Genomic DNA, 56,462 nt, shown 5'->3' on the forward strand with positions numbered 1-56,462 from the left:
CGTCATCGTCGCCGGCTGCACTCCTGCGTGCCGGGCCTGCTCGCGCATGGACAACAGCGCGACATCATACGGCTTATCAAGGACATAGCGCGCGGCGGACCGAAGCTGCGCCGACATGCCGTCGAAGGCAGTGACGATCTGTCCAGCAAGCTCTTCCTGGTCCATGGTTATTGCTAGCTCGCCAGACCAGCGATTGCAACGTCTGTTTCAGTGTGATCAAAGATGATTCATATGAATCTTGTCGCTTACAGAACGTTCCCATGAAGCCGGCCCATGGTGTCGACCGCATCGCCATAGCCGTCGCCCCGAACGGGGGACGCCGCAGCAAGGCCGACCATCCGGCGATTCCGCTGACACCAGCCGAACTTGCGCGGACGGCCGCGGAATGCGCCGATGCCGGTGGGGCTATGATCCACGTTCATGTCCGCGACCGAAGCGGCAATCATCTGCTCGACGCCGACGCCTACCGCCAGGCGATCGCCGCCATCCGCGGTGCTGCCGGTGACCGCTTGGTAATCCAGATCACCTCCGAAGCACTCGGTATCTATTCGCCGGCCCAACAGATGGCCGTCGTACAAGATGTGAAGCCGCAAGCTGTCTCCCTGGCGCTTCGCGAATTCGTTCCTGATGCCGGATCGGAACTCGCCTTCGTGCGCTTCATGGCCTGGCTGCACACCGAGGGGGTTGCGCCACAGATCATCCTCTATTCGCCCGAGGAGGCCGTCAGGCTTTCGAACATGCAGCAGCGCGGACTGATCCCTTGGGCAAACATACCGGTTCTCTACGTGCTGGGCCGCTACACGCCGGGACAGACGTCCGTTCCTGCCGATCTCTTGCCATTCCTCGCGGCGAACATGCCGCGCTTCGACCATTGGAGCGTCTGCGCCTTCGGCCGCAACGAAGCGGCGTGCGTGACCGCCGCCGCGTTGCTTGGCGGCCATGTCCGGGTCGGCTTGGAAAACAATCTTTTCCTTCCGGACGGCAGCATAGCCTCGTCCAACGCCGAACTGGTAGCGATCGTCGCACGCATACTCGCCGACTGCGGCGTCAAGCTCGCCTCGGCCGCCGAGTTGGCGGCTCAATGGAACGCGCCGTTTCGTTCCATATGACAAACCAAAGCCTATTTTCGGCGGCAAGCTCGCGCAAGGCATAGAGAGGCGGCTGCAATGTCGTCGCCACCGAAGAACGACGTGTCCCCGCCCGCGGCGCGGCGATTGCAACAACAGTGCCGGTCGTTGTAACCATTCCGGCCGCTTGATTTTGGAGGAGACGCAGCATGGACCGATTCACCGGCGGTTGCCTGTGTGGCAACGTCCGAATTGTCGCGTCGGGGCGCCCATACCGGGTCGGTCTTTGTCACTGTCTCGACTGCCGCAAGCATCATGGAGCCCTTTTTCACGCTTCCGCGATATTTCCCGAAGATGCGGTGACGATCGACGGCGAAACACGCGACTATGCCGGGCGGTTTTTCTGTCCCCGCTGCGGCTCGACCGTTTTCGCCCGCACCGCCGACGAAGTCGAAGTGAACCTCGGATCCCTGGACGCGCCTGACCAACTGATGCCAACTTACGAAAGCTGGATCATCCGTCGCGAGTCCTGGTTGCCGCCGTTTCCGCTCACGAGACGATACGAGCGCGATCGTGACGCCACGGGTCGCTTTGAGGAATAGGTCGCACGAACCGTGCGACGGCGCCGGCGCGTCACTCCGGAAGGCCGGCCTTACGGAAGCCGTCAACGAAATGCTCAAGCGTCGCAGCGTCGCGGAATGGCTCCGTCGCCGCCCAGTGGCGGGTTGTGAAATGCGGGTTGCCGACGAGAAACAGTTCGACCTCTGCGCGCGCCTCGTCGAGCCGGCCGAGTTGGGCAAGGCTTGCCGCCAGGAAACGGCGTGAGCTTGTACGATAGGTCTCGTCCCTGCGCAGTGTCTTAACAGCGGATTCGTATTCGCCGGCTGCATATTGCGCCTGGCCGAGCGCGAGATAATACCAACTTGCCGGAAACGGATTCAGCCGGAACGCCTTGCGAATGTGCTCAAGACCCTCCTCGACCCGTCCGGCCAGGACCGCGATGTCGGACAATGCCGCCCAGGCATCGGCCTCGTTCGGGTCAAGCTCGATCGCCTTGGCGAATTCCGCATCCGCCTCGGCGAAGCTGCGCTCGTAGGCAAGCAGGTAAGCCAAAACCCAGCGGCAGCCGGCATCGTTGGGGTCGATCGCCACGGCTTTGCGCGCGAGTTCCAAAGCAGCGCTACGGGATGTTTCGGTTGGTCCGCCGGAATGCACCCATCCCATCCAGTGGTTCATGGCAAGCCAGCGATAGGCCTCGGCATATTCCGGATCGAGCGAAACCGCGCGGGTGAGCATCAGATGCGCTTCCTGCGCCGTCTGCGGCGAATCATCCATCAGCTTGCGCGCTCGCACGCAGAGATCGTAGGCCTCGAGATTTTGGGGCCGATTGCGCGGCGGCGGTGCACGCAGCCGGCCGAGTAACGCCTCGACGATCTTGCCGGTAACCTCGTCCTGAACGGCAAAAATATCTTCCAGGCTGCGATCGAAGCGTTCCGCCCATACATGATCGCCACTCACCGCGTCGACCAGTTGTGCGTTGATGCGCACGTGCCCTGCGGCGCGCCTTGCGCTACCCTCCAGCAGGTAGCGCACGCCAAGGTCCTCAGCGATCCCGCGCACGTCCATCGCCTTTCCTTTGTAGGCAAAGGCCGAGTTGCGTGCGATGACGAACAGGCCGGAGATCCTGGATAAGTCGGTGATCAGGTCTTCGGTCAACCCATCCGCGAAGGATTCCTGCTCGGGATCGTTGCTGACATTGACGAAGGGCAGCACGGCTATCGATGGTTTGTCGGGCAGCGGCAAAGGTTTTCGCTTCGCGACGCCGAGCTGTTCGACGGCTCCCGTGAAGCGGTAGCCGACGCGCGGAACCGTGGCGATCCATTCACCGCCGTCGGCGGCCGGGCCAAGCAGCTTCCGCAGCAGCGCGATCTGGACGGTTAGGTTGCCTTCCTCGACGGCTGTACCCGGCCACGCCGCGTCCATCAACTCAGCCTTTTCAAGGATTTCGCCGGACCGTCCGACGAGCGCCGCAAGCAGCTTTAGCCCGCGGTAGCTAACGGCAACGGGGACATCGTTCCGAATAAGCGTTCCCGCACCCGGATCAAGCACGAACGGACCAAAGGCAAAGCGCGATCCCTGCATACGGCGCATCTATAGCCCGTTTGCAAGTTTTGAGAACTATTTGGGAGAGCTTAATTACGGCGCGGTTCGTATCCTGCAGAATTCAGCCTCTTTCAGGTCGAGGGCCCCACACTCCCAAAATCGTATGGGCCCCCTCAAACCATATGGAGGTTGCCATGAACGATATTCCCACCTTTGCCTCGGCCCCGCTTGGGGCAACGCGGCCGGCGGAAGCATCGCCTCGGCGCTACAGCCTGGCGACGCTGCGAAGCATTATCGCGGCCTGGCGCGAGCCGACACGCTTTCGCTGGGATCTCAAGCGATTGGCGCAGACCAATCCCCATCTGATCGACGATATCGGTCTGACGAGGCGACAGGCCGAGGAAGAGATCGCCAAGCTGCCCTTCTGGCAGCAATAGGCGGATGCTGCAACAACACCGGATCACCAACGACCAGCGGCTGATTGCAGATGAAGACGAAGCCGCCGCCCCGAAATGATGATCACAGGCTAGTGGTCGCGGCGACAATCAACCCGCCCAAGACGGCAACATTGGTGAAGCCGGTACGAAGCGCTTCGCGTTCATCGCCGCTGTAGGCCAGAAGTTGAGCGCCATGAACGACGCCGTAATGGTGAATACGGCCAAGGCCGCGGCGGGAAAGGGTCCACCAAGGCCGTTGCGAGGCAAACGATCCGGCCGCGAGAAGAGGCTTGGGAGCAGGAAGCCCCGCCCGGCCAGGGACGCTGCAATCGCCCGGAATCTGAGGACATGCTCGGCGCCCTCCCAAATCAAGACGCCGCCGAGCAAAACCAACCCGAGGTGGGAGGAACGCGATCATTCATTGCTGCCATCTTCGGTGTAAACCGCTAGCTCGTAACCGTCCGGGTCCGCGAAATGAAAGCGCCGGCCATCGGGGAACCCATAAATCGGCCTGACGATCTTGCCTCCCGCTTCCTCGACACGCTTGACCGTTCCCGGCAGGTCATCGGCATAGAGAATGACGAGCGGGCCTCCTCCGGACCTCGCTGGGCCAGCAGCAAAGCCACCTGACAAGCGCCCGTCGTTGAACTCGCAATATTGCGGGCCGTAGTCGGTGAAGGTCCAGCCGAACGCCTTTCCGTAGAAGTCGCGTGACCGCTGAATGTCTTTCACGTTGAATTCGACGTAGTCGATCCGTTGGTCGTTTTTGTTGCTCATGACGCATACCTCTCATGTGATGTACGACGCCGAAAGATAAGCACGCATCTCGCTTGCCTTATTGAACAGAACGGCCATTGACGTATGAGCCGCACACGGCGCTGCCGATGGCGATGCACGTGGCATCGCCCTCCACCTGCCCTCTTCGTTCCGGCCGGAAGAAAACAACCGATTCTTGCAACCGTTCTCGATTGGAAGACGTTGTCTCGAGCGACGGCCGGGCGCAGCCGCTGCGCCGTAGGTTCACCGCCGCTAATCCGAAGGGGAGCGAGATGAGCGATCCCGTCCCAGCGCAGGCAACGGGTTCATTTCAGCAACGTCCAGCGTCGGCGCGGCTTCGCGGGAGCTTTGCTTCGGTGTGGGTGCATCGAATGGACCCGGCGGGCTCACCGCCAATCGTCATCATGCCCGACACGACGATCGATTTGCAATGGATCGGAGGCAGCTTCCGAATTGCCGGCCCTGACAAGGAACCGCAGACCGAGGTTCTAGCGGCGGACGAGGTCGTGATCGGCTTGCGCTTCCATCCTGCCGCGGCGGCGGCATGGCTCGGCGTGCCGCAAATCGAGCTGGTCGGCAAGAGGCTGTCGCTCGACGATTTGTGGGGGGCGCGAGCCCGCCGCCTCGCCAGCCGCGTGCGCCCCAGCGACAGTCTCGAGGATCTGGCCTGCTCTCTCCAACAGGTCGTCGCCGAGGAGGTGCCCGCGCCCGCGACCGACGTTCCCATGCAGGCGGCATATCGTTTGATCGAGCGCGGGCCGCCACCCGACGCGCCGCTCGTCCCTTGGTTGATGCGCGCGCTCGAGATGAGCGAAAGGACGTTGCGCCGGCGCTTCGACACGAGCTTCGGCTATGGCCCCAAGACGCTTGACCGTATCCTCCGCTACCAGCGCTTTCTGCGGCTTTCGAGCCGCTCCAGCAGCTCCACCGCCATGCTGGCGGCCGAAGCGGGCTATTCCGACCAGGCGCATCTTGTCCGCGAGAGCCGCCGCCTGACGGGAAACACCCCGCGACAGATTCATCATCTGCTGCACTGCCAGTGAATTCTCGGCGCGTTCTTCGACCAGAGGAGACTGCTATGAAACCGCACATTCGGTTTTGACTATCGCTGTCGCCGACCTTGGCGGCCAGCACAACCCCGAGGGGCTGACTATGTTGCTCCATCCAGATTGGCCTCGCCTGCATGACGCATCATGCGGCGAAAGCTCATTGAGATATGCGCCCGCCTTATGTGCCCTATGGACTCCCAGTCACCGATCTCGGCGGCGGCAAGGACCTCTTCCATTTCGCGGCGGAACGCGGTGAACTCCTCGACAAGGCCCAATTGCGGCATCATCTTCAGGACGACGCGCGCGACCTGAAAATACAGGCGCTCGCTGATCTCGCGCAGCGGCTGGTTGCCGGTCATCGCCGTGAGCTCGTAGAAAAAATCCATGTTGAGGCGCAGGAAAGCGCGCTGGTCGGGATTGAGTATATCGGCATCGCAACGCGCGATGAGCGCCCGTATCCGGTCGAGATCGTCCGCCGTGCGCGGGATCGGCGAAAGCTTGCCGACGAGGAGCGCCAGCTCCAGGCGCAAATGATAGACCTGCTGCAATTCCTCGATATCGACATCGGTGACGATCGTGCCGACGCCGTGGACGGATTGAACCAGACCCTCGGATTCGAGACGCGCCAGGACACGCCGGACCGGCGTGCGGCTGATCTGGAATTCCTGGGCAAGTTCTTCCTCGGACAGATGGCTTCCCGGCGCATAATCGAGCAGGCAGATGCGGTCACGCAGTATCCGGTAAATGCGTTCAAATCGCTCCCGGGCCGAGAGCGGACGTGGCGGCGTGGCGGTCACGGCTGTGGGCGTGGCATCTGTCTCAAGCGTCATCCAGCCTCCAGGACAGCGTGCAGGAACTGCCGTGTCCGCTCGTTCTTGGGGGTGCCGAACAACTCGCCTGGCGGCCCTTGCTCGCAGATCTTGCCCGCGTGGAAAAAGCAGACACGATCGGAGAATTCCTTGGCAAATCCCATCTGGTGGGTGACCATCAGCATGGTGAGGTCATGCTCCCTACCAAGTTTTCGGATGACTTCAAGCACTTCGCCGACGAGTTCGGGGTCCAGGGCCGAGGTCACCTCGTCGAACAGCATGATCTTGGGCCGCATGGCGCAAGCGCGTGCGATGGCGACACGCTGCTGCTGACCACCGGAGAGCTGCGAGGGATAGTGGTCCTTCTTATCCGATAAGCCGACCATGTCGAGCAGTTCGGCGGCACGCGCCTCCGCATCGGCCCGCTTCATGCCGAGCACGGTTATCGGTGCCTCGATGCAGTTCTGCATCGCCGTCATGTGCGGGAACAGGTTGAACGACTGGAACACCATGCCGATCTTGGCGCGGATCTTGCGGATGTGGGCGAGATCGGCGGGAACAAGTTTGCCGTTCCTCTCCATATGGGTCAGCGGCTCGCCTTCAACCCAGATGACACCGTCATTGATCGTCTCCAGCGTCATCAGCATGCGCAGCACCGTCGTCTTGCCGGAGCCGGACGGGCCGATGATGGAGACCTTTTCGCCGCGTGCTATTTCCAGATTAAGCCCGTCGAGAACGGTTAACGTGCCGTAGCGTTTCGATACATTGTCGAAGCGAACCATCGGTTGTTCCGTCATCGCATGGTCCTCCGGTTGAGCAGGCCTTCGAGGGAGCGAATGAGCGCAGCAGAAACCAGGCTCATGGCAAGGAAGAACAGACCGACCAGCGTCATCGGCTCGGTGTAGCGGAAGGTTTCGGAGCCAATGATCTTGGCCGTCTGCATCAGCTCCAGCACGGCGATTGCGGACAGCAATGGCGTCTCCTTGAACAAGGCAACCAGATAGTTGCCGAGCGCCGGAACGATCGGCGGAATCGCCTGCGGAATGATGATGTCGCGGAACGTTGTCCAGGCCGAAAGATTAAGTGCGATCGAGGCTTCCCACTGGCCGCGAGGGATGTTGTCGAAACCGGCGCGATAGACCTCGGAGCAATAGGCGGCATAGTGGATGCCGATGGCCAGCACCCCGGCGGTGAAGGCGTCGAGCACGACACCGAATTTCGGAAAGACGAAATAGAGAAAGAATATCTGGATAAGCAGCGGGGTCGAACGGATCAGTTCGACCAGCACCGAAATTGTCCAGCCGGTCCACGGCACGGCGATACGGACGACGGCCAGCACCAGGCCAAACGAGGCGGCAAGTGCAAAGCCGATCAGCGTCGCCTCGATGGAGACGATGGCCGCGCGGGCGAGCACCGGCAGGATTTCAAAAGCAAATGCCCAGTCCCAGATCATGCTGCCTTCCCTCGCGCCAGTCCGATCGATGCCCGCCTTTCGAGAAGCCGCATGCCGATGGTGAGAACCAGCGACATTGCCAGGTACATCAAAAGGACAGTGTGAAGATCGGAATGGTCTTGAACGTATTCTGGTTCATTTGCTGCGCCTTGAAGGCGAGGTCGGAAAGCGTGATCAGCGACACCAGCGCTGTCGATTTCAGAAGCTCGATGAACAGGTTGCCCCAGGGCGGGATCATCGCCACAAAGGCCTGCGGCAGGATGATCCGGCGCAACATCTGTGGCCGGCTCATGTTCAATGCCGTACATGCCTCCCACTGGCCGCGAGCGACCGAAAGGATCGCACCACGCACGACCTCCGACCCGTAGGCACCGACGTTCAGGCCGAGTGCCAGGACTGCCACCACGAAAGCGTTGATCGTGACGCCGAATTGCGGCAGCACGAAAAACAGCCAGAACAATTGTACCAATGCCGACGTTCCGCGGAAGATCTCGACATAGACCGTGGCCAGCCATCTGAGCGGCGTCGGGCCATACATCCGTGCAAGTGCTGCAAGCACGCCCATGACGATTGCGAGCAGGCTGCCGAGGACGGCGATCTCGATTGTCAGGACCGCGCCTTGCAGCAGCCCCGGCATGAACACTCGATAGCTTTCCTGTGTTGCCAAGGCGCCGATCACGACGAGCGCGATGACCAGCATGGCAACGAGCGTACGGATACCCATGCGATTCCCCCGGAGAAAAAAGGGCGGCGCTTTCGCGCCGCCAGCAGTTGGGAACCTACTTGCCCGCGCAAAGCTCCGCGGTGGTCTTGTTGGGGAGGTAGTCCTTGCCGAAGCCGAGCGGCTCGACCAGCGCAATATGCTCCGGCGAACCGATGAACTTCTTCAGCTCGGCGTTGAACGCCTGCTGCAGGTCGGTGTCCTCCTTGCGGAAGCCGAAGCCGCCATGACCTTTCACCGATTTGCCGGCAACCTCGCCGAAGGGCTTGGTCGATTCGACGCCGTCGGCTTTCTTGGCCATATCGGCGATCGAAAGAGCGGTCAGCGCAGCAGCGTCGGCGCGGCCCGACTGGACGGCCGCGACCAGGCTGGACTGGTCGGGCAAGGAGACAATCTGCCCACTGGCGACGCCCGCTTCCTTGGCGAAGCCGCCTTCGACGGCGCCGGCCATCACGGCAAGCTTGAGATCCGGATTGTCCTTGATGCTGGAAAAATCCTTGATGCCTTTCGGATTGCCTTTTGCCACCAGCATAGCCTCGCCGATGCCGTAGGACGGCTCGGAGTAGTTGATCTCGGCGCAGCGCTTCGGAGTGATGAACATGCCGGCGGCGATGATGTCGAAGCGGCCGGCCTTGAGACCTGGAATGAGCGAGCCGAATTCGGTCAAAACACCGTCGACCTGCGGTATGCCCATCTTGGCGAGCACCGCCTTGGCGACTTCCGGCGCCTCGCCGGTCAGCTTGCCGTCTGGCGTGGCGTAACCGAACGGCGCCTCGTTGGCGAAACCGACGCGGATGTAGCCGTCCTTCTTGGCCCGTTCGAGGGTGGTTTCCGCGTTAGCGGATAGCGACGTCAATGACGTCGCGGCGAGCGCGATGCAGGCAGCCGCTTTCACGACCATGCGGCGCGATATCGATGAATTGAGCATGCTTTTCTCCCATTGGACAACGGTGGATGGTTCCCAGGGCGCAGCCTTCTTCGAGGTCGACGCCTGCTTGATAAGACGTATACAACTGCCCTAGACATTTCGCAAGCAGAGATATAGAAACCATGACAATTCGGCGATAATTCGTAGTTAGCCAACAAATTGACGTCGAGTTGTGCACAATTTGGCCTGTTTGCCCATGTTGATCAAAGGGCAAGCGGCGTACCTGGAAGGCAGGATTTCGGTGGCGACTGCGAACGGGTTCGGGACATTCACGCAAGCGGAGTATGGGCAGCGCCTCGCCGGCGTGAAGACACGCATGCAAAAAGCCGGCTTCGATCTCATCGTCTGTCAGGATCCAGCCAACATGTGCTGGCTGACCGGCTATGACGGATGGTCGTTCTATGTTCCGCAGTGCGTCCTCGTCCATCTGGAGGAGGATCGGCCGATCTGGTTCGGCAGGGCGCAGGATGCCAAGAGCGCGCGCCTGACAACCGGCCTGCCGGAGACAAACATCGTGCCGTTCTCGGAGCGGCTGGTGCAGCAGCCCGTCGAACACCCCTATGACGAACTCGCCCGACTGATCCGGTCGCGCGGCTGGGAAAAGGCCCGTATCGGCGTCGAGATGGACGCGCATTATTACACTGCGCGCTGCCACGCCCACCTTGTCGAGGGACTGCCCGACGCGCACTTCGCCAACAACCACGATCTCGTCAACTGGGCGCGGCTGGTCAAATCCGAAGCCGAGCTGGTGCTGATCCGCGAGGCGAGTGCGATCTGCACGCATGCGATGAACCGCGCCATCGAGAAAATGCGGCCCGGTGTGCCTCAGAACCACGTCATTGCGGAAATCTATCACGCGCAGATCATGGGCGTGCCCGGATCAGGCGGCGACTATGCCGCGATCTGTCCGCTGATGCCCGTTGGCGAGGGCACTAGCACGCCGCATCTGACGTGGTCCGACGCGCCGCTGCCGGACAGCGGCCTCGCCATTCTGGAGATCGCCGGCGTGCGCCGCCGCTACCATGCGGCGCTGACCCGGACGGTACATTTCGGCAAGCCGCCGCGAGCCATCCTCGACATGGCCAAGGCGATCGTCGAGGGCGTCGACGCTGGCCTCGAGAAGGCGCGCCCCGGCAACACCGCCGAACAGGTGGAAGCCGCCTGGCAGGCAGTCCTGCGACGGAACGGGCTGAAGAAAGACAGCCGCGTCGGCTATCCGGTCGGGCTCGCATACCCGCCCGATTGGGGTGAACGCACCGCAAGCCTTCGTCCGGGCGATACTACCGAGATGCAGCCTGGGATGTGCTTCCATTTCATGGCCGGCGTCTGGCTCGACGATTTCGGCATCGCCATCTCGGAATCGTTCGTCGTCACGGAACGCGGCGGCGAACGCCTCTGCGATGTGGCGCGCGAACTCATCGTCATCGACTGACATGGGGGCCGGGAAACCGGCTGCCGAAAAGACCATGCCCGCCAGCAAGCCGGCAACAAGCATGAGGACGCCCGATGGATCGCAATCCTTTTTCCGAAGCCGAAATCGCAGGCCGCCTGGCAAAGGTCCGTACTGCACTGATTGAGCGTGAGCTCGACGCGGCGGTGTTTGCCTCGCCGGAGAACGTCTTCTATCTCACCGGGCTTGATCACTGGGGGTATTTTGCCCCTCACCTGCTGATTGTCCCGCTCCGGGAAAAACCTGTTCTGGTCACCCGCTCGATGGAGAAGGTGACAATCGAGAAGCAGGTGAAGGCAGCGGAATTCCGTGGCCATTCCGACAGCGAAACGGCGGCCGACCTTGCCGCGCGGGTGCTGGTAGAGCTCGGCCTATCCGGCAAGCGGATCGGCCTCGAATACTGGACAGCCGGCCTTAGCCATGGACTTGCCGTGGCACTCCAGATGCAAGCCGATGCAAAGTGGAGCGATGTCTCCGGTCTGATCGACAAAATGCGGCGGGTGAAAAGCGCCGAAGAACAGGCGCTGATGCGGCGGGCGGCACAAGTGACGGACGCCGCCGCCGGTGCCGCGATCGCGGCGATCTCCGATGGCGCTTCCGAACAGGAGGTCGCCGCCCAATGTGTTGCGGCAATGATCCGCGCCGGCGGTCATGCGCCGGGCTTCGGACCGTTCATCCGCCCGGCCGCGCGCCTGGGTGAAGAGCACACGACCTGGGGCGACGGGATCTACCGCAAGGGCGAGCCCGTCTTTGTCGAACTGTCCGGGTGCATCTCGCGCTACCACGCCCCGCTCGGCCGGCTCGTTCGCATAGGCCACATCAGCGATGAAGACGCCACAATGGCGGAGGTGACCGCCAAGGCGTTCAACGCGGTCGTCGAGGCGCTACGGCCGGGCGCCAAGGCGCGCGATGTCTACGCCGCCTGGCAGGCCGTCGCCGACGAGGCCGGTCTTTCCCACTATCGCCGCCATCACTGCGGTTACCTTGTCGGCGCCGGCCAGCCGCCGTCATGGACCGGCGGCAATTCGGTGACCGGCTTGAGGCACGATTCCGACCTCGAGATCCAAACCGGGATGAGCTTCCACATCCTGTCGTGGCTGATGGGCACTGGTCGCGGCAATGACTTCGTCTCCAACACGGTGCTGTTGACCGATGCGGGCGCCGAAGTGCTTACCCGCACGCCGGCCGGCCCGATCATTCGATAGGCCTGCACACATGGCGCGCTACTCGGCATTTTCGGTTTTCCGCAACGCGCTGTCAGGCCAGAAGAACTGGCAGCGAGCCTGGCGGGCCGCGGAGCCAAAATCGTCCTATGACGTGATCGTTATTGGCGGCGGCGGACACGGCCTCGCCACCGCCTTCTACCTCGCCGAGAACCACGGCATCCGTGACGTCGCGGTGCTCGAAAAGGGTTATGTCGGCGGCGGCAATGTCGGCCGCAACACCACCGTCATCCGCTCCAACTACCTGCTCGACGGCAACACCCAGTTCTACGAATTCTCGATGAAGCTTTGGGAGGACATGTCTCAGGCGCTGAATTTCAACGTGATGTTCTCCCAGCGCGGTCAACTCGTCACAGCGCATTCGGCCGATCAGCTCGACGGTTTCAGCCACCGCGCCAACGTCATGCGGCTGAACGGCATCGACGCCGACATCGTCGGCCGCGAAGACGTGCGCCGGCTGGTGCCCTATCTCGATTTTTCCGACACCGCCCGCTTCCCGATCCATGGCGCCATCTTTCAGGGCCGCGCGGGCACGGCACGCCACGACGCCGTCGCCTGGGGCTATGCGCGTGCCGCCGACAGCCATGGCGTCGACATCATCCAGAACTGCGATGTGACAGGCTTTGTCCGTGACGGCGACAGGATCGTCGGCGTCGAAACGACGAAAGGCCGGATCGGCGCCGGCAAGGTCGGCCTCGCGGTTGCTGGCCACACGTCCGTGCTCGGCGCCAAGACTGGGCTTGAATTGCCGATCGAAAGCCATGTGCTGCAAGCTTTCGTAACCGAGCCGCTGAAGCCGCTGGTAGATCACGTCGTCGCCTATGGCGCCGACCATTTCTACGTCAGCCAGTCGGACAAGGGGGGGTTGGTCTTCGGCGGCAATCTCGACGGCTATAATTCCTATGCCCAGCGCGGCAATCTCGGCGTCGTGCGCGAAGTGGCGGAGGCCGCGATCGCATTGATGCCGTGCATTTCGCGCGTCCGTCTGCTTCGCCATTGGGGCGGCCTCATGGACATGACCCCCGATGCCAGCCCGATCATCTGCCCGACGCCGATCGAGGGTCTCTATCTCAACGGCGGCTGGTGCTATGGCGGCTTCAAGGCGACGCCGGCTTCCGGCTGGTGCTTCGCCCACACGATTGCCACCGGCAAGCCGCATCCCTTGATCGCGGCCTACGGGCTCGATCGTTTCCGCACCGGCCACACGCTCGATGAGGCCGGCGCCGGCCCTTCCGCCTGGCTGCAATAGGAGGCAGGACAAAATGCTGCGCATCGAATGCCCCTGCTGCGGCCCGCGCGATCATGACGAGTTCCGCTATGGCGGCGATGCCTCGGTCAAGCGTCCGGCCCATGACGATCCCGATCCGGAGGCCTGGTACCGCTACGTCTATATCAGGACAAACCCGGCCGGCCCGCACCGTGAATTCTGGCAGCACGTGACCGGTTGCCGCCAATGGCTGGTGGTCGAACGCGACACCCGCAACCATGCCATCGCAGCCGTCGACTTCGCTAGAAAATTGCGGGCCAGGAAATCAACTCTCAGGAAGTCACCGGCATGAGTTCAAACCGCAAACGGCTGTCGGTGGGTGCCCGCATCATTCGCGAGCAGCCGGTCGAGTTTACCTTCGACGGCCGCAAGCTGGCTGGATATCGCGGCGACACACTTGCCTCCGCGCTGCTCGCCAATGGCGTCACGCTGGTCGGGCGCAGCTTCAAATATCATCGCCCGCGCGGCATTTTTTCCGCCGGACCCGAAGAGCCGAATGCGCTGGTTACGCTCGGGACCGCCGGGAGGCGCGAGCCGAACCTGCCGGCGACCACACTGGAACTCGCCGACGGTATGGTCGTGGAGAGTCAGAACCGCTGGCCATCGCTTGCCTTCGACATGCAAAGCGTCAACGGGCTGTTGGCACCGTTTCTGTCCGCCGGCTTCTACTACAAGACCTTCATGGGCCCGACGCGCCGCGCCTGGATGTTCTACGAGCACTTTATCCGCAAGGCTGCCGGTCTGGGCAGAGCCGGCACCGGCGTGGATCCCGACCACTACGAGGTTCGTCATGCCTTCGCCGATGTCGCCATCGTCGGCGGCGGCCCGGCGGGATTGTCGGCGGCGCGGGCGGCCGCCGCGGCCGGCGCGCGGGTCGCGCTGATCGAGCAGGATTTCCTGCTTGGCGGCCAGCTTCTGGCGGAACCGTCCGACAGCGCAGCGGCCGCATGGCTGAGGCAGGCCGAGGCCGAGTTGGAGGGCTTCGAAACCATCACGCTTATGAAGCGGACGACCGCTTTCGGCAGCTATGACGGCAATGTCCTTGGACTGGTCGAACAGCGCGATCCAACCAATCCGCAGCCGAATGGCGAGACACGGCAAACGGTCACTATGTTGCGCATCCGCTCGATCGTTTTCGCCACCGGCGCCATCGAGCGGCCGATGGTGTTCTCGAACAACGACCGGCCCGGCGTCATGCTTGCCTCGGCCGCCCGGACCTATCTCAACCGTTTCGCCGTCCTGCCGGGCAAGAAAATCGTCGTCGCTACCACCAATGACGGTGCCTGGCGCACCGCCTTCGACTATGCCGCAGCCGGCGCGGAGGTGACGATTGCCGATCTGCGCCCCGTCCCGCCCGCAGCACTTGCCGCAGAAGCCGCACGGCTCGGCGTGGTGGTGCGGGCCGCAACGCGCATCGTCGACCTGCATGGCGGCCATGCCGTCAGGCGCGTAACGCTCAATGGTCCGGAGGGACAATCTTCGGCCGCCTGCGACTTGGTCTGCATCTCCGGCGGCTGGTCGCCAACCGTGCATCTCACCTCACACCTCGGTGTCAAACCTGTGTATCGCGACGACATTGACGGCTTCGTGCCGGGCATCTTTTCAGCCAGCCAGTTCGGCGCCGGTGCAATGATAGGAGCCTATGCGACAGTCGCTGCCATCGAGGACGGCCATCGCGCCGGCATCGAAGCGGCAGCCTCCTGCGGCAAGTCGGCACCAGTGTCCGCTCCATCGAAACTCGATCTCGGTGAGACCGGCTCGAGCGTCCTTCGCGAAGCCCTGCCCGCTGGACGTGCAAAGGCCTTCGTCGATTTCCAGATGGACGTGACAACCGGGGATATCGAGCTCGCCCATCGCGAGGGCTATGAATCGGTCGAGCACCTGAAGCGCTACACTACGCTCGGTATGGGCACCGACCAAGGCAAGACCAGCAATTTTCCCGCACTTGCCGCGATGGCAGCGCTGCGCAACGCAACGATTCCTGAGACCGGCACCACGACCTTCCGCCCGCCCTATACGCCGGTTGCCATCGGCGCGCTTGCCGGGCGCGCCATCGGCCATCATTTCAAGCCGATCCGCCGCACGCCGATGCATGACTGGCACATGGCGAACGGCGCCGAGATGCTCGAGGTCGGGCTCTGGATGCGGCCCTATTTCTACCGGCAGTCGGGACGTGACGTGAACGACGCGTATGTCGCCGAAATGCGGAATGTGCGCCAGGCCGCGGGGCTGATGGACATCTCCACGCTCGGCAAGATCGATGTCCGGGGCCCGGATGCGGCAATCTTCCTCGATCGCATCTACGCCAACGGCTTTGCCAAACTGGCGGTAGGCCGCGCCCGCTACGGCATCATGCTGCGCGACGACGGTATCGTCTTCGACGACGGCACCACGACGCGGCTGGCGGAAAACCGGTTCTTCATGACGACCTCGACCGCCAAGGCCGCGGATGTGCTGTCGCGTCTCGAATTCCTGCTCGACACGGCCTGGCCGGATTTGCGTGTGGCCGTCACCTCGGTCAGCGATGAATGGGCGGCAATGTCGGTTGCCGGGCCTAACAGCCGCGCAATCCTCGGTGCCGCTTTTCCTGCCCTTGACGTTTCCGATGAGGCACTTCCGCACATGGGACTACTCGAAAGCGAGTGGGAGGGCCGTGGGCTCCGCATCTTGCGTCTCAGTTATTCCGGCGAGCGCGCTTACGAAATCTATGTCGGCGCCACTGCCGGTGAACAGCTCTGGAGCTGTCTGCTCGAAGCCGGCAGACTGCTCGAGCTGAAGCCCTACGGCGTGGAGGCGCTTGGCGCGCTGCGGGTCGAAAAGGGCCATGTCGCCGGACCTGAGATCGACGGGCGCACGACGCTCGACGATCTCGGCCTCGGCCGCATGGCCGGCAAGCGCAGCGGCTTCGTCGGCGACGTCCTGCGACGGCGCCCTGCCCTCCAGGCCCCCAACCGACAGCGCCTGGTCGGACTGGAATGCATTGAGGACGGAAAACGCCTGCGCGGCGGCGCCATCCTGTTCCTGCCGGATGAGAAACCCCATGGCCATGGGCGCGGTCGCGTCACCTCCGTCACTTTCAGCCCCGAACGCGGCCATTATGTCGGGCTGGCCCTGCTTGCCGGTGATGTCGCGGCAGAAGGAAGCGAGGTCGTAGCGGTTTATCCGATGAAGGCCGAAACGGTTCGCGCCCGCGTTGTCTCGCCGGTATTCGTCGATCCACAAGGAGAACGGCTGCATGACTAGCTTGACCTCTTCTCGGGATTTCAGCCTGTCCGTGGCAGATTGTCCGCTTATCCAGATCGAGGGCTGGGACGCGACATTGACGCAATTCGAAAAGAGCGTCTCGGCGCCGCTGGGCAAGAGACTTCCCGCTTCGGTCGGAGAGACGGTTCGCCACAAGGGGCTTCTAATTATCCGCGTTGCACCTCGCCGCCTCTGGCTGGCTCTCGACGAAGGCACGCAACCGCCTGCCCTCGTCGTCGACCCCGATCTCGGCTGTTCCGTTCCCCTCGGGGAAGGTCGTGTTCGTTTGAAAATGGCTGGCCCTGATATCGCAAGTCTTCTGTCCGGCTGCATTGCCGTCGACTGGCACGCGCCGGCCGCCGCTCCGGGCCGCGCCGTGCTGACATCCTTCCATCACGTGTCCGTGCTCTTCCTGCGCACCGGGCAGACCGCGTGTGAACTTATCGTGCCGCGAAGTTTTGCCCGCAGCCTCTCGGATTGGATCGCCGACGGCTAGCCCTGGCCGAGATCCGCCAATTCGAGGGCGCAGCTGAGGTCCGCCTAAGTGACGGCAAAGCTGCAACGGGCTACCAGGCCCTCGCCAGGCGCAAGCACCGACAGTCCATTCCATTTGTCGATCGAACCACGATTGTGGGCATCGACAGCATGACTGACCGGTTCAAAACAGAAGAAGTCGCTCTCGTCCGATAGCGAATAGACCAGGTAGAAATTCAAGGGCGATGAAGCTTCAATCCGCAGGCTGCAACTGTGCTCCGGCCACGATATGGTGGCGACGCCGCTCCAACCGGCAAACAGATTGTTTATCCATCCACTCGGCAATACGACTGGGGCGCCGAAATCCCAATCGGCATGGGTTTTGACATCCACAAATCGTTCGGGGAGATGGCTGGGCAGTTCGAGACAAACCTGCGAGGCCAGCGCATGAAGCGCGGTTCGTGCCGTTCTCGGGAACCACGGATGGATGCCAAGCCCGAACGGCAATCTGATCGATGCCTGATTGACGATGCGAAGCTTCAACTCGAGCCCCTGTCCGGCCAGCGCGTAGCTCACCTCGGCGCGATATCGGTATGGGCCGGGCCCGTTGCTGATGAGGGACAGCTTCGCGTTGTCCTGCGCTGCGCTGTCGACGTCCCACTCGCTGGAAAATCCGTTGCCGTGGATGGGAAATGGCTCGCCTGCAACATTGGCAGGCAGTTCGTGGAATTTGGAGTCGAATGTGAACCCGCCGCCCGAGATGCGATTCGACCACGGCAAAAGCAGGTTGCAGGCAAGGTCGAACGGGTTGCTGCTCCCGCCATCCGGCCATGGCCGGAAGAGCGGCACGCGCCCATAGTCCAGTCTCGCAAGGCCTGCCCCAAGCGATGGGACAATTTCAGCGGACAGGTCTCCGCTTCTGATCTTGATCGTCCGGACCATCAGTTTCGGACGGTGTCGGCCTTGGCAGCGGCGATCGGCTGTTGACGGCGGCCTTTGCGAGCCACTGCAAGAAGGTCGTTCGACGCGATCCCGATGAGCGCCTTCATCTGATCGTGAGCGTCGTCGGCCCTGCGCATCCTAATTGCCTCCAGCACGTCGCCATGCGCGCTGAGCGTCTGCTGGTAATTGGCGGTGGCCGATGTGGTCAAGCGGAAGGAGAAGCTGAGAGCGGCCGCGAGCATATTGCCGAGATTGGCGAACACCGGGTTGCGGCTGGCACGAAGAATGGCGGTATGAAACCTGACGTCGGCATCGAGACACGCAGCGAGATCGTCCTGCGGAGCAATGCGCATGGCTTCATAGGCCGCTTCGATGACTGCGAGATCGCCTGACGTCGCCATCTTGGCCGCAAGTTGGGCGGCAGCGGGTTCAATGACCAGTCGCGCCTCGATCAATCCGCGGACGAAATCGAGGTCGGGCTCGATATCGCGCATCCATTCCAGAACCTGTGCATCCAGCCTGTTCCATTCGCTCGACGCGCGCACACGCGTCCCGGCCCGCTTGCGTGCCTCGATCAGTCCTTTCGCCGAAAGCGTCAGAAGAGCATCGCGAAGTGCAGTGCGGCTCGCCCCGTAGATGACGCAAAGTTCGGCTTCCGTTGGCAGCACGGAATGCTGCGCGTAGGAACCGGCGAGGATGCGCTGTCCTAGATCGCGTGCGATGCGATCCTTGAGCGATGACGTGGTGCCATCCGCGGCAGGAATGTCCTGCTTGCCCTGGCCAGTCGAAGCGATCGCCGCGTCCATCGTCATGTCCTGTTCAAGTGGTACTCGGCAATTACCACAGCAAGTATCAGCAGCGAGCCCTTGGCAAGCAACTGATAGAAGGTTGGCACGGACGTCAGTATCATCCCGTTGTTGAGGACGCCAATGATGGCGACGCCCAGCAGCGCGCCGATGATCGTACCCTTCCCGCCCTGCAAGGCGCAGCCACCCAGCACGGCCGCTGTGATGGCCTCGAGTTCCAGACCTTGGGATCCGGATACGGGCTGCCCCGAGCCGGTACGGGCAGCCAACAGAATCCCGGCCAATCCGGCCGTCACTCCACTCATGATGTAGATGCCGACGCGGTAGCGGTTGATGTTGATGCCGGAGAAGCGCGCGACAACGGGATTGCCGCCCAGGGCATAGATGTTACGCCCAACGATCGAGCGGGCAAGGAAGAGATGGAACACGATCGCGGTCAGCAAAAGAATCCAGATCAGCAGAGGCAAGCCGAGGATTTTTCCGATCCCGATGAAGCGGAATGTGTCGCTGAAGATCGCGATCGATTGTCCATCGGACATGATGAATGCGATGCCGCGGAAGATCGCCATCGTACCGAGAGTCGCGATGACTGCGTTGACCCGCCCATAGGTGATGATGATGCCGTTCACGAGACCGGCAAGACCGCCCAGGACCAGGCCGGCAACAATGCCCACCGCGGGTGATCCGGTGGCCTGGATGGCCATTGCGGTCGATACTGTGGTCAGACCGACAATTGCGCCGACAGCGATATCGAGCCCTCCGGCGACAATAACCACGGTCTGGCTCATCGCCAGAACGCCCAGGATGGTAATACCTAGACCGATGTTCAGCAGGTTTCGGCTGGAGAAGAACACGTCGCCTCTCAGGATGCCGAAAATGAGCACGAGGATGGCGAGAGCAACCAGAAGGCTTATGTTGTGAATGCCGATGCGCTCCGCGATGCGTAAGGACGCGCGCCTTTTGTCGGTTTGTGCTGTTGCTGTCCTGAGTTCAAGGCTATTCACTGAATTTGTCCTCCGAGCGATGGCACAGATTGCGGCATTGCGTGTTTCAGGATCGTGGCCTCGTCGATGTCGGGGCGGGAAAGTTCGGCGGTGATCCGGCCTCCAGCCATGACGAGCACCCTGTCGGCGAGCCCGATCAGTTCCGGCATTTCCGAGGAAATCAGGATTATGCCGATGCCGCTGGCGGCGAGTTCATCGACCAGGCGATAGATTTCCGCCTTGGCGCCGATGTCGATGCCGCGGGTCGGTTCGTCGAGGAGGAGAAGCATCGGCTGCCGCGCAAGCCAGCGCGCGAGAACGACCTTCTGTTGATTGCCGCCCGACAGTTTCGAAACCTGTTCGTCGAGGTTAGGCGCCTTGATCGACATCTTTGCTGCGAGCGGTGAGACAATCTCCAGCGCCTTGCGCCGGTTGAAGAAGCCGAAGGTCGATGTCCTGTCGGGCACGCAAAGCGAAGCGTTGTCAAGAATGCTGCGGAACAGCAGCAGGGCTTCGTGCTTGCGGTCTTCCGGGGCGAAGCCGATGCCCGCCACGATCGCTGCATGCGGGCTGTTAGAGCCAACGGGCACGCCATTCATCGTTATGGTTCCGCCGAGGCGCCGATCATAGCCGACGATCGCCTTCGCCAGTTCGGATCGGCCCGCCCCCATAAGGCCGGCGATGCCGAGCACCTCCCCGCGGCGGACCTTGAGGCTCACATCGGTGACGTGGTCGGTGGTCAGGCCCGTCACCTCCAGCAACGGTTGCCCCGATTGCCACGTCTCGCGCGTAAACAGATCGGCGATGTCGCGGCCCACCATGAGCTTGGCTATGGTCTGCTCGCTGGCACCGGCAGCGGGGGATTCGTCGACCAGCCGGCCGTCCCGTAAAACGACAATGCGGTCTGCTAGGTCGATGATCTCGTTCAGCCGGTGAGAGATGTAGACGATCGAAGTGCCCTCTTCGCGCAGCCGGCGGATTACTGAAAACAGACGGCGCGCTTCGTCGTCGGTCAGTGACGAGGTCGGCTCGTCGAATGCGATCAACTGGCCGCCGGCACGTATTGCGCGCATGATTTCGATCATCTGACGCTGCGCCGGACCGAGCGTGCTGCAGAGTTGCCGCGGCCGCATATCCTGTTGCATGCCGAAGGTCGCAAGCACCTTATCGGTCTGCTCCTCCAGCCTGTGCCAGTCGAGCAGGACGCCCGCCAGCCGCGGCAGTTCCCCAACGAAAATGTTCTCGGCCACGGTCAGGTTCGGAACGATCTCCGGCTCCTGATGGATGACGCGTATTCCGGCTCTGTGGCTGTCGCGCGGTTCGCTGAAAACGATCGGTGTGGAACTGTGCAGCACAGTGCCGGTGTCCGGTGCGAACACGCCCTCGAGAATTCGCATCATCGTCGATTTGCCGGCCCCATTCTCGCCAACCAGGGCGAGCACCTCTCCCGGCCGAAAGGCAATCGAGACGTTGTCGAGCGCCTGCACGACGCCGAAGCGTTTCGATATCCTATCGAGCGAGAAGAAATCCGATTGCATCAAAGCTCACTCCCGAGGATCGTGTGTGCGCTGACAACCTGCCGGCCCAAAAAGCGTCATGCGCCCTACGGCGCATGACGCATAGCCGGTTCAGTGGCAGAGCTTGGCTTTGTAGTCCGACGCAAAATTGTCGGCGGTGATGTATTCCGGGTCGGTGAAGGATTGAACGGGAAGCTTCGTTCCATCCTTGATCGAGGCCAAGAGAATCTTCACCGCAAGCGCGCCGTGATTTTCCGAATTGAGCCACATCGTGCCACGGAATGCCGAGGGCTTTCCTGATCCGAAGGCGTCGCAGGCGCGGCTCCCGTCGATGCCTATCCCCATGCCCTGGTCTGCGCTATAGCCGGCATTCTCCAGTGCTCGCGCACCACCCAGCACGCCATCATCGTTGCATGAGTAGAATATCCAGTTCGTGACGCTGGGATTGGCCGTCAATGTGGTGGTCATCACGTCGATGGCGTTGACCATCGTGTTGTCGTAGGGAACGCGCACGATATTCCCAGGCTTGAAATCGGGCACCGCCTTCAGGAACGCTTCTTCCGCGCCCTTGTTGCGCTGCATGCAGGTATCCGCCTTGCGATCCTCGATCGAGGCGATACGCACCTCTTTGCCCGCCCAGCCGTCGGCCTTGTAGAGCTTGGCGAGCTCTTCGCCCACCCGCGCACCGATGTTGTAGGCATTCATGCCGACATAGGGGACCTGGGTGCCATCCTGGTAGTAGATATCGTCGTCGACCGCCACCAAGGGAATTTTAGCGGCCTTTGCTTTCTCCGCGATGACTGGTCCCAGCGCCTTGTCGGGGACGACGATGGCGATGCCTTTCACACCATCGCCGACCATCGTATCGAAGGTCGTGATCGTCAAATTGGCGTCGAACTGGACGTCCTGCGACACGAACGCGGCCCCTGCCGCCTCAGCCGCTTTCCTGGCGCCACCGACTTCGGCGACAAACCATGGATGGTCACCCATCTTGTTGATGTAGCCGATCTTGATTTCGTCTGCGCTTGCTGCGCCACTCATCAGTCCGGCAGCCAGTACCGCAAATGTCGCCAAAGCCTTTGTTGTGGTTTTCATGAAGATCCTCCCTGAGAGCTCTTTGGTGATTGCTAGTCGTGGTAGAGAACCGAGCGCCCACCATCGATGGTGATCGTCTCGGCACTTATGAACGGCGCTTCGTCCGAAGCGAGGAAAACCGCCGTCATTGCAACCTCGTCCGGCCGGCCGATGCGCTTGGGCGGATGGAGGTCGTAGGCTCGCCGCTTCTCCTCGGCGGGGTTCGGGAACGTGTTCCAGTAGGCCTCCGCGATCGGCGTCTCGATATAGCCGGGCGCGATCGCGTTCACCCGGATACCGCGTGCGGCGTATTCAATGGCCAGCGAACGGGTCAGGCCCAAAAGTGCATGCTTGGCGACCGGGTACGGGAACGTATGGGGAATGATCTGGAAGGCGTGACAGCTCGCTATGTTGACGATGGACCCCGAGCCCTTCGCCAGCATCGTCGGCAAAACCGCCTTGGCGCAGAACCACGCGGCCTGGAGGTCGAGCTTAAGGCAGCGCTCCCATTCCTCATCCGGCATCATCAATGGTTCGTAGAAGACGTTGGCACCGGCATTGTTGACCAGAATGTCGACGCCGCCATAGGCCGTGATCGTCCGCGCGACCATGTTCGCGACCGCGGATGCGTCGGTGACGTCAGTCTCGACGAACAGAGCGTCCGCGCCTTGTGCCAGCAGTTCGTCGGCGATCGCTTTCCCGCTTGCCGCATTCAGTTCGGCAATAACGGTCTTTGCCCCATGCATCGCGAAGGCGCGGGCGGTGGCGGCACCAATGCCCTGGCCCGCTCCCGTGACGATTGCGATCTTTCCTTGCAGCCGGCCTGCCATCGCATTCACCAGTCGACCACGGTGCCGTCCGGCATGACGGCATTACGGGCATGCAGCACTTCCTGCTTGAAGGGGTGGCGCGCGATCACGTCCTCATTGACGGTGACGCCAAGGCCCGGCAGTTCGGGCAGATCCCAGCGGCCTGGTTTACGCTGAATTGGCCAGGTGACGACGTCGTCGTACCAGGCGACGGCACCGGACATCTCCTCCTGAATGACAACGTTCGGCGTCGATATGCCGAAATGAAGAGCAGCCACACCGGCGATCGGACCAAGCGGGTTGTGCGGCGCAAGGCCGATGCCTGCGGTTTCCGCCATGGCCGCGATCTTCTTCGTCTCGAGCAGACCGCCAGTGTGGCAAATATCAGGCTGGGCAATGTTGAAGGCGCGGGCTGCGATCGAGTGCGTAAATTCGCGACGTCCGATCAGCCGCTCGCCGGAGGCGATCGGCACGGCTGATCGCGCCGTGATATGCGCCAGTCCGGCAACATCTTCGGGTGGAACGGGCTCTTCCGCGAACATGATGCGGGCCGGCTCGATTGCCTTGAGGTAGTCCATCGCCGCGTTAACCGATGCAGGGCGTCCGTGGAAATCGACCATGATCTCGATATCCGGGCCTACCGCCTCGCGAAGTGAGCCAACCATATTGGCAACGGAGTCGACTGCCTTGGCGGGCGATACGTAGTGGGTGTAGGGAACGCAGACGACTTTGACCGCGTCATAGCCTGCTTGCGTCACGATGCGTCCGCGTTCCACAATCACATCCGCGGATCCGGTCTCATAGACCGCCTTCATGTCCCCGAGGCCGAGATGCGTGTAGGTGCGCAGATAGTCGCGGACCTGACCGCCCAAAAGGCGCCAGACGGGGACGCCCAATGACTTGCCCAGGATGTCCCAGAGCGCGATCTCGATGCCGCTGACGGCAGACATTCCCTCGACGCCAAGACGCCAAAAGCCGTGGCGCGTAAGTATCTGGTAGCACTGCTCCACGTTGCGCGGATCTTGCCCGACGAGCAGGGCCTCAAGATCCTGAAGCGCCCCAACGACGGCTCGGGTCTTCCATTCCAGCGTCGCCTCACCCCAGCCAAACAGCCCGGGCTCGTCGGTTTCGACCCGAACGAAGACCCAGTTGCGCATTTCCGCGTTGCAGACGCGCGCCTTGATGGCCGTGATTTTCATCGGTCCTCCCAGACCTGCCGTTTTTTGAGGGCAATATGTATGATTTATTACCGATAATATGGACGAGTCAAGCGCAATGTCGATGTGGACCAGGGCCGCGCCTCGATCTTCAACGCGCAACCATCATGTCCTCGCCGCCCGTCCAGCGCAGGCATCAGCAGCTCGCTCAGCTTGCCTGATCAGTATTCGCCAACGTCGATGACAGCCTGGGCAAAGGCTTGCGGGACTTCTTGAGGCAAGTTGTGGCCGATACCGCCGGTGATGATCCGGTGCGTGTATCTGCCCGAGAATTTCTTGGCGTAGGAACTGCTGTCGGGATGGGGTGCGCCATTGGCATCACCCTCAAGGGTAACGGCCGGCACTGTGATCACGGGAGCTTCGGCCAGCCGGTTTTCCAGAACGTCATATTCCGGCTCGCCATGTACCAGGCCGAGCCTCCAACGGTAATTGTGTATGACGATACTGACGTGATCCGGGTTATCCAGGCCGCCGGCGCGCTCAGGCCGAGTTCGGTGGCGGCGAACGTCATTGCTGTCGCACCGACAATGCGCCGGCGTCGATGATCAACCGTGTCGGGGCCTTACTCGCATTCATGATGAAGCCTCTATGACGACCAACAAGCGGGAACGACTAGACCGCCCGCATCGGCCGACAGGAAATATTGCGCTTGTTTCGATGGTGACTGCGGCGAATCCAGTATTGTAACCACTCGGTCAGGGGGCAGTGCGGCGAGCTCTGACAGAATGTCAGTAAGGTCCAGCGTTTCCTCGATTTCCCTTCGGAGAAATTCGAGATGTAGGCCGTCCCCACGCTTGGAAGCGGCAGGATGTAGCATCCGCAGAAACGGCAGCATGAGAATGACTCCTGATCTTCTGTTGGGGAGAGAGGATATGTTGCGTCTGATCTTATGCTCGCGGCCACCCTCGGCTTTAGACGAGGCCCTCACGATTCATTGCGACGCGCACAGCCGGTCGGGCAGCCATTCGGGCGCGGAGCGCTTGCAAAGGCGCGGGAACAGGGACGTGGAAGCGGGCCGCCCAAAGCAGCATCACGAAAAGATAAAAATCCGCGACGCTGGGTTTGTCGCCGAACAGATAGTCGGTCTTGAGCCCGTCTGCGAAGAACTCGAGTTGGCTCGTAATCGTCGCGCTCGCCTTGGCCTTTTCAGCATCGCTGCTTTGGTGCCACATCGGCTTGAAGCTTCGGTGTATTTCAGTCGAGACATAGGTCAGCGCTTCGAGAACGCGCGTACGGCCCAAAGGCCCTTCCACTCCCAGTGCCGGGTATCGTGACGCGAGCCAATCGAGGACGGCGATGTTTTCCGTCAGCGTTTCGCCGCTATCCAGCACGAGGGCTGGAACATACCCCTTGCGCGTCACGGTGGTGAAATCGTCCCCGGAGGCCGTCCGCTTGGTTTTGAGATTGACGGTTTCGCGCTCGAAGGATGCACCAGCCTCCTCCAGCGCGATGTGGTCGGCCAGGCTGCACGCGAGAGGGCTGTAGTAGAGTTTCACCGCTTTTCCCTTTTCTGAACCCGATTGAATCGCGCTGGTCGTCGTCGGGCGGAAAACCTGCCACGCGAGACAACCGCTCCAAGAACTCGCACTTGGCGGGGACGACGACTACGACACCGACAGCTAGACATGCCTATGCCGAGGTATGGTCGGGCTGAAGTTTGGGATCGCCGTGCGCAATGCCGGGGCATATCCCAGCTCAGTGGCCAACGGTTATTGGGAGGAATCCAGAACCTTCCATGATGGCATCATCGCCAGCCCGGCCAGTCCTTCGCTCAGGAAATCCTAAACGAAAGTATTGGACGCGCGCGCCGTTGGCACGATGGCTCACACCCGGCCACGGCCGGCATATTTCGGGCGATATGAGCAGACTGGAAAGGCGAAAGCCGTGGCCTGCTTTTGCTCGATTGCCACCAACGCGATGACGCAGCTTCCAGCAATAGGAGTCGCCACCATGGCCCACCTTTCCGAAACCTCCACAGCCGAGCACACATTGCGCGTCGAAGCGCCCGCCGCGATCGAGGTCGACGTCTCATCGCTGACGCCGGGAACGTCGCTGATCGTCGACTGGCATGGCAAGCCGGTGGTCGTACGCAACCGATCCGAAAAAGAGAGGAAAGACGCCGAGGCGGTCAGTCTCCCCGAGCTCAAGGATCCAATCGCCCGCAATGCCAACCTGCCGGCCGATGCGCCGGCAACCGACGCCAACCGAACTGTGCCGGGCAAGGAAGCCTGGGTAGTGATGATCCAGGTCTGCACCCATCTCGGCTGCATCCCGCATGGTCAGGAAGGCGATTTCGACGGCTGGTTCTGCCCCTGCCACGGTTCGCAATACGACACCGCCGGCCGCATCCGGAAGGGGCCGGCACCAGAGAACATGGCGGTACCGGTGTTCCAGTTCGTTTCCGACACCAAGATCCGTATCGGCTGAGGCAGGGGGCTTTCGATGAGCGGCGACAAATACTCGACCTATACGCCCAAAACCAGAATCGAACGTTGGCTCGACGCCCGCCTGCCGCTGCCGCGGCTGGTCTATGACAGCTTCATCGTCTATCCCGTCCCGCGCAACCTGAACTACGCTTATACGTTCGGCGGCATCCTCACGATCATGTTGGTTTCACAGATCCTGACCGGCATCGTGCTGGCGATGCATTACGCTCCTGATACGGGGCTGGCCTTCAATTCGGTCGAGAAAATCATGCGCGACGTGAATTCGGGCTGGCTGCTGCGCTATCTCCATTCCAACGGCGCGTCGTTCTTCTTCATTGCCGTCTACATCCATATCTGCCGCGCGCTCTACTATGGTTCGTACAAGGCGCCGCGTGAACTGCTGTGGGTGCTCGGTTGCACCAACCTCCTGCTGATGATGGCGACGGCCTTCATGGGCTACGTGCTGCCTTGGGGACAGATGTCGTTCTGGGGCGCTACTGTCATCACCAACTTCTTCACGGCCATTCCGCTGGTTGGCGACTGGCTCCAGCAGCTTTTGCTCGGCGGCTTCGCGGTCGACAATCCGACGCTGAACCGCTTCTTTGCGCTGCATTACCTGCTGCCATTTGTGCTTGCGGGCGTGGTGACCTTGCATATCTGGGCGCTTCACGTCGTCGGCCAGAACAATCCGACCGGCATCGAGGTCAAATCGAAAACCGATGTCGTGGACTTCACGCCCTATGCGACCGTCAAAGATGCCTTCGGCATCCTCGTGTTCCTGTTCTTCTTCGCCTACTTCGTCTTCTACTTGCCGAACTATCTCGGGCATCCCGACAACAATAGCATCGCCAATCCGCTGAAGACGCCGGCCCACATCGTGCCGGAATGGTACTTCCTGCCGTTCTACGCGATCCTGCGGGCCATCACGTTCAATATCGGGCCGATCGATTCCAAGCTCGGCGGCGTGCTCGCGATGTTCGGCTCGATCGCGGTGCTGTTCCTGGTGCCGTGGCTCGACACCTCGAAGGTGCGCTCGGCAGTCTATCGCCCCTGGTACAGGGTGCTCTTCTGGCTGTTCGTTGCCAATGCCCTCTTTCTCGGCTGGCTCGGCTCCCGGCCGGCGGAAGGCGCATACGTCGTGATGTCCCAACTGGCGACGCTTTACTATTTCGCGTTCTTCCTCATCGCCATGCCGGTGCTCGGGCTCATCGAAAAGCCGCGACGGCTGCCGAATTCGATCACCGAAGCAGTGCTCGAAAAAGACAAGGCCAGGGGCAGAGGCCCGATCGCCGGGCCGGAGACCAAACATTGAACTGGGCATTGCGGTGATCGTTCATGAACTGGTGGAACTCTCCTCTGGTCTACATCGTGTTGCTCGGCCTCGCCGGGATCGTCGTTTGGTCTCTCATCCCCAGACGCTTCGCCAATGCGAAGCTGGTCGTCCAACTCGCCTTTTTCGTCGCGATGTCGGCCATGGTTCTCCACCTGCGCGTCGTGCCGTACGAGGCCGCAGGGGACAACGAGACAACCGGAGGAGCGATCCTCATCGGCTCGGTCAAGCTGCTCTGGTGGGTTCACCTTGCCTGGGCGCTGATCGGATTTGTCCGTATCTATCTCGTCTTTGAGCGAAAGCCGCGCGAGGCACGTCTCCTGCAGGACGTCGTGGTCGGCATCGTCTATGCTGGAATGTTCCTGTCGATCCTGGCGTTCGTCTTTGCAGTGCCGGTCGGAACGCTCATTGCCACGTCGGGCGTGTTTGCCGTTATGCTGGGACTGGCGCTCCAGAATACGCTTGGCGACGTATTCTCGGGGATCGCGCTTAACCTCGGCCGCCCTTACGTGCTTGGAAACTGGATCATTCTGGGCGACGGAACCGAAGGCCGCGTTGTCGAGACCAACTGGCGGTCGACTCAACTCCTTACCCCGACCCACAATGTCGTCGCGCTGCCAAACAGCCTTCTCGCCAAGATCGGGGTAACAAATTTAAGCGGTCCGGACGAGAGCCATGGACTTGCCGTCACCGTCAAGGTGGCGCCAACGAAGACGCCGGCGATCATCGTAGATCTCATGCGCACTGTCTTGCTGAGCTGCAATTCAATCCTCCAGGACCCTTCGCCTTCGGTTACCATCAGAAGCCTGGATGCTGCAGCTATCGAGATCGAGTTGTCGTTTCGCGTCGCAAGTATTGACCAGCGAAGTGCCGCTCGGAACGACATCTTCGATCTCATTTATCGCCATTCAAAGTCGACCGGCATGCTGCTGGCGCAGCCACTTTCGGCTTCGATTGCCATGACCAACCGGCCGAGCCACGAGACGGCAGCCTCGCAAGGCTTCACCCCGATCGACCTCATCAATTTCATACCGGTATTCTCGGCACTGACGGGTACCGAGCACGAGTCGCTCGCCAAAGCGGCCTCGGTTCGCATCTACCATAAGGGCGAGATCATCGCACGACAGGGAGAGATGCTGCCGTCGCTCATGATCGTACGGACGGGAGTCATCGTCCGGCAAATTGGCGAGGACGATGATCAACTGAAGGAGATCGGCCGGCTTGCACCTGGCGATTTCTTCGGCGAGACCGGCCTGCTCGCCGGCATTGGCGAGATGTCGAGTTTGCGGGCAATGACCCCCGTCACGGTTTACGAGATAGACCAGGAAAGCTTTGCGCCGCTGCTGCACGACAGGCCCGAAATGGCCGAAGATCTTGCCGCGATCCTGTCGATGAGGGTGTCGGCCTTTAATGAAAGCGGCATCGCCGGACAGCACCACGCGAGCTCCAAATTCGCGCTCCTCAAAGCCATTCAGACGGTCTTTCGCGCCGCTCCGTTCAAGCGCGTTCGAGCACCTGGCTGACAAGGCATGCAGAAGGACAGAGATCCATGACCGTCCGCCAAAGCGATATCACAGGCATCGATACACTCATCCAGCCGGCTATCCGTGATTTTGCGGACGGACTGAAGATAAGGCGCGCATTGCCCTCCTCGAATCGCCTCATGATCGGGCCCTTCATCCTGTTCGACCATTTCGGCCCCGCTATATTCGACGCAGGTCACGGTTTCGATATGGGACCGCATGATAAGGCAGCGGATGGTGACCTCTGCGCCGCGACGGCTTTACGCCGCTGGCACGAGCAGACCACTACGACATCAAGTAGAGATCGTTCATCGTTTCCTCGTCGAGCAAACCGTCGAACCAGACGTCGAAGATTGTCTCGAGCAGAAACTCGTCGTTGCTTGCTTCGGAAAACAGCGTGAGGGACGCGTGCAACTTCTTCGCATCAACCTCACCGAAGACAGCGCGAGCGCTCAGGCCGGAGAGCCGTTGCAGGGTGCCAACGCATTCCCGATAACGGCCTCCGAGGATCGGAAATGAGAGATAGGCGCTGGCTTCGTCGAGCGATGTGATTGCATATGGCTCAGGCGCTGCACCACTTTGCCTTGTGGCCAACCTTGGGAAAATGAACTCCATGTAGGGAGTGCACATCATCCCTCGACGTAGAATGGCCAGCGCGTCGTCGTAGACCGGATCCTGTGCGCTGACGAACCTCTGCAAATCATACTCGTCAGGCATTTGGATAGATCCTTGGGAAACCCTCAACATTCGTGCCCATGACTAGCCGCCGACGACATCTGCATAGTCCGGGTGCTTGGCGAAAAAGCGGCTCATGAAGGGACATTTCAAGATCGCTTTACGGCCGGTTTTGCGGAGCAGTTCGAAGGTCCCTTGGGCCAATTGCGACGCGATCCCCTGTCCGGAAAATTCCGACGGGACTTCGGTGTGTATCAGCGCAACCTTCCCGCCCTCGAGCCGATAATAGGCCGCCGCAAACCTATCGCCGGCGATCGGCAGCTCGAAACGATGCTGTTGGACGTTTTCGACGACTTGTGCATCCATCTTTATCTCTCGATTGTATGTCACGTTTATCACCGGAGGCAGATTGGCGGGGCCGCTATCGCATCGCAGGCAACCGCAGAGTGACGGTCGTGCCTGCCCCAAGTGTGCTCTGAATATCGATGCTTCCGCCTGATTGCTCGGCAAAGTGCTTCACCATCGGCAATCCGACGCCGCCGAGGCCTTCGCTTTTGGTGGTGAAGAACGGATCGAAGGCGCAGACCATCGTCTCGCTGGTCATCCCGATACCGTTGTCCGCGACACGGATATCTACCTGACTGGCGGCGGAGTTTTCAGAGGCCAAGCCGGCATCGATCGAGATGAAACCGCCGTCAGGCATTGCATCGCGCGCGTTGAACAGAAGATTCAGAACCGCATTTTGCAATCCAAAGCGATCGCATCGCACCAAAGGCAGGTCGGACCCGACCCGAAGCTCAAGACCGAAATTGGCGTCCAAGGCGCTCCGTACGAGGGTTTCGATCTCAGCCAGGCAAGCACCTACGTTTGTGTATTCGATTTCAGCGTGGCTCTCTCGGGCCAGGCTGATGGTTTGCCGGACAAGGCCACCAGCCCGCTCCAAAGCCGTTTTGGCGCCGGCAATTACAGGCCCAAGCGCCGGAGCCGCTTGGATGTTCGGATCGCGGGCCAGGTGGTTCAACGCCGACGAGGCGACCTGAATGAGATTGCCCAGGTCATGGACGATGCCAACCGTCGACATTTGCACGGACATACCACTGCCAGGGCCATCGGGCGGGCCGTCGAAGACATCTTCCTTTATGTCCGGACGAAACATTTCATTCCCCGCTGGCTAAGTCGTCACCTATTTGCTCCAATACGCTATAATTTACGACCTTTATTTTCTACTATATCTAAGAAGACGCCGATGCATACTTCCGTATATTCAATCGCGAGACCATGCTCTATTGATAGCCGATCCCGCTGATGTAGTTGGCAAGCAGCCGTTCCTGCAGTTCCTCTTGTTTAAAGAGCGCCTTCATCGCATCACGGATATCGAGGACGCCTAGCGGTTTCGAGTCAGCCCCGAGCACCGGCACATTCTGCAGGCCTTGCGCGGCCATGGTCTGCCAGACTGAATGAAGATCATCATCGGGACCACAGGACACGATGGACCGGCTCATCAATGCCGCAATCGCCGCTTCTGTTGACCCTGAATTGGCCAGATGGCGGACAAGGTCGGACTTGCTCAGCACGCCTGCCGCCTCCCCACTGCCGTGACACACCACGACCAGGCCTATTGCGGGCCTGGAAAGTGAGAGTGCCGCACTGCGGAGTGGAGCGTCGACATCGACCACCATGAGACGGGCCGATATTACTGGATGCAGACTGTCAATGCGCATGACGCCCTCCTGAGAGCGCCTCGCGGCCGTGGCCGGGAGGCTGAGATCGGTTCCAGTGTTGGTCGCCGAGCTCGGCGACTTTGCCCGGCCGCTCAGAATGGCTCACAAACAACCGCCATTCTGACCCATTCCAAAGATTAGCTCAGCGCTGCTTTGCTCAGGCCAAACTTCGCATCGCCCGAGCCCGGGACGGGTTTGAAGCCGATGTTCAGACGGTTCCAAGAGTTGACCGCCATGACAACGAAGGTCAGATCGGAGATTTCCTTCTCGGAAAGCTGCGACCTGACCCGATCGTAGATCTCGTCCGGGACACCCTGCTCGGGCAACTTCGTCAAGACTTCCGTCCATGCCAAGGCTGCACGCTCGCGAGGAACGAACAAGGTCGAATCCCGCCAGGCTGCCAGGTGGTAAAGGCGCAGTTCGCGCTCGCCATGAATCTTCGCCTGTTTGACGTGCATATCGAGGCAGAAGGTGCACCCGTTCATCTGCGCGGCTCGGACGGCAACAATATCCCGGATTGGCTCTTCGATCGACCCCTCTCGCGTCGCACCAAGAAATTCAATAAATTTCTTCAGAAGTTCGGGCGACTGCTCAGCATAACTCGCGCGTTGGGCGGCGGCTTTTCCTTTCGGAGCGACCGGTGACGCTGCAATATTCATTACTTTATCTCCTTGAGGTGTTTGCAATCCATTGCAGCGTAAGGATGATCGGTGAGCCAAATTGTTACTATCGTGCCCGATGATATGTATTGCCATTCAATAGGTCGGCGCGCCTAAACCGAAGTATAGGAAGCGGTGGAACGCTGCCCTCGGCAATTCGCTTTGCCGCAGGCATGCGACAGGCGCACAGCGTTTGGGTCACTTGAAGGGCGAGGCTGAACCGACCGGTGTCGATTGAACCTGGATCGAAACTGCGTTCACGCTTCGAAGGGAGCGTTCATCACAAGATCAACTGCCGAAGTCGCCTTGTAGCCTGAAACAAAGCGCTCGCCGAAGTCCCGGGCAAAGTTGTCGTAGGTGGTTTCCGGCCTGACCTCGGCGATATGGCAAAAGCATCGCGTCATCCGCCGCTTCATCCCGAGGCGCGGAAATTCGCCAACGATCTTTGCAATCTCGGCTGACGAAACGAGGCTGTATTGCAAGCCGACGACATCGAGGCAGATGCCGGCTGTGCACAGCGCCACCTCAGCCTCCTTGTAGAGGCCGATCGACGGCGTCGAGTTGAGGGCGACGCTGTCCCAGATCAATTGGGCGCGCCGCTCGTCGAAGCCGCCTTCCCGAACGAAGGTGCGGGCAAGATCGGCGCCTTCCACTTCGAAACGGCGCGGCCCGGCGAAGTCCTCATTGAGCGTGACGTCATGCAACAGGGTTGCAACGGCAACAACCTCCGCGTCGTGCTGGATATTCTGAATCTGTCCGATCCGGGCCGCGAAAAGCCAGGATCGGACAACGTGGTTGAACAGGTAGGGCTCACATCGCTGGCGGGCATGTTCGATCGCTCGGCCAACAAGCGGTGTATCGGGGACCGAAATCCCTGCAAGTGTGCGGCTGGCGATCGAATTCATGTCACTGACCGTCCTTTCGCATACGATGGTCCGGGGGCCGCGATTTCATTTCGCGTTCGTCGTCAGTTCCGTCTCGCTGGTGTCAACGACGAAAATAGCAAGCAGACGAGCGCCTTCCGTCTTGCTGGCGTTTTCGCTGACGGCATGACGGTCGCCCGGGAATTCGGAGAAACTCTCGCCGGCGCGATAAGTCTTCACCGGCCCATCGTTGACCTGGCTTCGGATCGCCCCCTCCAGAACCGTGGCATAGATGAACGCGGATTTGGGATGGGTATGGGCCGGCGACGTACCCCCCGGCGCGTACTCGACGAGCACGGCCTTCATGCTCTTGCCGGGCACGTTTGGAAGGGCCTGGTCGTAGACAAGCTTCACGCTGGCGGCGTCATTGGCCATTGCTGCGGTGACGGAAGCGGCGGTGAGCGCGGCGCAGAGAAGTGTTCTGATCATGTCTGGTCTCCTTATTGTGAGAATGGCCTATCCGGTGATTGCTTATTTCGGTGGCGTGTATCGGCTGAGCCAATCATCGAAACGCACGGCGCCGATGCGCGCATTCTCGCCGGGCACCAGCGTTCGGTCGTCGATTGCCACTTGGCCGTAGTAGAGCGCGCCGGGATCCGGGACGACTTTGCGCGGGTCGTTGGTGGCCTTCAGGAAGCGCTCGACAAGTTCGCTCATGCGAACACGCTCCGGGCCGGCAATTTCGATCATGCCGTTCAACGGCGCGGCAAGCGCGACGTCCGCCATCGCATCGGCAACATTATCAGCCGCCATGGGTTGGAAGTAGGCCGGCGACATATGAATGGTATCCCCGACGGCGCCCGTGTTTGCGATGGCGGCGGTGAATTCGAAGAACTGAGTGGCGTGAACGATGGTGTAAGGAATTCCTGATTCCCTGATCAGCTTTTCCTGAAGCAACTTGCCGCGGAAATAGCCCATGCCCTGCAGCCGGTCGGTACCGACGACCGACAGCGCCACGTGATGACGGACGCCGGCGGCCGTTTCGGCGGCAAAAAGATTACGCCCGGATGCCCCGAAGAACTCCAGGGCAGCCTTTTCCTCGAACGACGGCGAGTTCGCCAGGTCGACGACGACCTGCGCACCGGCAAGCGCGGCCGCCAGACCCTCTCCCGTAACGGTGTTGACGCCCGAATTCGGCGACGCCGCAAGCACGTCGTGTCCTTTATTTCGCAGCCTCTCCACGGTCTTTGAACCGATCAGCCCGGTTCCGCCGATGACGACGATCTTCATGTCTGGTCTCCTGGTGTTGCGTGTTTATTTTCGTTGCTCGATCGGATGCAGGCGCTTCCAGCCTGCTACTGACTGACCGATGCAGCAGCATCCTCGATGAGTGACGTGACCTCGTCGGGATGCGAAACCATGAGCGCGTGGGACGCACCCTCGATGACGACGGTCTTTACCGCGTGCGCACGCTTGGCCATGAAGCTCATGACGGCTGCCGGGATGTTGCGGTCATCCGAGCCGTAGATCATGTAGGACGGCAGCGTCTTCCATGAGGCGACGCCCGAGGTTTCAGCCAGAGCCGCCTGCGCAACAGGACGTTGAGTGGCAGCCATCAGCAAAGTCTGCTCTTGCGGAACGTCGGCGGCGAACTGGGCGCGGAACTTGGCCGGCTCGATGAAGAGGTCTTGCCCGCCGTCCGGCAACGCTACCGGAGCAAGCGCGCTCCCCAAGGTGCTGCCGGGAAACATGCTGGACAACGTAAGGCTCGATTCGCCGGTATCCGGCGCGAAACCCGCCACGTAGACCAACGCCTTTACGTTGGGATTGCCATTGGCGGCCTCGGTGATGACAGGCCCGCCGTAGGAATGCCCCACCAGCACGACCGGCCCGGAAACCGACCGGACGATGGCTGAGACTGCTTTCGCATCGCTGGCAACGCCGCGGAGCGGATTAGCTGCGGCTATCGCTACATAACCGTCTTTACTGAGCTTGGTGATGACTGCGTCCCAGCTCGACGATTCCGCGAAGGCGCCGTGCACCAGTACGATCGTCGGCTTGGGCTGAGAATTGGCGGCCTGCGCCATCCCGCCGCCCGACGCGGCCAGCGCTGCGGTGAGCGCCAGGGCTCGAGTTATGTTTCGCATTTGCTTTCTCCCGTGTGGCCTGTGGTGACCAATGCTCAAGAGAATGCGCCGACGCTGCCCGCCAACCTATTGTGCGGAAGGGTCTGTCATACAATGCCAAGGTGCAGGGTAGGTCACCGGGGAGATCAGGTGCCCTGCAGCATAATTGAGGTATCTATGCCGGGTGTGCATTGTCGGCGGACGCCGGAACAGACACTGAGGGCGCGCGGCCGGAGAGCTGTGTTTGCAAGACGCCGCTGCCGCCGTGGCGAGACCTGGCGATCCGACTTCTCTTGCGCGTCGATCCCTGCAATGCGACTTGCTATTTACGTGGCTCAATTTGCGCCACGTCGACAAAACGTGTCGCCTCCGACCTATTTGGCGCGAGTCGTGCGGCAGCTTCCCAAAAAATTTTCGTGAGGAAGACCGATTGCTCAGCCGATAACCGGCAGTCTATTGGCGCGATCTCGCAGTCATGGCTCAGAGCACTGCCATCCCGCCATCCACCCGCAGATTGATGCCCGTGACGAAACTGCTCGCGTCCGAGGCAAGGAACAGAGCAGCTTTTGCCAGCTCTTCCGGCTGCCCCATCCGGCCCAGGGGTATTGCCTCCGCCATCGCCTTTTCAAACAGCCCGCGCTGCTCAAACGGTATACCTAGCTTATCGAGAATAGCCGTATCCACCGGACCTGGGCTGAGCACGTTGACCCGGATGCCGCGAGACTTCAGTTCGATCGCCCAAGCGCGCGCAAAGGCATTTATGGCCGCCTTCGAGCCCGCGTATACAGCATGACCGTCCAGGACCTTCTCGCTGGCGAGCGAGCCTGTGAGGATGATTGCGCCGCCGTTCCGCATGATCGGAATCAGCTTCTGGACGCCGAAGAAGACGCCTCGCGTGTTAACGGCAAATTGCGCATCATATTCTGCCTCGGAGACGTCGGCCGAGTGCGTGATGGTGTTTATGCCGGCGTTCGCCATATAGATGTCGAGCGCCGCGAACCTCTGGCGGATCTGCTGCGCTACCTCGTCATGGTGCGACACGTCGGCCACATTTCCCTGAATGCCCAGCGCGCCTGCCCCGATCTGTGCGACCGCTTCCTCGACCGCCTGCCGCCGGCGGCCGGTAATGACGACTTGCGCGCCCTCGGCCGCAAAGATTTTTGCAGCCGATAGTCCGATCCCGCTGTTTCCGCCGGTGACCACCGCGATCTTACCTGAGAGTGCGCCCATGTCGTTCCTGCCTTCGAAAAATTGTGCCGGTGCTGCTGCGATGGTCGCAACTGCTGGCCAAGAAAATTTCACGCCGAATTGAGACCGCCAAAATGAGCGGCAATCGCAAACGGCTACCGATTGATAAACTCCCGGCGATTAGCCAGTTTGACGTCATCGAGAGCGCTTTGGCCTTCAAGGCGCGGCGGCGACCCCCGACAGCGCGACGTAGTGTCGAACGCCAGCGATCGCCTCCGCGCTGCACAGGCGCAGTTGCCCGAATGGCAGCCCTGTCGCAGCATATGTTTGCCGCCTTTGCCAGCGCTCTAACTCGATGGCGCAGTGGTTCGGTTCCACAATCCGGGACATGAGCCGACAGACCGGCATTCAGGCCACCGCTCGGCTATGCGAGCGCACAAGGTTTGACCTGGCGCGCCACCTGAAATGCTGTTCAGGGCGCGCGAAATATTGCCAAAGGTGGTCATCGGCGGCTCCAAGGAAGTGCGGACAACATGCGGTCGTGTCTGAGGGCGTACTATCCTTTGATGAAGGCGAGCAGGTCAGCATTGACCTGATCCTGGTGTGTGGCCGTGATCCCGTGGGGCGCGCCGGGGTAATAGATATCCTTTGCGCCTTTGATCAATCGGGCCGACTTGACTGCCGAGTCCTTGACGGGGACGATCTGGTCGTCCTCGCCATGCAGGACCAGGGTTGGTACGTCGAACTTTTTGAGGTCCTCGGTAAAATCGGTCTCGGAGAACGCCTTGACGCTTTCGTACGCGTTGACGAGACCCGCCTGCATGCTCCAGAGCCAGAACTGATCCAGAGTCCCCTGGGAAACCTTGGCGCCCGGCCTGTTCGCGCCATAAAACAACGGTGCGAGGTCGCGGTAGTACTGCGAACGATCCTTGACGAGGCCAGCCCTTATGCCGTCGAATACCTCGATCGGCAGGCCTTCCGGATTGGCCGGCGTCTTCACCATGATCGGCGGAACAGCGGCGATAAGAACAGCCTTGGCCACCCGCTTCGTCCCGTGCCGTCCGATATAGCGAGCAACCTCGCCTCCTCCGGTGGAATGGCCGACCAGCGTGGCGTCCCGGAGATCCAGCGCCTCGATCACGGCTGCAAGATCGTCCGCATAGCCGTTCATGTCGTTGCCGGACGTCGCCTGGCTCGATCGGCCGTGGCCGCGCCGGTCATGCGCGACGACGCGAAAGCCGTTATGGGCAAGAAAGAGCATCTGGCCGTCCCAGGCGTCGGAATTCAGCGGCCAGCCGTGCGAAAATGTGACGACAGGACCCTTGCCCCAATCCTTGTAGTAGATTTCGGTGCCGTCCTTGGTCGTGATGGTGCTCATCGTCTTGGTTCCTTTGATTGAGGGGGAAGAGGAAAGCGTTTGTTTTCGGCTCGTTGCCGAAGCAGCGCGGGGCAGTCCGTTGGCTACCGTAGAGATCAGGCCTGCCAACAAGACATCGCGGCGAGATCCGCCGACGGAGAAAAGTCCGTCTTTGTTCATCATGTCCATCCATGTGCTCTGAACATCCTGCTCACCATCACGACCGTCGAGTCGGCCTGTGCGGTCGCGTTCGGGGAGGAGCGAGCGAGGAGCGGTAGAAACGCGACGGTCGTGATGGCTTGCGAGGAACAGGATGCACCGATCCGGGCCGCGAACCTATTCTACCGAAGCATCTGTCATACGATGCCAAGGTGCAGGGCAGGCACGCCGAGGATAGGGGCGGGCCAAGGCAAGCTCTTATAGACACACGTCAATTTAGGCTTGGGTAGCGGCGCGGGGACCGCCGCGGCATGGCCGGCGTCAGTTGTTGTTGCATGGAATGTTGCGAGTTTGTCGGTCAGGCTGGGCCGCCAAGGAGCGCCGCTCAATGGTAACCGATGTTGGCGCGGGCCTTGCCGCGAAACACCCAACAGGACCACCGATGTACATCAGGATCACCCGCACCAGCACGAGCGTACCGACAGCAGGAAGGCCTGGGCGCGCAGAGGTAGCAATTTCCCGCAGCCTGAAGCAGCCGGGCGCGCCGGGCGATCCTATTGGATGGGGCATGGATGGGCTTGTGCCAAATTCTAGGCCTGGCGCATCGGCGCGGGCAGCGTTTCCCATGTCCTGATCAGCTCACCGATGGAAGCGGCCTCCATCTTGCGCATGACATTGCCGCGATGCAGCTTGACCGTCACTTCACTGATGCCGAGGTCGAAGGCGATCTGCTTGTTGAGGCGTCCGCGCGCCACTTCTCGCAGAACCTCGCGCTCGCGCGGCGTCAGCGTCTCGACCCGCTCTACATTGCGCTTGACGATCACCGCATCCGCCCGCCGCTTGGCGTCCACCGCAATGCCCGTGATCACCGCGTCAAGCAGGGTCTGATCCCGCACCGGCTTGGTGAGAAAGTCCACGGCGCCGGCCTTCATCGCTTGGACAGTCATCGGGATATCGCCATGTCCGGTCAGGAAGATGATGGGTTTGTGGTTGCCGTTTTTCGCAAGATGATGCTGCAGATCGAGACCGCTCGTCCCTGGCATGCGCACGTCGAGGATCAAGCAGCCGGGACCTTCCAACACATCGGCGTCAAGCAATTCGCGGGTCGAGGTAAAGCTGACCGGCAGGAAACCCGCCGACAGGATCAATTCCGACAGCGCCTCCCGAACAGAGGCATCATCATCAACAATAATGACCAGCGGCTGCTCGGCTTCAGCCCTCCGCTGCTGTGATGACGGCGTCGATCTCCGTAATGGCAATTGGTCAACTGTCATGTTTAGGCTCCGTTTTTGGGTTGCGTAAAGCATCGCCGATCGCCGCAAGCAGGGCCTGGCCATCGAAGGGCTTGCAGAAAAGCCCGCCAATGCCCTTGGCGCGGTGCTGATCCACTATCTCGTGGCGACCGGTGATCAGGAACACAGGCAGGTCCGGACGCGCCTTCTTGACCAGGTCACGAAGTTCAAAGCCGTCCATGCCGGGCATCCCGATGTCGGTGATGAGCATGTCCAATCCAGACAGGCCGCTGACCAGCAATGCCCCCGGCGACGAGAAGCTGCGGGCCACATAGCCGGCGGACTCCAAGAGGTCCTCCAGCGACTCGAGCAGTCTTGGGTCATCGTCGACAATCGCAACGACAGGCCTCCGCTTGCTCACCCTCAGCTCCCCCCTGCCCGGCGCGAGTGCGTGATCGGTATTCCCAATCGCTCGGCGATGCGCACTAGGTCGGCGAGCGACGCCGCGATCATCTTCTGCATGACGTTCCTTCTATGAATTTCCAGCGTAACTTCGCTGATCCCTAGTTCAGCGGCGGCCTGCTTGTTGAGCAGGCCGCTGACCACCAGCGGCAGCACCTCACGTTCGCGCGGCGTCAACTCAAGATAACGTTGCTTCAACACGCCCAGCTCGGCGCGCTCCGATCGCTGTACCCGATCCTGGGCAATCGCCGCATGGATTGCGGCCATGAGGTCTGCATCGCTGAAGGGCTTGGTCAGGAAATCCACGGCGCCGTGCTTGATCGCACGCACCGAGGACGGGATATCGCCATGTCCTGTCAGGAAAACGATCGGCGGATGATCGCCCTCGGCAATCTGTCGCTGCAGATCGAGGCCGTTAATATCCGGCAACTCGATATCGAGGATGAGGCAGGCAGGGACGTCCGGCTTGTCAGCGCGGATATAATCGCCCGCCGATCCGAACGCTGTGGCACGCAGGCCATGTGCGGCCAGCAGTTCACTAAGCGCCTCCCGGATGCGTTCATCGTCATCTACGATAAAGACAATTTGGCCGTCCGTCGTCATGACGCCGCTTCCATTTCAACCGGCAACGTGAAGATAAACGTCGCTCCACGTGGTTCGTTCTTCTCGACCCATAGACGCCCGCTGTGCGACTCGATGATCGAACGGCAGATCGCCAGTCCCATGCCCATCCCTTGCTCTTTCGTGGTAAAGAACGGTTCGAATATCCGGTCGGGAAACTCGACGCCCCGGCCGCGATCTCTGACTTCGGCCTGGACAACATCCCCGATATGGCGCACGCGGATGCTGATAACTCCGTCATCCGCACCAGAGTCCATCGCCTCGATGCCGTTGCGAATGAGATTGACCAGAACCTGCTGGATCTGGACGCGATCGAGCGCGACTAGCGGAACGTCGCTTTCGACATCAACGCTGATGCGAACGCCCCGCCGCATCGCTTCCTCGGTCACGAGGTCGCGTGCCTCTGCGATGACACTGCTGAGCGCGGCATTGGTCCTCGTCTCGGTGGATTGCTTGAACAGCGCGCGGATGCGGCCGACGACGTCCGCCGCCGAATTGGCGTCCCGGATAATGCGCTCGGCCGTAATCTTCGCGCGTTCGACGTTCGGCGGGACGGCGCCCAGCCAACGGTGGCATGCATGGGAATTGGCGACGATCGCGGCCAGCGGCTGATTCACCTCGTGCGCGATCGAAGCGGAAAGCTCGGCGAGACTTGCAGCCTGAGTGGCTTGCGCGAGTTTGTCGGAGGCTTGTCGCAGCGCTTCCCGCGCGCGCACCTCTTCGTCGATGTCGAGGGAAACCCCGTACCATTGCACAACCGCCCCGTCTTCATCACGCCGCGGCTCGACCCTGCACTCCGCCCAGCGATAGCCGTCTGTTTCGCGCCAACGAAACCGCATCGCGGAACCGCCGCCTGTTTCGAAACAAGTCAGCAACGTGCGCAGCACCTCGGGAGCATCTTCGGGATGAACCAGTTCTTGCAGCAATTCCTCGATGCGCGGCTCTCCGAGTGTTTCGACATTGGCGATGACGGCGCGGAAATGGTCTTGGTATCGCTTGTTGAAGTAGACCGGCCCGCCGGTCGGCACCGCGCTCCAAATGCGGACCGGCACAGCGTCGATCATCTGCTGAAGCTGCAATTCGCTCCGCCGCAGCGCCTCTTCGGCTTGCATCTGATCGTCTATGTCGTGACAGAGGCCGTACCACTGCACGATCAGGCCAGCGTGATCGCGCATCGGCTCTGCCCGGCTCGACATCCAGTGATAGACGCCATCGGCGCGGCGCAGGCGATACCTCATGGAGAAGCGCTCGCCGGTAGCAAGGCAGTGACTGAGCGTGTCGCCGAATGCTGCTGCGTCGTCCGGATGGACGGTGGCCGCTATCATCGCCGCCAGCCGGCCGATGCCCTGTTTGTCCAAATCCGTTACGTCAAGGCCGAGAAAGTCGACCATTCGCTTGTTGAAAAAGGTCGGCTCGCCGTCCGGCGTCAGGCGCCAAACGTGGCTCGGAACCATGTCGACAAGCTGCGAGAGCTCCCGCTCCCGGTCGCGCAATGCCTCCTGCGCGCGCACCTCATCGTCGATGTCGATGCTGGCCGTGTACCATTGGACGATCGCTCCACTCTGGTTCCGCAGCGGCTCGGCGCGGCCCTCCCTCCAGCGGTAGACACCGTCAGCGCGACGCAGGCGATACCGTATGGGATAGGGTTCGCCGGTGGCGAGTGAGCGGCTGAGCCATTCTCTCATCCTGGGTCCATCGTCGGGATGGACGGCTGCCGCGACTACGGTCGCCAGGCGGCTCGTGCCCGGCTTGTCCCAGCCCGCGATGTCGTTGAGGCCGATATAGTCTGTCGTGCGCTTGCTGAAGAAGGTTGGTTCGCCGTTGGGCGCCATGCGGGCAATGTGAGCGGGGATCATTTCGACCAGCAACGAGAGTTCTCGCTCCCGCTCCCGCAAGGTCTCCACACTTTGGCGCAAAGTGAGCACCGCCGCCTGATGCTGCCTGGAAATGGCGGCCACGACGAGCGCCGAAAAAAGGCAGAGATGCCCAGAAAAAGCTGCAGCATGATCTGGTTGTGCTTCTGGGACTCGGGATCGCCGGCAAATTGGCTGGCGCCGGATATCGTGAATACCGCCGTGATCAGAGCGAGAACGGTCAATGCTACGGCGGCGCCTCGGAACTCAAAGCGCACCGCGGCCCAAAGAAGAGGCGGCATGATGATGTAGGCGAAGGGCAGATAGCCGCTCAAGGAAAGGGCGGCGATCCCAAGAAAGATCAACCCTAGGACGCAAGCTTCCATCCACCGCGCTGCCGAGAGTTGCGCCTTGCCGCGCCAGTTCTGGAACACGACCAGCGCCAGTGGCGCTACGATCAGGACTCCCGTCGCGTCTCCGATCCACCACAGCGGCCAAGCCGTCACAAAGCTTTGCGATTGTATGCCAAACCACGCAAGCGCCGCACTTCCGACCGTGGCGCTAGCAACCGGCGCAACTCCAGCGGCCAGCACGACGAATGCGAGGACGTCCCGCAACGTTTCCAGCCGAACTGGGCGCTTGCAGGTCTGGTTCACAAGCCATGCGCCGGTCACCGCTTCAAGAGCGTTGCCGGCAAAGATCAGGAAGGCCGCGGGCAGCGGAGTGTGGAACCACGAGAAGTTGCTGAACAGTTCTGCCACACAGGCCCCCAGCACCCACCACGGCCAGCTATACCTGGAGGCGAAGACAAGCGTAGCGATGAAAAGCCCGCTCGGAGGCCAAATGGAAATCCCTGTTCCAGGTATAATTGCGAGCGACTGGGCGAAGCCGCAGCCCAGGACATAGGCCGTAATAAAGAGCCCCAGATGCAAAAATTGAGGACGGTGCGACCAGACGCGCGACAACCTGCCTCTTTCAAGATCGCTGATCATGTTGCCGCGAATCAGGCCCGGTTCATTCGTCGCGAAAGGTCGGCCACTTCCCGGTCCGGATCGGTTCAAGTCATGCGTTAACGCGAGTGTTGCGTTGGAATCGGTCTCGCCAAGTGAGTTGGGCGCTATCGTCATCGGGTGCCCCTGACGGACAAACAAAATCTGGAGATTGTCGGCGCTTCGTGTAGCACTTGTTCTTGATAGCTGGACTGGGCTGACGGACTCACGTCGCCACCCTAATCCCGCCACGCCCCAACCGCACCTCATGGAAATCCATGCATTGCACGGGGCGGCGGCGCCCCTTCACCGAGAGCCGAAAAACCAAGCGCTTACTGAGCGCCGCCGGTGGCCGAGGTGTCGCCCGACTTATTGCGCAGCTTTCGCTTCAACCGGGAGAGTGAAGATGAATGTCGCCCCACGCGGCACGCTATTTTCCACCCAAAGGCGTCCGCCGTGAGACTCAATGATCGAACGGGAGATCGCGAGCCCCATGCCCATCCCGTTTCCTTTCGTTGTAAAGAACGGCTCGAATATCTTGTTAGGACGTTCGATACCCGGGCCTCGGTCGCTGACCTCGGTCTGGATCGTGTCCTCTATCCGGTGCACGCGCATCCCAAGAACCTTGTCGCCCGCGGTGGTGTCCATCGCCTCCATGCCGTTGCGAATGAGGTTGACCAGGACCTGCTGGATCTGGACGCGATCGAACGCAACCAGCGGAAGGTTGCTTTCGACGTCGATGTCCATGCGAACGCGACGCCGCATGGCTTCCTCGGCCATAAGGTCACGGGCTTCCGCAACGACGCTGGGGATCGGCGTACTGGTTCTCATTTCAAGCGAAGGTCTGAACAAGGCACGGATGCGGCTGACGACATCCGCCGCCGAGTTGGCGTCGCGGATGATGCGCTCGGCCGTGATCTTCGCGCGCTCGACGTTCGGGGGCTCGGCGGACAGCCAACGGTGGCATGCGTTCGAGTTGGCGACGATGGCGGCCAGCGGCTGGTTCACCTCATGAGCGATGGATGCGGAGAGTTCGGCAAGGCTCGCCGCCTGACTCGCACGCGCCAGTCTCTCTTGTGCCAGTCGAAGCTCCTCTTGTGTCCGCACCTCATTTTCGATGTCGAGGCAGATAACGTTCCATTGCACTATGGCGCCTTCGGCATTGCGCATCGGCGCGGCACGCGTCTCGACCCAGCGATATTCACCATCGAAGCGCCGCAGACGGTGCCGTCGCGCATACGGCTCGCCTGTGGACAGACAATGGGCATATCTTTCTTTGACGCCTGTCAGGTCGTCGGGATGAACACCGGCGTCGAGTGTGCCAGCCAGCCGCGACTTTCCCGCTTCGTCCAATTCCTCAAGATTGTATCCGAGGAATTCGCGGAGCTGCTGGCTGCGGTATATCGGTTCGCCATCTGGCGCGGCGCAATCGATCATTGCCGGCAGCGTTTCAACGAGCTGCCAGAGAGCGCGTTCTCTCTCGCGCAGCGCCGCTTCGACGCGCAGCTGATCGTCGATGTCGTGCGTAAGACCGTACCACTGGACAATGCGTCCGCCGTGATCCCGCAGCGGCTCGGCGCGGCCCTCCATCCAACGATAAACGCCATCGGCACGGCGCAGGCGATACCTCATGAAGAAGCGCTCGCCGGTGGCAAAGCAGCTGTCGAGTGCTTCCTTCAGGCTGGCTGCATCGTCGGGATGAACGACGGTGGCAATGAAGGCCGCCAGCAGGCTCGTGTCCGGCTTTTCCGCGTCCGCTATGTCCAGGCCGAGAAAATCTATCAGGCGCTTGTTGAAGAAGGTCGGCTCACCGTTGGGAGACAGCCGCCAGAGGTAACTCGGAACCATGTTGACGAGTTGCGAGAGCTCTCGTTCCCGGTCGTGCAACGCCGCTTGCGTGGTCACCAGGTCATGGATGTCGACGCTCACACCGTACCATTGGAGAATGCTGCCATCTTCGTCGCGCAGCGGCTCGGCGCGAGTCTCGGTCCAGCGATAGCCGCCGTCGGCCCGCCGTTGGCGATATCTCTGAACGTAAGGCACGCCCGTTGCGAATGAATGGCGGATCGCCTGCCGTGCGGTGTCGATATCGTCTGGATGGATGACGCTCAGCGACGGCGAGCCGTCCGGGGCCGTGATGTCATGGAGCGTGGCCCCGGTTACATCGGTGAACCGCTTGTTGACGTAGGATGGCGTCCCTTCCGGTGTCGTACTCCAGATCAAAGCGGGCACGGTGTCGATAAGCTGCTGAAGGCGCCGCTCACTTTTGCGCAACGCCGCCTGCGCGCGCACCTCATCGTCGATGTCGAGAGAAACCCCGTACCACTGCACGACCGTTCCGTCCTCATCGCGCCGCGGCTCGACCCTGCACTCAGCCCAGCGATAGGTGCCGTCTTTTTCGCGCCAGCGAAACCGCATCGCGGAGCCGCCGCCAGTTTCGAAACACCTCAGCAACGTGCGCTGCACCTCGGGAGCATCTTCGGGATGAATCACCTCGTGCAGCAACGTTTCGATTCCCGGCTCGCCGAGCGCGTCAAAGTTCGCGATAACGGAGCGGAAATGGTCCTGGTATCGCTTGTTGAAGTAGACCGGCCCGCCGGTCGGCATCACGCTCCAGATACGGACCGGCACGGCGTCGATCATGTGCCGAAGTTGTTGCTCGCTCTGCCGCAACGCCGCTTCGGCGTGCATCTGATCGTCTATATCGTGACAGAGGCCATACCACTGGACGATGCGGCCGGCGTCATCGCGCATCGGCTCCGCCCGGCTCGACATCCAGCGATAGACGCCATCGGCACGGCGCAGGCGATAGCGCATGGCGAAGCTCGCACCGGTAGCGAAGCAACCGCGGAGTGCATCGCCGAATGCTGCCGCGTCGTCCGGATGAACGGCGGCCTGTATCATCGCCGCCAGCCGGCTCATGCCCGGTCGGTCCAGATCCGCTACGTCGAGGCCAAGAAAGTCAACCATGCGCCCATTGAAGAAGATCGGCTCGCCGTCGGGATCGAGCCGCCAGATGTGACTCGGGACCATATCCACGAGCTGCGAGAGTTCCCCCTCCCGGTCGCGCAATGCTGACTCGGCCCGCTTCTGATCCTCAATGTCTATTGTCGTGCCGTACCATTGAATGATGCGCCCCTGGCTATCGCGAAAAGGTCGTCCTGAGCTTCGAAACCAGCGATAGACGCCATCGGCGCGCCGCAGACGATGCTCGGTATCATAGGGATCGCCGGTTTCGAGGCAATGCCGCCATCTGGCGGCTACAGGATCATAATCGTCGGGATGGACGGCTCGACGCCAGCTGAACTCATCGTTGTCTTCGGAGGTGTTGAGACCCTCATGCGTGTTGCCGATGAACGCCAGGGTATTTGGGCTGACATAGGTGAACCTTCCGATGGCATCGGCTGCCCACGCGTTGCCGGGCATGCTCTCGATGATTTGCAGCGCGAGCGTTGCTTCGGGGTCGATTTCGCCAAGTGAGTCGGACGCTGCTGTCATCGGCTTCTCCTGTCGGACAAAAAAGCCTGGGGAGGGTCAGCGCTTGATATAGCACTTGTTTTCAATATCTGGACAGGCGAACTCACCGCCTAAATCTAGTTCCGCCATGCCTCGGCTGCATCTCATGGAAATCCATGTATTGCGCGGAGATATCGCCACTACGAGGCCCCTAACGATGGCCTCGCGTGAGGCTAACGCTGTGGAACGCGCAGGCCGGCGGCATCGAAGAGATGCATGCGCTCCGGCGGCAGAGCGAGGTTGATCGGCGGCCCTTGCGTTTCAACGCCCTGCTGCTTGAGAACGGCGATCAGTTTGCTGTCGCCGGCAATGGTGGCGTGGACAACGGTTTCCGGTCCCAACGCCTCGGCCAGCATTACCCGCGCTTCCACCGATCCCTTGCTGCCATTCGAAAGTTGGATGTCGTGTGGCCGGATGCCAAGCGTCGCGTCGTCTCCCGGTTTCAGCGCGACCCCATCGGCCGCGATCGAGGCTGAGAGCCCGCCTGGACCTTCGACACGCACCTCGGCGCCGCTTGCCGAACGCACCTTCACCGGCAGCAGGTTCATCCGCGGCGCGCCGATGAAGCCGGCGACGAACAGGTTGGCCGGCGCGTTGTAGAGATCGAGCGGCCGGCCGACCTGTTCGATCCGCCCCGAGCGCATGACCACGATGCGGTCCGCCAGCGTCATCGCCTCGATCTGGTCATGGGTGACGTAGATCATCGTGGTTGCCAGCCGCCGGTGCAGGCCCGCCAGTTCAGCGCGCATGGTGATGCGCAGTTCGGCATCGAGGTTGGACAGCGGTTCATCGAGTAAAAAGGCGGTCGGATTGCGCACCACCGCACGGCCGATCGCCACGCGCTGCTTCTGGCCGCCCGACAGTTGACCGGGCCGGCGGTCGAGATAGGGAGCGATTTCCAGCATGCGCGTCGCTTCCGTGATCCGCGCGTCGATCTCGGCTTTCGGCATACGGATGTTTTCGAGCCCGAAAGCGAGGTTCTGGCGCACGCTCATGTGCGGGTAGAGCGCGTAAGACTGAAACACCATTGCCAGACCGCGCTGCGCGGCCGAAACGTTGGTGACGTCGACCCCGTCGATCTCGATCTTGCCCTCGGTCGGTCGATCGAGCCCGGCAATCAGCCGCAGCAACGTGGATTTGCCGCAACCCGACGGGCCGACGAGGACCAGCATCTCGCCGTCACCGACGTCGAGGTTGATGCCGTGCAATATCTTCATCTTGCCGTAAGCGCGATCGATGTTGGTCAGCGTTATCCGTCCCATGACATCCTCACTTCAGCCCGGTGCCGGCAATGCCGGAAGTGATGTAACGCTGCAGGAAGACGAAGACGAGGACGACGGGGATCATCGTCACCACGGTCATCGCCAGGATGTAGTGCCACTGCACGTTTAGCTGGCCGGCATAGGTATTGAGGCCGACCTGGAGTGTGTAGAGTTCCTTGCGCGACAGCACCACCAGCGGCCACAGAAAGTCGTTCCAGCGCCAGACGACCGAGAAGATCGCCAGCACGGCGAGCGCCGGTGCTGCAAGCGGCAATACGATGCGCCAGTAGATCTGCCATTCGGAAGCGTTGTCCATGCGAGCCGCATCGAGCAGCTCGTCGGGGATGGTCAGCATATATTGGCGCAGCAGGAAGACGCCGGTTGGCGTCGCCACGGTCGGCAAGATCACGCCCCACAGCGAATCGAGCAGCCCAACGGCACCCACCACCGAATAGAGCGGCACCAGGATGACCGACAGCGGCACCATCAGCGTACCGACGATCACAAGCATCGTCAGATCGCGGCCGCGGAACTTGTATTTCGACAAGGCGAAGGCGGCCATCGAATTGGTGAGCAGCGTGATCAGCGTCGCCATTGCCGTCACAAAAACCGAATTGCGCAGATAGCGCAGGAAGTCGAAATGAACGAAGGGCTCGGTGTAGTTCTCCGTCGCGAAGCCGATTTCGCGCACCGGCTGCCGGTCGGCGATGTTGATCTTGACGACATCGTTCGGCGCCTGCGGGTCTACCATCTGCGCCATGATGCCGATGCGCCGCACCTCGGCCAGCACCTTGGTCGAACCATCCGGCAACTTCACCTTGTAGAGGGTCAGCGGCTTGTCGTAGCCTTCGACCCTCGCCTGTTGGCTGACATAAGGCATTATGGTCGGCGGGAACTCGGCGAGCTGTGCCGGCGTCTTGAATGACGAACCCACCAGCCAGACGGCCGGACCGAACATGATGACAACGCCGCCGAGCAGCCACAGCCAGCTCACGATATCCGTCCAGTGCCAGCCGCGACCGCCGCGCCGGCGGGTCAGGAATGTCACGACCCGGCTCATTCGCGGACTCCTTTCCGCTCACCCCGGCGTCCGACCTGCAGCTGAATCAAGGTGAGCACGACCAGCACCAACCCCATCAGGATCGAAGCCGCCGAAGCCAGCCCCGGATTGCGCAACAGGGAGGCGAAGCCGATCTCATAGATGTACTGCGTGATATAGAGGGTCGAGGTTCCCGGCCCTCCACCCGTCAGCACATAGACTTCGTCGAAGATCTGCACGGCGCGGATCAGCGTCAGTACGATGACGACAAGCAGATTCGGCATCAGCAGCGGCAGCGTGATGCGCCAGAACACCCGCGCCGGCTTCGTGCCGTCCATCTCGGCCGCTTCGTAAAGGTCGCGCGGGATCGCCTGCAATCCGGCAAGCAGGATGAGCGTGTAAAAGCCCATATGTGCCCAGACCGAAACGCTGACGGCGGCGGTGAAGGCCCAGAAACGGTCCGTCAGCCAGTTGTGCGGCTCGCCGCCCAGATCATGGACGATCAGGTTGAGCAGGCCCTGGCGCTGCAGGATCCAACGCCAGATCAGGCCGGTGACGACGGGCGACAGCAGCACCGGAAAGAAGAACACCGCGCGCCAGAAGCTGCGCCCGACGATCTCGCGGTTGAGAATCAGCGCTGTCGCCATCGACACGGCCGTCATCAGCGCCACCTGCACGACGACGAACAGGCCCGTATTGTGCACGGCCTTCCAGAAGAGATCCTCGTGGCAAGTGGCAGTGTCCAGGTAGTTGCCGCAATCGAGCAGGCGCTGGTATTGCTCGAGCCCCACATAGGTTCGGTCCTGCAGGAAGTAGGCCGTTCCTGACGTGGCCGAATAGAAGAAGTTGATGATCATCGGCACCAGGACGAAAATGCCGAAGATCGCCATGTTTGGGGCGAGGAAGAACGCGGCCATGCCACCGGTGCCCGTCGCGCGCTGCCAGAACTTCAGCGGCACGTTGACGATCGACGCCAGCCACACGACCGGCGCCGCGAGCGCGGCGCCAGTCCATGCCTTCAGTGTCGCGGCGGCGGTCACTTCGCCTCGGCAACCTTGTCGGCGATATCCTGGTCGATTCTGCCCCAGGCATCGTCGAGGCTGAGTTCGCCGGCCATCACTTGGCTGACGCGCGTCACCAGCGCGGCGAAGTAAGCGTTGGCCCACTTCCACGGCGGCAGCGCATCGGCCGCCGGCAGGGTTTCACCCGCCGCCTTGACGAACTTGTCGAGCGCCGGACCGACGTTCTTGTCGGCCGAGACCCATTTCAGCCCGCCCTTGTCTACGACGCCCTTGTGCGCGGGCAGAAACAGCGTGCGCTCGCTGAATTCTTTCACCACGTCTTCACGGGCCAGATAATCCATGACCTTGGCGACGTCCTTGGGATTCTTGGTGTATTTGATGGCGACCAGCGCCGCGCCGCCCTTCACGCCCGAACATCCTGCGGTACCGCAGGGCGAGCCGGTTGCCACCCAGTCGAAACTATCGCCGATCTTGGTCGACAGATTGGCGACCTGCCAGCTGCCCGAATAGTAGAATGGGATCTGGGCGTTGATGAAGTCGTCGGCGGCCGCGCGATAGGTCGAGCCTGCCGCCGACACCCAGGTATCCTTCAGCATCAGGCCCTTGGCGGTCCAGTCGACGAGCTTGCCGACGAACGCCTTGGTGCCGTCGTCCACTTTCGCCGGCATGCCATCGGGGCCGATATAGTTCGCTCCGAAGGAGACATTCGGACCCGAAATGCGGTGACCGGAACGGTCGATGGCGAAGGCAGCCGGAAGTTGCTGGCTCTTCGCCACCTCGGCGGCGGCGGCGATCCAGTCGTCCCAGGTCGCCTTGTCACCGGGCAGCGGCACGCCGGCCTGTTCGAACAGCGTCTTGTTGGCGAAGCCGCCAGTGAGCGTGAGCTGGGTCATGAAACCCGGGATGGCGTTGGAGCCATCGGGGCGCATCCAGTCCAGCGTGTCAGCGAAATTGGCCTCCCAATATTTCGGATCGGCCACCAGTGGCCTGAGATCGAGCCAGTGCTGGGCAAGCTCCTTGATGTTCGTGACGCGGGCGATGTCCGGGCCCTGGCCGGCTTCGAGCTGGATGGGCAGCTGCTCCTGGATCACCTTGTAGGCGACGTTGTCGAGCGTGACGTGGATGTCGGGATTGTCCTTCATGAAGCGGTTCAGAATGTCCTGGATGACATCGCCCTCGACACCGTCCGAATACCACATGATGCGCACGTCGCCGGCACACGCGCTGGTCGATGCGAGCAGACTGACCGATAGCGCGGCCAGCAAAGTGCGGGTCTTATTCATGCTTCGTCTCCTCCTTTAGCGGGGCGGCGCCCCGATGGTTCAGCGGCCACGCCCTCTCCTCTTGAGCGTCGCAGCCGATTTCCTCCCTACTCTCTTTGCTTCATGCGCATCGCCTCGCCGCGCACGGTCCAATTGGCCGGATCGAGTGTACGTCCCTCAGCCACAATCCTTGCGTCGGCCAGGAAATGCACCGTGCCGTACTCCGGATCCTCGACGGTCAACTCGCCGTCTGGACCCGACCGCACAGACAGGCCGGCAAAGGCGCCCGCCCAGGCGTCGAGCGCCGGCAGATTGGCATTCCGATCACTGAGGCGGACGATCCATGTCGTCCTGCGTCCCGCCGCCCGCAACTCGTTGCCGGCGGTCGGGCCGGCCACGACCTGCGTGAGCGGAACATCCGTCTTCAGCATAACGAAGGCGTCGCCAGATTGCGCGAACGCCCAATCGCCACCCACTTGCACGGCATCGAAGGCACTTGCGGGGAACCAGGCGTGTGTAAAGTCGGGCTGTTCATCCGAGCAGGAGAAGCTGACTATGGCGAGGTCGCGGTATTGGTGAAGCCGGGGCAAAGTGCCTGAGCCGCCCCAATATGATGGTCTGCCATATCCCGACTGCAGCACTTCGCCGGGGTGGTTGATCCAGATCTGCGCATCCGGATTCTTGCCCAGCCGGGCGTGAATGACGGTTTCCTGATAGCCCCATTGGTTCCAGCGGTAGCCAGCGGCGCTGCCCATCGCATGGTTGCGCGTCTTATAGTGGTAGAGCCGCGCGAAGCGGTCTTGTCCCTGCGCGAAAGTCCATTCCCACGCCGTATCGTCGGTGAGGGAAGCAATTGCAGCCAACCCGTCGGGAACGCTCAAATCGTGATCCCGCAGACAGAGTGCCAGCTGCGGCAGCGCGTGAAAGCGCATGCCGTAATTGCCCTTGCCCCAAAGCATGCGGCAGATGCCGGATAATTCCAGGGAACGCGCGGCGCGCAGCGTGTGCTCATAGGAGCGGCCCTGCGCCCCGGTGAGGATGCCGCGATGCGCCGAGCGCGCGACGACTTCAAGCAGGCGTATGATTGCCTTGCCGGCACGTTCGGCGATGTCCTTGTCCGGGGCCAGCGCGTAGAGCGCGCACAGGCCCTTGAGGTCGATCGGGAAATAGGGCGCCGAGTTGAACTCGGCCATCTCCCATGCCTCGAAATGGTCGAGCCAGGCGCGCACACGCGCGGCTCCAACCGCGGACTGTTCGCGGCCAAGGCGGTCCGACCGCACGAACCGCACATCAGGCAACACGCCCCCAGCAATATAGGCGGCGGTGTGGAAGAGCAGCGCGTGGTTCTCGGAGAAGTACCACTGTACATCATTGCCGGGCTCGTCCATCCAGTAGCGATAGCCGAGGATGGCGTTGTCGACGCGCGCACGCAGGCTCGCTTCCAGCCGATCGCCATAGGCCGTGCGACACCACAGCAGCGGCACCAGGATGAAGTCGGCGCAATCGTGACAATCCTCGATCGCCGGCAGCGTGCCGGCGATCATGGCGTCGGTCTCGGCGCCCTGCTGTCCGATCGCCAGGCGCGCCAGCGCGCGCACGGTGTCGGCCTCGGCGTGACCGGCGACCTCGCGCAGGGCTTCATCTATACGCGCGGTAAGCGTTTCCGGCGCATCGCCCTGACGGCGCGCGTGGCATATCTCGACGCCGAAGACACGCGATACGGCATGGTCGGCGACCTTCAGTGTCACCTTGAAATGGCGAAAGTCGGCCGGCAGCTGCTCGGTATCGGCGATCGGCAGCCGCGCCTGGCCCGCCGGCAGATCGAAGGCGAAGCGCACCGGCGCCTCGATCGACATGAAATCGCCTTCGATCTCGACCTCGACTTGCGCGTCGCGCGGCAGGGCCACGCCGGTGACGAGCGCCACCTCGCCGCCGTCATAGGCGGGACGCTCGAAATGCATGTCGTCGAGGGCTGCTTCCATCGCATCGGCAACGCCGCTCTCGACTTCGATCGGCAGTGCCACCGAAGCAGCGGGACCGGATAGATAGTCGAGCTGGAAATAGTAGCGGGCGTCGCGCTCGGCGAGATCGTCGAACCACACGCGAATGTCGTTACGGCCGGCCTTCAGCGCGATCTTGAAATGCTCGGCACTTTCCAGATTGCGGCCGTAGGGCGCCATCCAGCCGGCTTCCCCACCGTTGGCAAAGAGTATGGCGCCGCCGCATGTGCGCAGCCGCACCAGCGCCTCGCCAGTCGAGGCCGCCTCGATGGTGGTCTCGGCCCAGGTTCCAAGCACCGTCGGCCGAAACCAGAAGCCCGACAGGTCGATGCGCGGTGAGGCGAAGGGCAGCCAGGTGCGCTCGGCGCCGAATTCGGCGCTGACCTGTGGTCGCTGGCCGCGTCGTTCCGCTGCGAACTGCGTGCGGCACGGATATTCATGCGGAATGAAATTCTTGTGCTTGGTCAGAAAGAAGAAGGGATCCATCTCGCCTTGCATGGGCTGGTCGGCCACGTCGTAGCGCTGCTCGGCGATGGACCCGAGCCGCCAATAGACGATAGGCTGCCCCGCCGTGAGCGGCCGGCGCAGCGTAAAGTCCGTCCGAACGCCTTGCACGGCCTCGCTCATCGCAAATCCTTCACGGCAACTGGATCGACATCGGTATAGGCCTGGTTCTCGCCGGTCATGCCCCAGACGAAAGCATAGGGGCCGGTGCCGGCACCCATATGGATAGACCAGGCGGGCGACAGGACGACGTCGCCCTCAGCGACCATCAGGTGGCGCGTCTCGTCAGGCCGGCCCATCAGATGGACCACACGGTCGGTCTCGGCGAGGTCGAAGTAGCAATAAGCTTCCATGCGCCGCTCATGCAGATGCGGCGGCATGGTGTTCCACACACTGCCCGGCGCGAGGTCGGTGATCCCCATCAGCAAGAGGCAGGACGGGGCCACTTCGGGATGGATGTACATACGCAGCGTACGCCTGTTCGCACGGGCCTCATCGCCGAGCACAAGCGGCTTGGCTTCGCTGCTGACGATAAGCCGATGCGCAATATCGGCGCCGGCTGGCACCGAGTTCATGTAGAAGCGTGCCGGCCTCTCCGGATCGTCGCTCTCCAGCGTCACCTCACGCGCTCCGCGTCCGACATAGACGATGTCGCGGTTAGCCACGTGAAAGCGCCGGCCGTCCACCGCGACCGCGCCATTGCCGCCGAGATTGGCGATGCCCATCTCGCGGGCGTCAAAGAAGAGCGGGGTGCCGACTTCGGCCCCGTTGCCGAATGCCAGCGGGTTGGCCAGCGGCACCGCGCCACCGACGATCATGCGGTCGACATGGGTGTAGACGAATTCGATCGCGCCAGGCCGGAACAAGCCGTCGACGAGGAACTCGGCCCTCAGCCGGTCCGTGTCCATGCCGGCAATATCGGCCGGCGACGCGCCATAGAGCGTCCGCATCACGCCGCCTCCACCTTCGACTGCAGATGCCGCGCGCCTTCGGTCAGGCACAGAATGGCCAGCGCCTGCCCGTAGCCCGTCGGATGGATGGGGATATCGCGATAGAATTGCAGGTCGGCGCCCATGCGTGTGCCATAGGACACGTTCGCAACCACACCTTTGTCATCGATGTTGGCCACCACGGCTTCCAAGGCGCGGAGGCCGGCGGCACGGCACTCTGTCGAGCCGATTCCGAGCCGCGCGGCTTTCATTAAGCCGTAGCCGAAGCCGGCGGTGGCGGAAATCTCCTCGTAAGACGTCGGGTCGTCGAGCAGAGTGTGCCAGGCGCCCGAACTCGCCTGCACCTCGAGCAGGGCGTTGATCTGCGTCTCCAGCACGCCGAGCAGATAGGCCCGAACCGAAGGCGCAACTTCGGCGAACTCCACCAGTTCCAGGATACCGACGGTAATCCAGGCATTGCCTCTCGCCCAAAGCGCGCGGGCGAAATTGTGCCGGCCCGCGAACGTCCAGCCGTGGAACCACAGCCCTGATGCCGGATCGGCAAGATAACGGGCGTGAACCAGGAATTGCCGTTCCGCTTCCTCGACGAAGCGGCGCTGGCCGGCAGCCTGGCCGTAGGATGCGAGGAACAGCGCCACCATGAACAGCGTGTCGTCCCACAATTCGTCGTCGTTGACCCGGTCCGAAACATCATGCTGGAAACCGCCTTCGGGCGTCCGTGGCAAGGCGATGACTACCTGCTCGGCCCATTCGCGCAGCACCGGCTCGAAGCGCGGCTGGCGCCGCCGTCGCCATAATTCGCTTAGCGCCAGCAGAGGCGCGGTGGTGTTGACGTTCATCGCCGGGAGACCGGCAGCGATGCGTCGATCGTACCACGCCTCGATCGTCTGCAGCAGCCGATCGTCGCCGGTCTGCGCCCACAGCCGAACCAGCCCGTAGAGCCCGACGCCTTGCGGCCATTCCCAGCTGTCGAAGCTGACATAGTCGCCCGGCGTGCCGTCGAGATTCGGCTCATGGAACCGCCCGTCATGACGCAAGCCGGTCATGCCGGCCACGAGGCTGGCAAGCGCGGAATTCAGGCGTTCGGCCGATAGCGGCATCACTCCTCCCGTTTCTCCCGCTTCATCAGAACTGTTTCACAGTCATTTTTCTTGCGCAATCTGAAAATTTTTTGCATTAATCGGATAACTTTGCTGGAGATGACGGAGCGGATGAATATCCAGGGCAAGCGTGGCCGCCCCAGCCGCCGCATTCGACTTGAGGAGATCGCGGCGCGTTGCGGCGTGTCGGTCAGCACCGCCTCCCGTGCGCTGAGCGGTGTCGGCGGCGTGAGGGATGAGATTCGCACCAGGATCATCGAAATAGCGAAGTCGA

At 61.7% G+C, this 56,462-nt stretch carries 51 protein-coding genes and 3 pseudogenes (2 of these 54 only partly in view); 14 read left to right on the forward strand and 40 right to left on the reverse strand.

Annotated elements, in window-relative coordinates; genetic code table 11:
- A protein-coding gene (locus NKJ17_RS13615) for a MurR/RpiR family transcriptional regulator (RefSeq protein ID WP_352688811.1) crosses the window boundary here: on the reverse strand, nucleotides 1-165 show its 5' portion. 738 nt of this gene lie to the left of the window's left edge; the window shows 165 of its 903 coding nt (coding positions 1-165); it begins with the start codon at nucleotides 163-165; the stop codon falls past the left edge of the window.
- Between the two features lie 95 nt (nucleotides 166-260).
- Here NKJ17_RS13615 and NKJ17_RS13620 point away from each other — a divergent pair, with 95 nt between their 5' ends.
- Both NKJ17_RS13620 and NKJ17_RS13625 read left to right on the forward strand, forming a co-directional pair.
- Entirely contained in the window at nucleotides 261-1,109 is an 849-nt protein-coding gene (locus tag NKJ17_RS13620; RefSeq protein ID WP_352688814.1) for a beta-keto acid cleavage family enzyme, read from the forward strand.
- Between the two features lie 167 nt (nucleotides 1,110-1,276).
- Nucleotides 1,277-1,669, forward strand: a complete 393-nt coding sequence (locus tag NKJ17_RS13625) for a GFA family protein (RefSeq protein WP_352508686.1) — start codon at nucleotides 1,277-1,279, stop codon at nucleotides 1,667-1,669.
- A 31-nt stretch (nucleotides 1,670-1,700) separates the two neighbouring features.
- On the opposite strand, the gene NKJ17_RS13630 is transcribed toward NKJ17_RS13625, so the two are convergent.
- Nucleotides 1,701-3,209: a winged helix-turn-helix domain-containing tetratricopeptide repeat protein gene (locus NKJ17_RS13630; protein ID WP_352476787.1), complete on the reverse strand. Its 1,509-nt coding sequence runs from the start codon at nucleotides 3,207-3,209 to the stop codon at nucleotides 1,701-1,703.
- 155 nt (nucleotides 3,210-3,364) lie between these two features.
- Here NKJ17_RS13630 and NKJ17_RS13635 point away from each other — a divergent pair, with 155 nt between their 5' ends.
- Nucleotides 3,365-3,607 (forward strand): DUF1127 domain-containing protein, encoded by a 243-nt coding sequence (locus NKJ17_RS13635; RefSeq protein WP_352688817.1) that lies wholly within the window; start codon nucleotides 3,365-3,367, stop codon nucleotides 3,605-3,607.
- Between the two features lie 414 nt (nucleotides 3,608-4,021).
- Here the strand turns inward: NKJ17_RS13635 and NKJ17_RS13640 are convergent, their stop codons facing one another.
- Nucleotides 4,022-4,384 carry a VOC family protein gene (locus NKJ17_RS13640; RefSeq protein WP_352508685.1) on the reverse strand — a complete coding sequence of 121 codons (363 nt, stop codon included), beginning with the start codon at nucleotides 4,382-4,384 and terminating at the stop codon, nucleotides 4,022-4,024.
- 272 nt (nucleotides 4,385-4,656) lie between these two features.
- On the opposite strand from NKJ17_RS13640, the gene NKJ17_RS13645 reads away from it, so the two are divergent.
- On the forward strand, nucleotides 4,657-5,427 hold the full coding sequence (locus NKJ17_RS13645) for a helix-turn-helix domain-containing protein (protein WP_352476745.1): 771 nt from the start codon (nucleotides 4,657-4,659) through the stop codon (nucleotides 5,425-5,427).
- Between the two features lie 107 nt (nucleotides 5,428-5,534).
- Here the strand turns inward: NKJ17_RS13645 and NKJ17_RS13650 are convergent, their stop codons facing one another.
- The 5 genes and pseudogenes from NKJ17_RS13650 to ehuB form a co-directional block, all read right to left on the reverse strand.
- Nucleotides 5,535-6,263, reverse strand: coding sequence for a GntR family transcriptional regulator (locus NKJ17_RS13650; protein WP_352688820.1), 729 nt, complete (start codon nucleotides 6,261-6,263; stop codon nucleotides 5,535-5,537).
- Nucleotides 6,260-7,039, reverse strand: coding sequence for an ectoine/hydroxyectoine ABC transporter ATP-binding protein EhuA (gene ehuA / locus NKJ17_RS13655; protein WP_302895675.1), 780 nt, complete (start codon nucleotides 7,037-7,039; stop codon nucleotides 6,260-6,262). The genes NKJ17_RS13650 and ehuA overlap by 4 nt, the downstream gene beginning before the upstream one ends.
- The gene (gene ehuD, locus NKJ17_RS13660) at nucleotides 7,036-7,695 is read right to left on the reverse strand and encodes an ectoine/hydroxyectoine ABC transporter permease subunit EhuD (RefSeq protein WP_352688823.1); all 660 of its coding nucleotides are present in this window, start codon (nucleotides 7,693-7,695) and stop codon (nucleotides 7,036-7,038) included. Before ehuD ends, ehuA begins: the two co-directional genes overlap by 4 nt.
- Nucleotides 7,692-8,419, reverse strand: a pseudogene (gene ehuC, locus NKJ17_RS13665) (ectoine/hydroxyectoine ABC transporter permease subunit EhuC). The gene ehuD and the pseudogene ehuC overlap by 4 nt, the downstream one beginning before the upstream one ends.
- 55 nt (nucleotides 8,420-8,474) lie before the next feature.
- Nucleotides 8,475-9,344, reverse strand: coding sequence for an ectoine/hydroxyectoine ABC transporter substrate-binding protein EhuB (gene ehuB / locus NKJ17_RS13670; protein WP_352688825.1), 870 nt, complete (start codon nucleotides 9,342-9,344; stop codon nucleotides 8,475-8,477).
- A 235-nt stretch (nucleotides 9,345-9,579) separates the two neighbouring features.
- Between ehuB and NKJ17_RS13675 the strand changes: the two genes are divergently transcribed.
- The 6 genes from NKJ17_RS13675 (at nucleotide 9,580) to NKJ17_RS13700 (ending at nucleotide 17,023) form a co-directional block, all read left to right on the forward strand.
- Complete coding sequence (locus NKJ17_RS13675) at nucleotides 9,580-10,776, forward strand: M24 family metallopeptidase (RefSeq protein ID WP_502906548.1); 1,197 nt, start codon at nucleotides 9,580-9,582, stop codon at nucleotides 10,774-10,776.
- Nucleotides 10,777-10,850: 74 nt separating this feature from the next.
- Nucleotides 10,851-11,999: a M24 family metallopeptidase gene (locus NKJ17_RS13680; protein WP_352688831.1), complete on the forward strand. Its 1,149-nt coding sequence runs from the start codon at nucleotides 10,851-10,853 to the stop codon at nucleotides 11,997-11,999.
- A 10-nt stretch (nucleotides 12,000-12,009) separates the two neighbouring features.
- Nucleotides 12,010-13,266 (forward strand): sarcosine oxidase subunit beta family protein, encoded by a 1,257-nt coding sequence (locus tag NKJ17_RS13685; protein ID WP_352508679.1) that lies wholly within the window; start codon nucleotides 12,010-12,012, stop codon nucleotides 13,264-13,266.
- Between the two features lie 13 nt (nucleotides 13,267-13,279).
- On the forward strand, nucleotides 13,280-13,576 hold the full coding sequence (locus tag NKJ17_RS13690; protein WP_502900920.1) for a sarcosine oxidase subunit delta: 297 nt from the start codon (nucleotides 13,280-13,282) through the stop codon (nucleotides 13,574-13,576).
- On the forward strand, nucleotides 13,573-16,527 hold the full coding sequence (locus NKJ17_RS13695) for a sarcosine oxidase subunit alpha family protein (protein ID WP_352508678.1): 2,955 nt from the start codon (nucleotides 13,573-13,575) through the stop codon (nucleotides 16,525-16,527). Before NKJ17_RS13690 ends, NKJ17_RS13695 begins: the two co-directional genes overlap by 4 nt.
- Nucleotides 16,520-17,023 carry a sarcosine oxidase subunit gamma family protein gene (locus NKJ17_RS13700; RefSeq protein ID WP_352688834.1) on the forward strand — a complete coding sequence of 168 codons (504 nt, stop codon included), beginning with the start codon at nucleotides 16,520-16,522 and terminating at the stop codon, nucleotides 17,021-17,023. Before NKJ17_RS13695 ends, NKJ17_RS13700 begins: the two co-directional genes overlap by 8 nt.
- A gap of 44 nt (nucleotides 17,024-17,067) precedes the next feature.
- Here NKJ17_RS13700 and NKJ17_RS13705 read toward each other — a convergent pair whose 3' ends face one another.
- The 9 genes and pseudogenes from NKJ17_RS13705 to NKJ17_RS13745 all read right to left on the reverse strand — a co-directional run bounded on the left by NKJ17_RS13705 (nucleotide 17,068) and on the right by NKJ17_RS13745 (nucleotide 25,845).
- A complete protein-coding gene (locus NKJ17_RS13705) occupies nucleotides 17,068-17,943 on the reverse strand; it encodes an aldose 1-epimerase (RefSeq protein ID WP_352688837.1) in 876 nt (291 codons plus the stop codon).
- Nucleotides 17,943-18,749 carry a FadR/GntR family transcriptional regulator gene (locus NKJ17_RS13710; RefSeq protein WP_352688840.1) on the reverse strand — a complete coding sequence of 269 codons (807 nt, stop codon included), beginning with the start codon at nucleotides 18,747-18,749 and terminating at the stop codon, nucleotides 17,943-17,945. Before NKJ17_RS13710 ends, NKJ17_RS13705 begins: the two co-directional genes overlap by 1 nt.
- 2 nt (nucleotides 18,750-18,751) lie before the next feature.
- Nucleotides 18,752-19,753 (reverse strand): ABC transporter permease, encoded by a 1,002-nt coding sequence (locus tag NKJ17_RS13715; RefSeq protein WP_352688843.1) that lies wholly within the window; start codon nucleotides 19,751-19,753, stop codon nucleotides 18,752-18,754.
- Complete coding sequence (locus tag NKJ17_RS13720) at nucleotides 19,750-21,270, reverse strand: sugar ABC transporter ATP-binding protein (protein WP_352688845.1); 1,521 nt, start codon at nucleotides 21,268-21,270, stop codon at nucleotides 19,750-19,752. Before NKJ17_RS13720 ends, NKJ17_RS13715 begins: the two co-directional genes overlap by 4 nt.
- Nucleotides 21,271-21,360: 90 nt before the next feature.
- Nucleotides 21,361-22,344 (reverse strand): substrate-binding domain-containing protein, encoded by a 984-nt coding sequence (locus NKJ17_RS13725; RefSeq protein WP_352688848.1) that lies wholly within the window; start codon nucleotides 22,342-22,344, stop codon nucleotides 21,361-21,363.
- A 32-nt stretch (nucleotides 22,345-22,376) separates the two neighbouring features.
- A complete protein-coding gene (locus NKJ17_RS13730; RefSeq protein WP_352688851.1) occupies nucleotides 22,377-23,153 on the reverse strand; it encodes an SDR family oxidoreductase in 777 nt (258 codons plus the stop codon).
- A gap of 5 nt (nucleotides 23,154-23,158) precedes the next feature.
- Entirely contained in the window at nucleotides 23,159-24,331 is a 1,173-nt protein-coding gene (gene dgoD, locus NKJ17_RS13735) for a galactonate dehydratase (protein WP_352688854.1), read from the reverse strand.
- A gap of 179 nt (nucleotides 24,332-24,510) precedes the next feature.
- Nucleotides 24,511-24,825: pseudogene (locus tag NKJ17_RS13740) on the reverse strand (alpha/beta hydrolase); the annotation flags it as partial.
- A 435-nt stretch (nucleotides 24,826-25,260) separates the two neighbouring features.
- Nucleotides 25,261-25,845 carry a glutathione binding-like protein gene (locus NKJ17_RS13745; RefSeq protein WP_352688857.1) on the reverse strand — a complete coding sequence of 195 codons (585 nt, stop codon included), beginning with the start codon at nucleotides 25,843-25,845 and terminating at the stop codon, nucleotides 25,261-25,263.
- Between the two features lie 421 nt (nucleotides 25,846-26,266).
- On the opposite strand from NKJ17_RS13745, the gene petA reads away from it, so the two are divergent.
- From petA to NKJ17_RS13760, 3 genes are read left to right on the forward strand one after another with little or no spacing between them, the layout of a single operon-like run.
- Nucleotides 26,267-26,776, forward strand: coding sequence for a ubiquinol-cytochrome c reductase iron-sulfur subunit (gene petA / locus NKJ17_RS13750; protein ID WP_352689007.1), 510 nt, complete (start codon nucleotides 26,267-26,269; stop codon nucleotides 26,774-26,776).
- A 15-nt stretch (nucleotides 26,777-26,791) separates the two neighbouring features.
- Nucleotides 26,792-28,087, forward strand: a complete 1,296-nt coding sequence (locus NKJ17_RS13755; RefSeq protein ID WP_352688860.1) for a cytochrome b — start codon at nucleotides 26,792-26,794, stop codon at nucleotides 28,085-28,087.
- A 23-nt stretch (nucleotides 28,088-28,110) separates the two neighbouring features.
- A complete protein-coding gene (locus tag NKJ17_RS13760) occupies nucleotides 28,111-29,628 on the forward strand; it encodes a mechanosensitive ion channel family protein (RefSeq protein WP_352688863.1) in 1,518 nt (505 codons plus the stop codon).
- Nucleotides 29,629-29,913: 285 nt separating this feature from the next.
- On the opposite strand, the gene NKJ17_RS13765 is transcribed toward NKJ17_RS13760, so the two are convergent.
- The 23 genes and pseudogenes from NKJ17_RS13765 to bglB form a co-directional block, all read right to left on the reverse strand.
- On the reverse strand, nucleotides 29,914-30,345 hold the full coding sequence (locus NKJ17_RS13765) for a DUF1810 domain-containing protein (protein ID WP_352688866.1): 432 nt from the start codon (nucleotides 30,343-30,345) through the stop codon (nucleotides 29,914-29,916).
- A gap of 42 nt (nucleotides 30,346-30,387) precedes the next feature.
- Nucleotides 30,388-30,669, reverse strand: coding sequence for a GNAT family N-acetyltransferase (locus NKJ17_RS13770; RefSeq protein WP_352688869.1), 282 nt, complete (start codon nucleotides 30,667-30,669; stop codon nucleotides 30,388-30,390).
- A 55-nt stretch (nucleotides 30,670-30,724) separates the two neighbouring features.
- The gene (locus NKJ17_RS13775) at nucleotides 30,725-31,459 is read right to left on the reverse strand and encodes a sensor histidine kinase (RefSeq protein ID WP_352688872.1); all 735 of its coding nucleotides are present in this window, start codon (nucleotides 31,457-31,459) and stop codon (nucleotides 30,725-30,727) included.
- Between the two features lie 127 nt (nucleotides 31,460-31,586).
- Complete coding sequence (locus NKJ17_RS13780; protein ID WP_352688875.1) at nucleotides 31,587-32,024, reverse strand: CBS domain-containing protein; 438 nt, start codon at nucleotides 32,022-32,024, stop codon at nucleotides 31,587-31,589.
- 137 nt (nucleotides 32,025-32,161) lie between these two features.
- Nucleotides 32,162-32,683 (reverse strand): carboxymuconolactone decarboxylase family protein, encoded by a 522-nt coding sequence (locus NKJ17_RS13785; protein ID WP_352688878.1) that lies wholly within the window; start codon nucleotides 32,681-32,683, stop codon nucleotides 32,162-32,164.
- A gap of 257 nt (nucleotides 32,684-32,940) precedes the next feature.
- Nucleotides 32,941-33,588, reverse strand: coding sequence for an HD domain-containing protein (locus tag NKJ17_RS13790; RefSeq protein ID WP_352688881.1), 648 nt, complete (start codon nucleotides 33,586-33,588; stop codon nucleotides 32,941-32,943).
- A 45-nt stretch (nucleotides 33,589-33,633) separates the two neighbouring features.
- Entirely contained in the window at nucleotides 33,634-34,035 is a 402-nt protein-coding gene (locus tag NKJ17_RS13795) for a cupin domain-containing protein (RefSeq protein WP_352646006.1), read from the reverse strand.
- A 42-nt stretch (nucleotides 34,036-34,077) separates the two neighbouring features.
- Nucleotides 34,078-34,836: an SDR family oxidoreductase gene (locus tag NKJ17_RS13800; protein WP_254818504.1), complete on the reverse strand. Its 759-nt coding sequence runs from the start codon at nucleotides 34,834-34,836 to the stop codon at nucleotides 34,078-34,080.
- Between the two features lie 65 nt (nucleotides 34,837-34,901).
- Nucleotides 34,902-35,693, reverse strand: a complete 792-nt coding sequence (locus NKJ17_RS13805) for an alpha/beta fold hydrolase (protein WP_352688884.1) — start codon at nucleotides 35,691-35,693, stop codon at nucleotides 34,902-34,904.
- Nucleotides 35,694-36,152: 459 nt separating this feature from the next.
- Nucleotides 36,153-36,902 carry a glucose 1-dehydrogenase gene (locus tag NKJ17_RS13810; RefSeq protein ID WP_352688887.1) on the reverse strand — a complete coding sequence of 250 codons (750 nt, stop codon included), beginning with the start codon at nucleotides 36,900-36,902 and terminating at the stop codon, nucleotides 36,153-36,155.
- 514 nt (nucleotides 36,903-37,416) lie between these two features.
- A complete protein-coding gene (locus tag NKJ17_RS13815; RefSeq protein ID WP_502899795.1) occupies nucleotides 37,417-38,400 on the reverse strand; it encodes an alpha/beta fold hydrolase in 984 nt (327 codons plus the stop codon).
- Between the two features lie 566 nt (nucleotides 38,401-38,966).
- Nucleotides 38,967-39,650, reverse strand: a complete 684-nt coding sequence (locus tag NKJ17_RS13820) for a response regulator transcription factor (RefSeq protein ID WP_352689010.1) — start codon at nucleotides 39,648-39,650, stop codon at nucleotides 38,967-38,969.
- Nucleotides 39,640-40,029, reverse strand: a complete 390-nt coding sequence (locus NKJ17_RS13825) for a response regulator (protein ID WP_254818501.1) — start codon at nucleotides 40,027-40,029, stop codon at nucleotides 39,640-39,642. The genes NKJ17_RS13820 and NKJ17_RS13825 overlap by 11 nt, the downstream gene beginning before the upstream one ends.
- A 2-nt stretch (nucleotides 40,030-40,031) precedes the next feature.
- Nucleotides 40,032-40,673 (reverse strand): response regulator transcription factor, encoded by a 642-nt coding sequence (locus tag NKJ17_RS13830; RefSeq protein WP_352505175.1) that lies wholly within the window; start codon nucleotides 40,671-40,673, stop codon nucleotides 40,032-40,034.
- Nucleotides 40,670-43,536, reverse strand: a pseudogene (locus NKJ17_RS13835) (sensor histidine kinase). Before NKJ17_RS13835 ends, NKJ17_RS13830 begins: the two are co-directional and overlap by 4 nt.
- Before the next feature lie 366 nt (nucleotides 43,537-43,902).
- Nucleotides 43,903-47,031 (reverse strand): PAS domain-containing protein, encoded by a 3,129-nt coding sequence (locus tag NKJ17_RS13840; protein WP_352688893.1) that lies wholly within the window; start codon nucleotides 47,029-47,031, stop codon nucleotides 43,903-43,905.
- A gap of 191 nt (nucleotides 47,032-47,222) precedes the next feature.
- The gene (locus tag NKJ17_RS13845) at nucleotides 47,223-48,311 is read right to left on the reverse strand and encodes an ABC transporter ATP-binding protein (RefSeq protein ID WP_352688896.1); all 1,089 of its coding nucleotides are present in this window, start codon (nucleotides 48,309-48,311) and stop codon (nucleotides 47,223-47,225) included.
- Nucleotides 48,312-48,318: 7 nt separating this feature from the next.
- Nucleotides 48,319-49,371, reverse strand: a complete 1,053-nt coding sequence (locus NKJ17_RS13850; protein WP_352476708.1) for a carbohydrate ABC transporter permease — start codon at nucleotides 49,369-49,371, stop codon at nucleotides 48,319-48,321.
- Complete coding sequence (locus NKJ17_RS13855; protein ID WP_502906546.1) at nucleotides 49,368-50,390, reverse strand: carbohydrate ABC transporter permease; 1,023 nt, start codon at nucleotides 50,388-50,390, stop codon at nucleotides 49,368-49,370. The genes NKJ17_RS13850 and NKJ17_RS13855 overlap by 4 nt, the downstream gene beginning before the upstream one ends.
- On the reverse strand, nucleotides 50,387-51,655 hold the full coding sequence (locus NKJ17_RS13860) for an ABC transporter substrate-binding protein (protein ID WP_352688899.1): 1,269 nt from the start codon (nucleotides 51,653-51,655) through the stop codon (nucleotides 50,387-50,389). Before NKJ17_RS13860 ends, NKJ17_RS13855 begins: the two co-directional genes overlap by 4 nt.
- 86 nt (nucleotides 51,656-51,741) lie before the next feature.
- Nucleotides 51,742-54,261 (reverse strand): hypothetical protein, encoded by a 2,520-nt coding sequence (locus NKJ17_RS13865; protein WP_352688902.1) that lies wholly within the window; start codon nucleotides 54,259-54,261, stop codon nucleotides 51,742-51,744.
- Nucleotides 54,258-55,088, reverse strand: a complete 831-nt coding sequence (kduI, locus tag NKJ17_RS13870) for a 5-dehydro-4-deoxy-D-glucuronate isomerase (protein WP_352645989.1) — start codon at nucleotides 55,086-55,088, stop codon at nucleotides 54,258-54,260. Before kduI ends, NKJ17_RS13865 begins: the two co-directional genes overlap by 4 nt.
- Complete coding sequence (gene bglB / locus NKJ17_RS13875) at nucleotides 55,088-56,188, reverse strand: beta-galactosidase BglB (protein WP_352688905.1); 1,101 nt, start codon at nucleotides 56,186-56,188, stop codon at nucleotides 55,088-55,090. The genes kduI and bglB overlap by 1 nt, the downstream gene beginning before the upstream one ends.
- A gap of 99 nt (nucleotides 56,189-56,287) precedes the next feature.
- Between bglB and NKJ17_RS13880 the strand changes: the two genes are divergently transcribed.
- Nucleotides 56,288-56,462 carry the 5' portion of a LacI family DNA-binding transcriptional regulator gene (locus NKJ17_RS13880; RefSeq protein WP_502906547.1) on the forward strand. It continues 905 nt past the right edge of the window, so 175 of the gene's 1,080 nt are visible here — the first part of the coding sequence; the start codon lies at nucleotides 56,288-56,290; its stop codon lies off the right edge, out of view.

It is taken from the genome of Mesorhizobium sp. M0208 (genome assembly GCF_040322015.1).
Taxonomy (GTDB): domain Bacteria; phylum Pseudomonadota; class Alphaproteobacteria; order Rhizobiales; family Rhizobiaceae; genus Mesorhizobium.

What these genes read in the sequence shown, in the direction of transcription:
- NKJ17_RS13730 (WP_352688851.1), bottom strand. Translation starts at nt 23,153, where the DNA reads ATGGCAGGCCGGCTGCAAGGAAAGATCGCAATCGTCACGGGAGCGGGC.
- NKJ17_RS13695 (WP_352508678.1), top strand. Translation starts at nt 13,573, where the DNA reads ATGAGTTCAAACCGCAAACGGCTGTCGGTGGGTGCCCGCATCATTCGC.
- NKJ17_RS13780 (WP_352688875.1), bottom strand. Translation starts at nt 32,024, where the DNA reads ATGCGCATTGACAGTCTGCATCCAGTAATATCGGCCCGTCTCATGGTG.
- dgoD (WP_352688854.1), bottom strand. Translation starts at nt 24,331, where the DNA reads ATGAAAATCACGGCCATCAAGGCGCGCGTCTGCAACGCGGAAATGCGC.
- ehuA (WP_302895675.1), bottom strand. Translation starts at nt 7,039, where the DNA reads ATGACGGAACAACCGATGGTTCGCTTCGACAATGTATCGAAACGCTAC.
- NKJ17_RS13865 (WP_352688902.1), bottom strand. Translation starts at nt 54,261, where the DNA reads ATGAGCGAGGCCGTGCAAGGCGTTCGGACGGACTTTACGCTGCGCCGG.
- NKJ17_RS13800 (WP_254818504.1), bottom strand. Translation starts at nt 34,836, where the DNA reads ATGAAGATCGTCGTCATCGGCGGAACCGGGCTGATCGGTTCAAAGACC.
- NKJ17_RS13645 (WP_352476745.1), top strand. Translation starts at nt 4,657, where the DNA reads ATGAGCGATCCCGTCCCAGCGCAGGCAACGGGTTCATTTCAGCAACGT.
- petA (WP_352689007.1), top strand. Translation starts at nt 26,267, where the DNA reads ATGACGCAGCTTCCAGCAATAGGAGTCGCCACCATGGCCCACCTTTCC.
- NKJ17_RS13830 (WP_352505175.1), bottom strand. Translation starts at nt 40,673, where the DNA reads ATGACGACGGACGGCCAAATTGTCTTTATCGTAGATGACGATGAACGC.
- NKJ17_RS13625 (WP_352508686.1), top strand. Translation starts at nt 1,277, where the DNA reads ATGGACCGATTCACCGGCGGTTGCCTGTGTGGCAACGTCCGAATTGTC.
- NKJ17_RS13760 (WP_352688863.1), top strand. Translation starts at nt 28,111, where the DNA reads ATGAACTGGTGGAACTCTCCTCTGGTCTACATCGTGTTGCTCGGCCTC.
- NKJ17_RS13805 (WP_352688884.1), bottom strand. Translation starts at nt 35,693, where the DNA reads ATGCGAAACATAACTCGAGCCCTGGCGCTCACCGCAGCGCTGGCCGCG.
- NKJ17_RS13850 (WP_352476708.1), bottom strand. Translation starts at nt 49,371, where the DNA reads ATGAGCCGGGTCGTGACATTCCTGACCCGCCGGCGCGGCGGTCGCGGC.
- NKJ17_RS13820 (WP_352689010.1), bottom strand. Translation starts at nt 39,650, where the DNA reads ATGACAGTTGACCAATTGCCATTACGGAGATCGACGCCGTCATCACAG.
- NKJ17_RS13650 (WP_352688820.1), bottom strand. Translation starts at nt 6,263, where the DNA reads ATGACGCTTGAGACAGATGCCACGCCCACAGCCGTGACCGCCACGCCG.
- NKJ17_RS13785 (WP_352688878.1), bottom strand. Translation starts at nt 32,683, where the DNA reads ATGAATATTGCAGCGTCACCGGTCGCTCCGAAAGGAAAAGCCGCCGCC.
- NKJ17_RS13685 (WP_352508679.1), top strand. Translation starts at nt 12,010, where the DNA reads ATGGCGCGCTACTCGGCATTTTCGGTTTTCCGCAACGCGCTGTCAGGC.
- NKJ17_RS13795 (WP_352646006.1), bottom strand. Translation starts at nt 34,035, where the DNA reads ATGATCAGAACACTTCTCTGCGCCGCGCTCACCGCCGCTTCCGTCACC.
- NKJ17_RS13690 (WP_502900920.1), top strand. Translation starts at nt 13,280, where the DNA reads ATGCTGCGCATCGAATGCCCCTGCTGCGGCCCGCGCGATCATGACGAG.
- NKJ17_RS13790 (WP_352688881.1), bottom strand. Translation starts at nt 33,588, where the DNA reads ATGAATTCGATCGCCAGCCGCACACTTGCAGGGATTTCGGTCCCCGAT.
- NKJ17_RS13755 (WP_352688860.1), top strand. Translation starts at nt 26,792, where the DNA reads ATGAGCGGCGACAAATACTCGACCTATACGCCCAAAACCAGAATCGAA.
- NKJ17_RS13635 (WP_352688817.1), top strand. Translation starts at nt 3,365, where the DNA reads ATGAACGATATTCCCACCTTTGCCTCGGCCCCGCTTGGGGCAACGCGG.
- NKJ17_RS13720 (WP_352688845.1), bottom strand. Translation starts at nt 21,270, where the DNA reads ATGCAATCGGATTTCTTCTCGCTCGATAGGATATCGAAACGCTTCGGC.
- ehuB (WP_352688825.1), bottom strand. Translation starts at nt 9,344, where the DNA reads ATGCTCAATTCATCGATATCGCGCCGCATGGTCGTGAAAGCGGCTGCC.
- kduI (WP_352645989.1), bottom strand. Translation starts at nt 55,088, where the DNA reads ATGCGGACGCTCTATGGCGCGTCGCCGGCCGATATTGCCGGCATGGAC.
- NKJ17_RS13860 (WP_352688899.1), bottom strand. Translation starts at nt 51,655, where the DNA reads ATGAATAAGACCCGCACTTTGCTGGCCGCGCTATCGGTCAGTCTGCTC.
- NKJ17_RS13810 (WP_352688887.1), bottom strand. Translation starts at nt 36,902, where the DNA reads ATGGGCGCACTCTCAGGTAAGATCGCGGTGGTCACCGGCGGAAACAGC.
- NKJ17_RS13765 (WP_352688866.1), bottom strand. Translation starts at nt 30,345, where the DNA reads ATGCCTGACGAGTATGATTTGCAGAGGTTCGTCAGCGCACAGGATCCG.
- NKJ17_RS13630 (WP_352476787.1), bottom strand. Translation starts at nt 3,209, where the DNA reads ATGCAGGGATCGCGCTTTGCCTTTGGTCCGTTCGTGCTTGATCCGGGT.
- NKJ17_RS13840 (WP_352688893.1), bottom strand. Translation starts at nt 47,031, where the DNA reads ATGACAGCAGCGTCCGACTCACTTGGCGAAATCGACCCCGAAGCAACG.
- NKJ17_RS13705 (WP_352688837.1), bottom strand. Translation starts at nt 17,943, where the DNA reads ATGGTCCGGACGATCAAGATCAGAAGCGGAGACCTGTCCGCTGAAATT.
- NKJ17_RS13845 (WP_352688896.1), bottom strand. Translation starts at nt 48,311, where the DNA reads ATGGGACGGATAACGCTGACCAACATCGATCGCGCTTACGGCAAGATG.
- ehuD (WP_352688823.1), bottom strand. Translation starts at nt 7,695, where the DNA reads ATGATCTGGGACTGGGCATTTGCTTTTGAAATCCTGCCGGTGCTCGCC.
- NKJ17_RS13620 (WP_352688814.1), top strand. Translation starts at nt 261, where the DNA reads ATGAAGCCGGCCCATGGTGTCGACCGCATCGCCATAGCCGTCGCCCCG.
- NKJ17_RS13640 (WP_352508685.1), bottom strand. Translation starts at nt 4,384, where the DNA reads ATGAGCAACAAAAACGACCAACGGATCGACTACGTCGAATTCAACGTG.
- NKJ17_RS13770 (WP_352688869.1), bottom strand. Translation starts at nt 30,669, where the DNA reads ATGGATGCACAAGTCGTCGAAAACGTCCAACAGCATCGTTTCGAGCTG.
- NKJ17_RS13775 (WP_352688872.1), bottom strand. Translation starts at nt 31,459, where the DNA reads ATGTTTCGTCCGGACATAAAGGAAGATGTCTTCGACGGCCCGCCCGAT.
- NKJ17_RS13680 (WP_352688831.1), top strand. Translation starts at nt 10,851, where the DNA reads ATGGATCGCAATCCTTTTTCCGAAGCCGAAATCGCAGGCCGCCTGGCA.
- bglB (WP_352688905.1), bottom strand. Translation starts at nt 56,188, where the DNA reads ATGCCGCTATCGGCCGAACGCCTGAATTCCGCGCTTGCCAGCCTCGTG.
- NKJ17_RS13725 (WP_352688848.1), bottom strand. Translation starts at nt 22,344, where the DNA reads ATGAAAACCACAACAAAGGCTTTGGCGACATTTGCGGTACTGGCTGCC.
- NKJ17_RS13815 (WP_502899795.1), bottom strand. Translation starts at nt 38,400, where the DNA reads ATGATGAACAAAGACGGACTTTTCTCCGTCGGCGGATCTCGCCGCGAT.
- NKJ17_RS13700 (WP_352688834.1), top strand. Translation starts at nt 16,520, where the DNA reads ATGACTAGCTTGACCTCTTCTCGGGATTTCAGCCTGTCCGTGGCAGAT.
- NKJ17_RS13710 (WP_352688840.1), bottom strand. Translation starts at nt 18,749, where the DNA reads ATGGACGCGGCGATCGCTTCGACTGGCCAGGGCAAGCAGGACATTCCT.